Below are 57,671 nucleotides of genomic sequence, written 5' to 3' on the forward strand. Positions count from 1 at the left end.
CTTTCCGATCACAATGACCTGCTCGATCACGCCTATCGAGTAGCCAAACGAATTGCCAGCAATCCCCCCCTGGCTGTTCAGGGCATCAAACATGTTTTGGATGTGGCCGAACGTGACGCCGTAACGAGGGGGCTGGGCTACGTGGCAACCTGGAATGCGGCCACACTGCCGTCTTACGACGTCAATGAGGCAATCTCAGCGGTAGTCGAAAAGCGTGCAGGAGAGTTCCACGGACATTAAACAACCCGGATCCTTTGTTCGCGCTAGGTGATCGGCCCCACAGGTGCCGTTCACCTAGCATTCGCCCGCAAAGTCATTGCTCGCACACGAGCTTCACTCGACAAGGAAGACACGGTCGCATCCTAGCGCAGCATTGGGGCGTTCATCGTCCCTGATCCGCGAGACTCAAATGCTTCCAGCTAGGGCCGGGCGATCGAGTATCGTAGATAAATGGCGGCGGCTTGCCCACGATTCGATGCACGTAACTTTCGTAAGATCCGCTTAACGTGCGTCTTCACAGTTCCTTCTGCAAGGACAAGTCTCTGAGCGATCTCTGCATTGGTGGCGCCGCTCGTCATAAGTTGCAGAACCTCTACTTCGCGCCGGCTTAGGCTTGAAATGAGCCGATTCGGTAGCTCGATGCCGTCGGGAGTGGCACCAACGCTGGGTACCGTGCCTGTTCGGTGCGTGAAGAGCGTCGGCGCTCCGGTAGCAATTTCAATTCCATCGTCAACCCGGTCGACAAGATCTCGCAGTGCTGAGCGCTGCCGACGCAGTTGGTCGATCGCGATTGATCTTTCCAACGCCCAGGCGAGCGATTCGGCGAACGTCGATGCCACATCACGGTCAACGCCATCGACTTGACGTTCGTTGAAGTATGCGTCGAGGTGTAGCGTGGCCACCACTTCGCCCATCACCACGATTGGAACAGCCACGTAACCAGGCGTACGGATCCGTTCGACGATCGGTTTGAAGGCATTCGGATCATGCAGTGTGTCGGTCATGAGCGCCGGTAACTTGCGGCGGAGCATCTCCGTCTCGAGGAGTCCTGGGCTCAGGTCGGCCGGCGTGTCGACGATAGACAGATGACAATCAGCCGCCCACTCGTCGTGACCGACGAAATGCGTTCCGGCGACGTGTAGATAGCCGCCTGAGACACGAAACACCATCGAGCGGCTGAGCCCGGTCGCCATACACGAAACGGCGACCGCACGCTGGAGCAGCTCGGCCGGCGGTAGGTCGGTCGAGAACAGCTCTGCCATCCGGTGGGGCGTGGACAGTACCCTGATCTGTGCCTCGACCGCGGCAAGTTGTATGTCAGCGTTAATGCGCTGGAGTCTGACTGCCAATTGGCCGGTCTCGCTCAGAGCGGCAGGTCCGAGGGAAACCGACTTGAGCCGTTCGAGAAGTTGAGTAACGACGAATTCGACGTACTCCAAAAGCTCGGTGGGTGCTCTGTCGTTAGCTGGTCGGCTCCAGACCGGGAGCTCGAGGTGTTCGGCCGCCTCGTTCAAAGCGGCCTTCAGGTCCGCCTCGAGGATCCCGGCATCTATCCGGCGGTCGACCTCGCTGAGTGAGTTCGGCGATGTTTCGGGAATTGCCAGCTCAATCGGCATAGGTCAGTACCTCCTCCGATGATCGGACGCGCCCCCTGACGCCTTCCCGACCATCTGCCTGCACCCCCAAGCGGCGCCACCGGTCACTTGCCGACCTTCGGCAGCAACAACGCTACGCGCAGTTTGGAGTCGATGGTAGAGCCAAGGACTTGAGTCTGATCGAGGAGCGCACTGAGTTGTTTCGCCTTTGCGTCGGTTGCTGTGAGCGTGGCAGCGATGTGCTCCACGGACGGCACCGCAGACGTTGCCGCATTGCTGGTGGAGGTACTGGAGGCTACAACCACACCCAGCGGTCCATCAGCCGACCCGAGTGCGGCTGCGAGTGTATTAAGGTTCGTCGCCATGGCCGCCAACGAGTTGTCGGCCCGGACCATCGACTGCGACACACCAACCACGGCGGGCAGCCCCTGAGTGACCGAGTCAACCGCTGCGGGTAGTTGCGCAGCGCCCTCAAGCGCTTTGTCGGTGGTCAGTTCAATCTTCTGACCCTCACCCACACCGCGTGCAAAGACATCGCGGGTCGCGTGCAGGTCGCGAGTGAGAATGAGGATCCCAGTCAGCGCCGCGATCGTGAATGCGAGCGCGACGGCCCACGATAGCCGAAACATCAGAGCACCACTTTCTGTCGGAGTTCGATTGCGCCTTGCGCGGCGTCATTTCGGCAATCCAGGTAGCGGTGGAGCCTCAAACCCCAACGGTGGGATGCCCAACTCGTTGACTGGTGGTCCGACAACTGCCAGCAGCGGACCAAATTCTCTGACATGCGCGGACTCTTCCTCGATTGTCGCCAGCGTCGAAGCAATCGAAGATGACTTCGGGCCCAATCCGCTCAGGCTGGATTGAACTGTCGACATGCTGTTGTTCAGCGCATCGAGCCGGTCGGCGAGAGTTGCAACGCCGCCGGATAGGGCATTGACCTGTGGAATGGCTTGCTGGACACGGCCGTTGACCTTGCCCACCAGGCCGGGCAATGGGGTGGCGGCTCCGGCGAGCCCGGTCGTAGTTGCGTTGAGTCGGCTGGCATCGCCAGGAAGATGGCCTGCAGCGTCGGTGAGACCTGCGAGATTGATCGACAACGAATTCAACACCTGTGCGCGCTGGGATAGCTCTGAATGCTTGGGAACCAGACGTGCAGTGATCTGGTCGAGCTGGTCTGCGGAGTGGATGACGTCCTGGCTGAGCTGCGATGGTCGCCCTAGCGGGTCACTTATATCGCTCCACCCCGGCACGAATCCATTCGCCACACACAAGACGACAGCGGGGGCAATCCCGGCGAGAGTGAAGACGCCGGCCAGAGCTCGTCCTTTGATGATCATCGCTGGCCTCCTGGCGCAGGAATCAACGCACCCTGCGCAGGCAGGGGCGCAAGCTTGTCAGTTGTCCGCTTCAATTCAGCATTGAGCTGGTCGACCAGATCGATTGCCCTGCCTAGGTCGGTATCGATCTGCGCGACCGTCGCATCCGCCGAGCCGGCGGTAGCGTTGATCTGTTGCGCGGCCCCAGCCAGCGCACCGGTGATGTCTCGAAGCTGGTGCGCGATGTCCACGTCACCGCTACCGGCTGCGACCAGATTTTTCGCGTCGGGCAGCATTACGGCAACGCGATCAGCGTTTTGAGCCGTAGCGCGATCCAAGTCACCCAGAACGCTCGCCAGCTCCGCCAGCTCCGCATGCGCCCTCTGCGGCGCGGTAAAGTCTGCTCGCTTGTCGAAGTAGTCATTGACTGTATGCAGGTTATTGACGATGTCTGTCGCACTGTCGCGCACTTCGCGCCCCTTGTGAATGGCTGTCACAACCAAAACGAGAAGCGCTGCGGCCATGATCGCTGAAACCCAGCCCAATGCTCGTGCTATTCGGGCGAACCCACCCTGCGGAGCTATCTCGACGTGGCGGAGCCGTCGGTTAGGAAAGGCTGAGGCCGGCACATCGATGCGCATTTGACTGCGGGCGCGCTGTCGCAAGGTCGGCACCGTCGCGAGGCTTTTCTGTCTGATGCTCATCTTCTTGATCCTGTTGATGGTTGATGCACTGGAGATTCACCCGGGAAGGGGCAGCATTTGGTTGATCGTCCGCGCGGCTGTGACCGCGTTCTGAAGGTCGGACACCAGTGCCTGCACGGTGATGAGAAGCTGTTTGCCTTGGTCTCCGAAGTGCTCAGTCGCTGCAGCAAGAGGCAGCACGGTGTCGTGGACCTGCACAAGGATCGACGAAATCGAGGTGAGTTGCTGGTTGGACAGCTGAGTGTTGCTAGCCGCGGAGGACAACAGGTCCGCAGCCGGTCTGATAGCCGCCTCGAGTTTGTCGAGAACCGGTGTCAACGCCGAGGTCGCTTGGAGCGCCCCTTTCGCCGACGCCGTGATATCGGTCAGCTGCTCGAGCTGACTAGTAAGCTTGTCATTGACCTGGACAACTGCCACCGAGTTGTGCAAGGTTTGGCGGTTGGCGTTGTACTGATTGTCGAGGCGGTGGTTGAGGCCGAACAGTACAAACAGCAACACCGCCAGCACACCCACCGCGACAAGGCTGAAAGCAGCGCGCGCCGGCCCACCGGGGCGTCCGAAGAAGTACACAGCGCTCACCTTCCCGACAAATCGTTGGCTGCGGCTCCAGCAGACATACTCGTCGCGTGCACGCGTGCAGCGGTATGTTGAACGTCAGTCAGTACGGCTCCGAGTGTCGCGCTGTTCTTTGCGACCCCGCCGTATGCGTCAGCGACAGGAGCGCTCAGCGAATCGACCCGATCAGCCAGTTCGTTTAGTGATCCGACGAGGGAATCGACTTCGCCTGCGGAATTCTGGAGCGCGGCGCGGATCTCGGTTCGTAGCTGACCCACAAGGGTTTCCAGCTCTTTGGCGACGGAGGCATCAGACTGTTTGACGTCAGCGACTGACTTGCTCATCCGGTCCAAGGCACCGAATGCGTCGACTGTCACCTTTTCGTGCTCGACGACGCGCGTCAAGGCCGGGTTATAGTTGTCGGCGGAGACTACGGCTCGATCAAGCCTGCTGGGCATCGCGATGAGATTGATGACCCGCGGTGCCAAATAGAAGGCAGTGAGCAGGACGGCAGCCAGCGCGACGCTTGCGCGAAGTGCTATGAGGCGTCCGGGCCTACTGACGGCCCGCTCGGCTGTAACGGATAGCTCGGTCATGATTCGATCACCGAAACCAATGCGAGCAACCGCAGAGTCGTGAACGGGTGGGTGATCAGCCCCTTGACCACCAAGCGGTGGGCGAGGATCTGCTTCAAGACCGTAATGCCCCGCTTGGTGAAAAAGCCTACGGGAAGCAGCCCACCTGCCAACATTCGAAGCTGAGAGACATCGAGAATCTGGTCGACGGTGGCGAACACTGTGACACGCGGTTTGCCGACTATTCCGTTGTAAACGGTAGCTCGGAATGCACCAAACATGATGGAGCACGACGTGTCGGTGTCCGTGCTGTAAATCGCCACGGCGTGACGCATCCGGCATGCGGTGGGTATACGCTGGGGCATGTTATGGAAATTCTGCTCAAGCAATGTGCCGACAATACTGGCCACGCCGTTGCTGTCGTCGCCGTCATACAGATTGACGGAGTATTTCAAGTTCTCTGTGCTGGTCAATTTTTCTCCTCCGATAACAGCTGCGGGACTACCGGACGGCAATGCCGCAGCCGCGACGATCGTCAAACATTCCAGTCGGTAGGAACCCGACCCCACGTGCGGAGGAACTCATCCAAGGCCTTAGCGTTCTGAATAGCCGCATTCATCGGCCCCTTCGCAAGCTTGATCTTTCCCGCCATCAGCAACTTCGAACCGGATTCACCTTGCTCGGCACACACACGCCAGGTGTCGACCTCTGCATTGAGCATCGCCCACAGGTCATCTTCCGGGAAACGTGCAGGAGCCCACGAGACGACCCTTCCTTCGCACCATTCCAGATGCACAGCGAAGCCCGGTCGGCTCGGCGTACCGAAATGCATGTAGTTCGTGAACGTGGCCGGTTCGTGCAGGCCAGCGTAGATCGTCGGGTTGCTGTTCACCGCATCGAGTGCCGCATGACACCACTCTTGTGAAAAGAATGCAAGAAGCTCGCTCATGACCGTCCATTTCATAATGTCTTCGATATCTGCGACAGTGCGCCTTCCGATGCCACAGTCGTCCGATCGCGCCGGAGCCAGCCGATGAAGAAAACCTTCTCGATAGCTCACAGCCGCCCGCAACAAGGACAAATTGTCAAGTCGACGAGTCAATCGGTAACGCGATACTTCCGCCAGGCTGCGTTACACCGCAACGAAATGAGCCTTTGTTAGCCCGCTCGGGGTACAGGAGTACCCCCGGCTTGGTACCGAAGGTATGGCTCGCATCACTCATCTGATTCACTATGAACTCAGGCACACTGCCGCAGCGTGGCGCGTTCACGGCCACCTTGCGCAATCCAGATGCCGCTTCCAGACCGTCATGTTCGAGGCACTCGACCAGTTCTGCCTGCCAACTCGACTGGAAGCCTGACGCCCCGTCAACCTCCACGCCCACGCCATCAGACAGCCAATCCGACATGGAACACGGAACACGGTCGGTCTACGTGTCTCCGCGATCGGACAGACCCAAAATCGGACCGATCAGTAGGGTTCCGAGAGTTGACTAGGTTGATTGGCGACCGGCGAAGGGGCTACGACGGTGGCGAATCAGGCCGCAGGTTGCCGCGGTTTTGTGTCGCGTTTCTCGCTGCTGTCGCTTCCGCCTGGAGACTGGATCTGGCACAGACTTCGTGATTGACCCGTTCGGGATGCGATGGGGCGGTTGATAGTTCAAGATGTCGCGGGTGTTCTGATCTTGAACTGATGGGGATCCTGTTTCCGCATCTGGATGGTCTGCGAATCGAGCTGATCCGCGCGGCGGGCTCAACAGTGCGGATCGAGGCCGCCACCGGCGGCGATCCCGTTGGCTGCCCCGAATGCGCGACGCTGTCAGGGCGTGTCCACAGCCGGTATCAGCGGCGGTTGTCGGATACCTCGATCACCGGCCGGGAGGTCATGATCAGGTTGCAGTTCCGCAGATTATTTTGCGACAACTCCGATTGCGGCAAAATAACTTTCGCTGAGCAAGTGCCTCAGCTGGCGGCGTCCAACTGCGCCATGCGCGGGTACAGCGTCGAGCACGAGTCCGCAGCCCGCGCCGCCGTGCAGGCCGCCCTACAGCGCCCAGGGCAGCGTGGGTGATATCTCCCGACCCACCGGGGCAATTCACCGGGCGGATTCATTCCCATTCGCGGGCCACAGTTCTCAACGAGACGGTCGCCCTGCCCGGTCGCGGGATCAGTTGTGCTGCTCCCCTCTGCCTACGGTCCACCGTGTTCAAAGAAGCTGCAGGTCAGCAGCGTACACAAGGTTGGGGATATGGGTCAGTTCCCCCTCCGGACACAGACACTACGTCACGTCACCCGTTCTACCTGCGGTTATGCAGAAAGGATCAGGTGACAGCTTCGAGCCGAATCAGTGCATAACCGCAGGTGGGGAACTCTGTGGGGGTTCAATTCGGGTTCAGCTGAGAGAATCCTGAGAAACCGACACGTCGGCCAGGGGAATCATGGACAGTCATATCACGGAAGTCGTTCCGGCTCTGGGGAAGTCGGTTGCGGCCTTCACAATCTGGGATACGGCGGTCCCGCTCGCTACGCCGATCAGAAGGGGGCTTTATGCGGAACGCTCGACCGTCCCTGGTCGACGCTCACACGCCGGTCGCATGACAGGCGAGATCAACGGAACTCAGCGTCGTCGTCCCGCACCGATCAGGTCAGCGCGTCCGTCGAGGCATCTGCAATCATATCGACGGACGCATTGCGTGGTATCTGCTCAAACGCCTCAACCGCCGCCTCGAGGAACTCGGCGTATCGGCGTGCCCAATCCCGAGCGCCGACGTTGTACGAGTGTGCTGCGGCAACGCTCGCGCCACCCATGGCGGCTCTGTTCCGAAGCCGAAGGAGTTCGGTCCACGTTTTCTCGAGAGAGTAGGGAGTGCCTGGCCACAACTCTCCCCCACCGATGCTTCCCACTAGCCGTTTCAGGTCGTGCGCGATGCGAATCATGGTCTCCGCCGGCTCGGACTCGATCGTCCGCAGGACCGAGGAACCGCTATACGAGAAGTCTTTCAACGCACTCCGACCTCCGACTCGCTTGGAATTCTAGGAACTCAGCCGCCGGAATCCTGCCTACCGCCGCCACCTGGGGCGCGACCTGGATGATGCGCAAGCGTTCCGGGCCGGTTGTTTGGGCGTCAGGGGGCTCCGAATCGGGGATGTTGGAGGCTTGCGAGTCGAGTTCAAGGGACTCCACCAGGAGTGGTGGTGTGTCCGCAGGAACTGCGGAGACGTCGCGGGCGAAGTCCTGGGCTTGGCGCTCCATCTCGGCCTCGGCGCCAAAGGCTGCGACCCTCAGTCTCTGCACCTACGCCAGCATGGCGCGTGCTGATGAGGAATTGTCAAACCCTGTGGATTCGGTGAGTTTCAGGCGACCTCCGTTCCGGTGGTGTCGGCCGCGTCGGCTGTCGACGCTGGTGTGATGTCGCGGGGGCGTTCGAGCAGCTTGCCCTTGTGGAAGAGCGCGCCGGCACGGACGAGGGCGACGAGTTCGGGTGCGTTGACCTTGCGCCAGCGGGTTTGGGCGGAATCGATCAGCTTGTAGGCCATAGCGATTCCCGCCGCCCGCGAGCCCGGCCCCTTGGTGACCTTGGTCCGAAGACGAACGGACGCGAAGGTCGATTCGATGGGGTTTGTGGTGCGCAGATGGATCCAGTGCTCAGCCGGGTATCGGTAGAACTCGAGCAGCACATCGAGGTCGTCGACGATCTTCGCGACGGCTTTGGGATATTTTGCGCCGTAGTCGATTTCGAACGCTTTCACCGCCAGTTGCCTCTTGTCGATGTCCTCGGCCATGTAGATATCCTTCATGGCCGCGACCGCCCCGGGGACGGTGGTCGAACTGCCCGATGTCGAAATAGTCGCGACGATGGACGCCTCGACAATGAACTTCTCCGGCTATAATATAGTGGGCGCTCAGTTTAATAACTGGAAACGCGGCAGGACGCCAGACAGGAAGGGTTCCCTACCGGGACGCCGAACCGATGACGATCCTGACGCCGGAACCGTGCCGGCCCGGACGCTAGTTAGACGAAATCAACGAGGTCACAATGGAATTCGATGGCAAGGTAGTTGTCATCACCGGAGGCAGTCGAGGGTTGGGCCAAGAGATGGCCAAGGCCTTCGGCGCCGAGGGCGCCCGCGTTGTGGTGACGAGTCGAAAGCTCGCCGACTGCGAGGTGGTGGCGAAAGCCGTCGAAGCGCTGCATGGGCGCCGGGCACTGGCCGTGGCGTGCAATGTCAGTGACTGGGCACAGTGTGACACCCTGATCGACAGCGTGTACCAGGAATTCGGTCGGGTCGATGTGCTGGTGAACAACGCCGGACTGTCGCCGCTGTACCCGTCAGTCGATCAGGTCACCGAGGCGTACTTCGACAAGGTGATCGGCGTGAACCTGAAAGGTCCCTTCCGGTTGGCATCGGTTATCGGTGCACGGATGGCGGAGAGGGGCGGTGGCTCGATCGTCAACATCTCCTCGATCGAGGCGATACGCCCGGATCCCAATGCGATTCCTTACGCGGCCGCCAAAGCCGCGCTGAACAACCTCACCGAAGGCTTGGCACAGACGTTCGGGCCGACCGGCGTCCGAGTCAACGCGATCCAGTGCGGGCCCTTCCTCACCGACATCTCCCAGGCGTGGACCGACGAAATGCGGGTGCAGTTCGACAGCCAGGCGGCGCTGCGCCGCTGTGGAAAGCCTGACGAGATCATTGGAGCGGCATTGTATCTCGCAAGCGAAAAGGCATCGTTCTGCACAGGTGCCGTACTTCGGCTCGACGGCGGGGTCCGATGAGCAGCGTCTGCGCGACCGCGAGCTTCGGGATTCCCGGGGTCGAGTTGTCCGCACTCGCCGGCTGGATGGATGCCAATGGCCTTGGGCGCGGGCCATTGACCGACATACGCGCCATCGGGGGCGGCACTCAGAACATCATGCTGCGATTCACCCGCAGCGCACGGGAATTCGTACTGCGCCGAGGCCCGCTACATCCGCGCGCGACGACCAATGACAACCTGCGCCGGGAGATGCGGCTGCTGGCGGCGTTGGCCGACACCGTCGTGCCACATGCCCGGCTGATCGCCGGGTGCCTCGACGAATCAGTGCTGGGCGAGTCGGTGTTCTACCTCATGGAGCCGCTGGCCGGTTTCAACGCAGCGGTCGAGTTGCCCGTACTGCACGCCTCGGACGCGGGCGTTCGCTATCGGATGGGACTCGCGGCCGTCGACGCGCTGGCCACGCTGAGTGCGGTCGACTACAAGGCGGTGGGGCTGGCCGATTTCGGGCACCCCGAGGGCTTTCTCGAACGTCAGGTACCGCGCTGGCTGCGCGAACTCGAGTCCTATGCACAGCTGGACAATTACGACGGACACGGCCTGCCCGTCGAGTCGGTGGCCGAGTGGCTTACTCGCAACCGGCCGTCCAGCGGCCCGATCGGGATCATGCACGGCGACTACCACCTCGCCAATATCATGTTCGCGCCCGATGGGCCGCATGTGGCGGCGATTGTGGACTGGGAGATGTGCACGATCGGCGATCCGATGCTGGATCTGGGCTGGCTGCTGGCGACTTGGCCGGAGCCGGATCAGCCGATCGACATCATCGGCTCTGCACTCACGGGCGCAGGCGGACTGCCGCCCGCGTCGGAACTCATACGACGTTACGGCGAACGCACGGGCCTCGATGTGTCGGCCGCAGACTGGTACGCCGTGCTGGCCTGTTTCAAACTCGGAATCATTCTGGAGGGCACCCATGCGCGGTCGTGCGCCGGGCTCGCCTCCGTCGATGTGGGGCAACGGCTGCACACCAATGCGGCGGCCCTGTTCACCCGAGCACACCACCTGATCGACCACAACTGATCGTATTCACGAATCGAGGACCGATATGGCATGGGATTTCTCCACTGACCCCGAGTTCCAGAAGAAACTGGACTGGATCCGGGATTTCATCCGCGCCGAAGTGCTTCCGCTCGAGACTCTGAGCCTGGATTGGGCACAGCTGCGCCGTGCCATCGCACCGCTGCAAGAGCAGGTGAGGCAGCAGGAGTTGTGGGCCGCGCACCTGGACCCGGAACTGGGCGGCCAGGGCTACGGCCAGGTCAAGCTCGGGTTGATGCACGAGATCATCGGCTCCAGCTGGGTGGCACCGCTGGTGTTCGGCAATCAGGCGCCGGATTCCGGCAACAGCGAAATCCTCGCCGCCGCAGGCACTTCTGAACAGAAGGCACAGTACCTGGAACCGCTGCTAGCCGGCGAGAAATACTCGGCCTTCGCGTTGACCGAGCCCGGCCACGCGGGTTCTGACCCGACTCGCCTGTCTACCACGGCCTTGCGCGACGGCGACGACTGGATCATCAACGGCCACAAGTGGTTCGTCTCCAACGCCTCGACGGCGGATTTCATCATCGTCGTCGCCGTGACCGACCGGGAGGCCGAAAAGCACCAGCGCGCATCACAATTCATAGTTCCGATCGGCACGTGCGGGGTACGGATCGTGCGCGACCTGGCTACCATGGAACATCCGATCATCCAGCCGAACCACTACCCCTCGCACGCCGAGGTGCTGTTCGACAATGTCCGGGTACCGGCCACCGCGCTGCTCGGCGGCATCGGTGACGGCTTCCGCATCGCCCAGAAACGGCTGGGGCCAGGCCGCATCCACCACTGCATGCGGTGGATCGGGCAGGCCAAGCGGGCCTTCGACATGATGTGCGAACGCGCCGCCTCGCGCGAACTCCACGATGGTGTGCTGGCAGACAAGCAGACCGTCCGCAACTGGATCGCCGATTCGGCTGCCGAGATCCAGGCCGCGCGCCTGATGACGTTGAACGCGGCATGGATGATCGACCAGCACGGTACCGCGGCCGCCCGCAAGGAGATCGCGTACATCAAGTACTACGGGGCGAAGGTGCTACACGACGTCATCGATCGCGCGATCCAGGCACACGGCTCACTCGGCTACTCCGCCGACTTGCCTCTGGAAGGGATGTACCGGTCGGCGCGCGCGGCGCGCTTCTACGATGGCCCTGACGAGGTACACCGGGACAGCGTCGCCAAGCTGATCCTGCGCAACTACACGCCTCCGACGACAGCCATTCCCACCGAGCACGTACCCACTCGTCGGGCCGCGGCCCAGCAACGGTTCGCGGAACTGCTCACCGCCACCGCCGGCTGAGCGCTCAGGCCGAAGAATCGGCAAACGAGTAGCTATGCGGCCCCAGGCGTGATGATCACGCACGCGAACCTGAACGCGCTCTGCCTGTCACGCATCAGTGCTTTGTCCTGCCGACGCGCCGATGTGGTCTCGGTCGCGATACCGCTGTTCCACTCTGGTGGCATCGGATCAGCGGTCTCACGGCTGTTCTTCGGCGGTTCGACGGTGAAGCTCGGCTCCGTGGGCGTGGCGACCTCCGCAGTCGAGGTGCGGGTCGCACCAGGCCCGCCGCAGCTGCTGGCTTGGCGAACCGCAGTCCTAGCGACCCAGGCCGTCGATGACCATCGCCTGGAACTCCCCCACGATCTCATCGATGCGCTGACCGCGGCCGGGCCGGTACCATTGCGCGACCGAATTCATCATTCCCAGTAGGCCATTGGCCACGATGCGGTTGGCGCGTGTGAGCTCGCCGGCGCGATATCCCTGTTCGAGCACACCTTCCCAGCAATCCTGGACTTCTTGCCGCAGCGCCTGCAGCTGCCGCATGTGCTCCGCGCTGAGGGCGTCCGCGTCGCGCATCTGAACAAGCACTTCACGCTGATGCCGCACGATGATGCGGACGTGAGCGTCGATGAGCTGGCCAAGCTTCTCGACCGGGGTGGCTTCTGCGGCGACGACCCGCTGCGCCCCCGCCAGCGCCTTCATGGTGTAGCGTCGCAGGATCTCCCACAACAGCTCTTCCTTGCACTTGATGTGGTAGTACAGCGCACCGGGCTGCAGGTTGGTCCGGTTCCCGATCTCGGCGACACTCGTGGCGTGATAGCCCACCGTGGAGAACAGCTCGATCGCCACCTCGAGGATCCGCTCCCGCGTCGCCTCGGTACTGCTGGCCAGACTGCCCCGCGGTCGGCCACGACGTCGAGGACCGCCGCTAGTCGACTGATCAGGTGCACTCACGAGTACACAGTCTAGGTGGCTCGTTTCGAACGGGCCTTTTCGACGATCACGCGGCCTGGTCGGTGCAGGTTCGGCTGGTCTTGGTGATCGTTGTCGCTGATCGGTTGTGTCCTGTTGTGCCCTTTGTTGTTTGGGCGTCGGTCACGAACTGTGGCCGGGTATGCCTCAGGCGCAGGCCGGCGTGCAGCCGTTGCTGGTGTGGCCGATCCCGAGCATGCGAGACGTGCGAGATTGACCGCGGCGGTCAGTAGAGCGAAATCGGCGCTGATCTTGGCTCGCCGCGGACGCAGGCGCGGCGTACGAAACCAAAACCGGGTCAGCGGTTCGGGTCGAGCACGATCTTGCTGACGTCCTGGTCGCGCGACGCGTAGAGAGTGTAGGCCTCGGGCCCCTGACTCATCGGCATCCGGTGCGAGACAACGTCACCCGGCCGGATTCGGCCGCTGCTCGTCAATCTGAGGAGCACGGGTAACTCCGCTTGCACGGAGCACAGTCCGATGGCGAATTCCAGCTCCTTCACTTGGGCGTACTGCATCGGAAACGGCAGTGCAGGACTCTGATTGACGCCGATGACGCTGACTCGGCCACGGACCCGGACCAGCTTGACCGCCAGCACGATGGTCTCATCGGAGCCGACGGCGTCGATGACGGCATCGAGGCCGGTTCGGCCGACGATCAACCGTACTTCGTCGCGAACGTGCTCACCCGCTGCGAGTGCGGTGGCGCCCATGGCCTGCGCCCGACTGCGACGCGACTCCACGGGGTCTATGCCGATGACGTTCGCCGCACCCATCGCGAAGGCGCACTGGACACTCATGAGCCCGACGGGCCCAAGGCCGATAACGACGACGTTGTCACCGGGAGCGATCCGGGCGCGCCGACATCCGTACCACGCCGTCGGTGCGTTGTCCGTCAGCACGATCGCGGCTTCGTCGCTCACGTCATCGGGCACGGCGACGAGGTTGCGGGCGGCATGGGGCACGAGCACCTGCTGGGCTTGCGTGCCCTGGAGCTTCGGACCTATTCCGTAGCACGATTCGCTCCAATGCCCCGACTTTGTTAGGCAGGCGGCCACCCGACCGGCGCTACACTCGTCGCACGTCGCACAGCCGACGGAAGCAGGGATGAGCACCCGGGTTCCGACAGCCAGATCTCCCGAGTCCCGACCGGCTCGACTGATGATGCCGAGCGCCTCGTGGCCAACCGTGTAGCCGATGGCGTCGCTGAATCCGTGACCGTTCCAGATGTGCAGGTCGCTGCCGCAGATCCCCGCCGCAACAACGTCGACAATCGCCTGATGCGGCTCGATGATGGATGGTTCGGGGGCGTCGGCGAAGGCGATGTCCCGAGGGCCACGGTAGACAAGAGCCTTCACGGAGTGCCGCCGTCCAGTCCGAGCATCGCCAGGCTGCCAGCAGTCGCTGCGTCCGTGGGCAGGACGAAAGCAGCCGCGTATAGCTTTCCACCCAATTTCTTACTCCGAGTTCTTCTGAAAGTCGGTGCTATCAATCACGATTGGTTGAGCAGGGCGTCCGGCTACGACACCGCGACTCGGGCACGCGTCGCGGCGAATTCGAGTGCTGCCGACCAACTGGCGCGCTCGGCTATCAAACGGCGGTATTTCATGATCTCGCGCGGTTCGTTCATGGTCAGCACTCCGGCCAGGCGTTCGCCACTGCGGTACAGCGCCACGAATCGGCCGTCGTTCACGTCGCCACAGACGACGCGCACTTCGCCCTCATCCGGCACGCCGACGAACTGGATGCGACTGTCGTACCAGTCGGACCAGAAATATGGCACCGTCGTGTACGCCGAGAGGGGATGCTCGCCGAGCGCGTTCCGCGCCGCGATTGCTCCCTGTTCCGCAGCACTCGTCCAGTGTTCGAGCCGCATCTCGCGGCCGAAGAGGCTGTTGCGCCAACGCGCGACATCGCCGGCCGCATAGACGTCGGGCACCGAAGTCCGCAGATACTCATCGCAGATCACACCGTTGTCGACGCGAACGCCTGAGCCGGCCAGCCAGTCGGTGGCGGGTGTGGCCCCGATTCCGATCACAACCAGGTCCGCGTCCAGGACGGTGCCGTCCGCCAGCCGGACCCGCTCTACCGAGCCTTGTCCATCGATCGCGGAAACGCCTACACCGCAACGCAACTCAACACCATTGCGGGTGTGCAGGGAGCTACACGCCGGACCCATCCGCTCACCCACCGCCCGCACCAGCGGCACCGGAAACGCCTCGACGATCGTGACATCGAGTCCCCGTTTGCGGGCCGCAGAGGCCACCTCCGAGCCGATGAAGCCGGCCCCGACGACCACGGTCCTGGCTCCGGCATCCAATGCCGACCGCACGGCGCGCGCGTCATCCAGAGTGCGCAGGGTGTGGACACCCGACAGTCCCTCGGTTCCGGGGAACGAACGCGCCGTAGCTCCCGTCGCGATGACCAATGCGCGATAGGGGTACTCGGAGTCGCCGACTTCGACGACTCTGCGCTCGGTACCGAGTCGCGTCGCCGGTGCTCCGAGGACGAGTTCGACGCCGAGCTCGCCCGCGAGCATCTGCTCGGTGCGAAAGTGCGTCTCTTCCGGTTCCGCGTTGTCCAGGAACGCTTTCGACAGTGGGGGCCGATCGTAGGGAAGATGCTTCTCGGCTCCGATCAGAGTGATCGGACCGGTATAGCCGCTCTTGCGCGCGCCCTCGACGGCCCGCAACCCGGCCAGCGAGGCTCCGACGACGACAAGCGGTGCTGTGGCGCGGGCTGGGCACACGGTCACTCCTCCACCAGCGTCAACGCTTCCGTCGGACAGCCCTCGCACGCCTTCTTGACATCGTCCAGCAGCCCGTCGGGGACGGTGTCGCTCAGCAGGACGAGCTCACCTTCGTCGTTCACTTCGAAAACAGTCGGTGCGAACGATTCGCAAATGCCCAGGCCGGTGCACTTCGTCCGGTCGAGTTCGATCTTCATGTCGTGCCTTACTTCAGGGGTTCTTCTGGGTTTCACCGGCATGTGCCGCAGTCAGCTCCGCGACGATCTCCAAGACGTCGTAGGACCTGTTGTCCCGCTCGGAGGATCGCAGCGCGGTGAACGCTTCGTCGACATCCGTTGCACGCGCGTCGAAGTACTGGCGCGCATTGACGTGCGTCGCGATCAGGAATCTCTCGGCTTCGACACCATCGAATGCCATGCCGGCCACCGCGGCCGCATCCATGCCGTGCGCCAACAGTGCACGTGCGAGCTCATTTTCCGGGATCGGCCCGCCGAGTTCGCGGGGCCGTTGCGCCCCCGAACGCCACAGTCCGGTCGAGACCAGCCCCGGAATCATGGTGCTGACGCCGACATGCGGCGGCATTTCACGCCGCAGGACATCGGCCAGGCCCAGCACGGCGTGCTTGGTGGCTGTGTAGAAACCATTGCCGGGAAAAGGAATTCCGATCGCGTGCTCGGAAGCGGTCACCAGCAGCCACCCTGGGGCGGCGGCGGCGACCATCCGGCGACCGAACGCGCGCAGCGTTGCCCAAGTGCCGGTGACATTCACCGACAGCGCCCAATTCAGATCCTCGGGTTTCGCGTCGAGCAGCGGTGCCGACGGAGTGTTGACACCCGCGTTGGCGCACACCAACCCCGGCGTGCCCAGTGTCCGCTCCACCTCGTCGGCGAGCCGCTCCACGGCCGTGACATCGGAGATGTCACACGCGAACGGGACCACCGGCACCCGGTATTCGGAAATCCTCTGCGCGGTGGCGTTGGCCGCGAAGGAATCGATATCGACGACTACTACTGCGGCGGCTTTGCGCACAACGGCTGCTTCGGCAAGCGCTGCCCCGATACCGCTACCAGCACCGGTGACGACGACGGTCCGTCCTTCGAACTTCACAGCTTCACCGCCACGAATTTGGTCTGTGTGTAGTGATGGAGGGCCTCCATGCCCTTCTCGCGCCCGTAGCCGCTGGACTTGTAGCCGCCGAACGGCCCTTCGACGAGACCGGCCTGCCATTCGTTGACGTAGACCTGCCCGGCCTCCAACTGCGCTGCGACCCGATGCGCTCGCGACAGGTCCTTCGTCCAGAGCCCAGCAGCGAGGCCGTATTGCGAGTCATTGGCGATCCGCACTGCGTCCTCCTCCGATGAGAAAGGAATCACGACGAGTACTGGGCCGAAGACCTCTTCGCGAGCGATCGTCATATCGTTCGTGACCCTGGTGTAGACGGTCGGTTGCACCAGCCACCCATCTCCGACCGCCGCGCCACCGTAGGCCAGCGTGGCCCCGTTCTGTTCGGCAACCCGGAAATAGGACAGCACCTTTTCGAACTGCGCCTCTGTGGTCATCGGACCGTAGGTCTGCCCGGGCTTGATCTGTTCGAGGCCGGTGACCAACGCTTCCACGAATCGGTCGTGGATCTCCTCCGCGACCAGCAGACGGGTTCCGGCACTGCAGATCTGGCCCGCGTTGAGAACGAAGGCGTTGATCGAGCCCTTGACCGCGGCCGCCAAATCCGCGTCGGCGAACACGATATTTGCGGACTTCCCGCCTAGTTCCAGGGTCAGAGGCAGAATCCGGTCGGCGGCGATGTGCGCGATCTCGCGCCCGGCGCGTACCGAACCCGTGAACGCGACCTTGCTGACCGACGTATGTTCGACAAGGGGTCGGCCGACATCCACGCCGGTTCCGGTGACCACATTGAGCACACCGGGTGGCAGGCCAGCGGCAGCTGCGATTCGAGCCAGTTCCAGCGTGGTCGCCGAGGTGAACTCCGACGGTTTGGCGACCACGACGTTGCCTGCGGCCAATGCGGGTGCGATCGCCCGCGCGGCCTGGTTCAGCGGCGCGTTCCACGGTGTGATCACGCCGACGACGCCGAACGGCTCACGCAGGGTATAGCCGTGCACCCCTGGGCCTAGATCGATGATCTCGCCTCCCGGCAGATTCGCCAGCCCAGCGTAGAAGTCGAAATAGGCTGCGACTCCTTCGATCTCGATGGGAGTCTGCCAATCCGGCTTGCCCGATTCGGCCGACTCGAGTTCGGCCAGGCGAGCTGATTCGTCGCGCAACCCCGCCGCGATCGCTGCCAGAATTCTGCCGCGCTCCCCCGGCTTGCGGAATCGCCAACCCGGTAGCGCCGCGGTTGCGGCCTCCGTCGCCGCATTCACATCCGCTTCGGTACCAGCGGCGATCTCGCACACCACCGCATCGGTGCCGGGGCGGGTCGATGTCAGGTGTTCACCCTTGACCGGCGCGGTGTCCACTCCGCCGATCCAGTGCCCGTACTTCTTCACAACGCCACCGGTGCCGGGCACGCGCCGTACTCGACAGGCATTTCCGTCAAGGCGTTGAACCAGATGCTGCGCAGACGGGTGACTGGGCCACTCACATGCACCTGCGGGCGGGCGGTCAGTAGTTCCTCCAGAATCGTCCGCATCTGCAACCGTGCCAGCGTAGTGCCCATGCAGTAGTGCGGTCCGGCACCGAAGGACAAATGCTGATCGGCATTGGGCCGCAGAATGTCGAACCGGTCCGGATCGGTGAACACCTCTTCATCCCGGTTCGCCGAAGCGTAGGACAGGTAAACCTTGTCGCCTTCCTCGATCCGAACACCGTGCAGCTCGAAATCACGAGTCGCGGTGCGCCGGAACTGCACCACCGGCGGCGAGAAACGCAGCGTCTCTTCAATAGCGTTCGGCAACCGCCCCGGCAGATCGTCCAAGAGCACCGCGCGCTGTTCGGGGAATTCGCTCAGCAGGCGGATTACGTGCGCGGTTGTGTTTCGGGTCGTTTCGTGACCGGCAATCGACAGGGTGAGGAAGAACATATTGATCTCGAAGTCGGTGAGCCGCTCGCCGTCGATATCCTTGTTGGCGTAATTGCTCAGCATGCTGCCGTCGGGATTCTTTCGCTTTTCCTCGACCAGTTGATGGCAGTACCCGAACAGCTCCATCGCAACCTGGAGTGCATCGGTGTCGGGGTCTTCGACCGCGGCGATGGCGTTGCCCCATTCGAAGAACTGCTTCCAATCGCTCTTGGGTACACCCATCAGTTCAGTCAGGGTCATCATGGGAAGTTCGGCGGCCACGGTGAAGACGAACTCGCCGTCATCGGCGTCACGAACGCGGTCGATGATCCGCTTGGCGTGGGATTTGATCATCGGTTCCAGCTTCGCGATGTTCTTGGGAGTGAACCCGGCCGACACCAGCTTGCGGTAAGCCGTGTGTTCCGGGTGATCCTTTCCCATCAAGCCGGTCCGTTGACCTTCCAAGGTGTGCGGACTGCCAGGCGGGGCATCTGGATTGGGGTCGTAGAGGACCGGGCCGCCCAACCAGGACGAGAACAACTCTGCATCTCGTGAGGCCATATTCACATCCTGGTACTTGGACAGCACCCAGAATCCGCGATTCATCGGCATGGCACCGCCGATCGGCTTATCCGGAGGCGGATTCCAATGCACCGGCGCCTCGCGGCGCAATGTCGCGAAGTACTCGTACGGAGGCATGCCCACCTCGAGTAGCTGGTCCGGGTCGGCGAGATTGACGTCGCCGGGCTTGAAAGTCATTTATCTTCCTCCGAATTTTTCTGCTTCATATTCCTGACGGAGTCGACTACGGCTGCTGTGAATTAGCCGAGGTTATTGCTCGGGCCATGCCCGCCCCTAGGGGAGCAATACCGGACATGTCGGAGAGACACCCGGTGCCGTGATCGCCGAATTTTGTCGCGAACCCGCCGTCGAGAGACTGCTAGCGAGACGTCGACGCGCGGTGTTCGGCGTACGCGTCGATCGCTTCCACCTCGCTGTGAGTCATGTCACCTAGCATGACTTCAAAAATTATTTTGTCAACCACTAATTTTTTTCTGCCACTGTTTCCCCAGCTCAAGTCGGTAAAGCCGATGCTGGCGCACACACCCGGGCACTGAACCGCTAGCAGCGGACCAGCGCACCGCAACAACGCGACCATATCGCTGGAACGACGAGGACCGGGCTCGCGGCTGCGGAACCGGTCCACTCATCAATCGGTCAGGACACGGTGACCGTCACCGATTCGACACCGGGCATGGATCCGCAGCCCACCGCCGCATCCAGCTCGCCGACCGGCTACGCACCCAGGCGAGCGGCGCCGAGCCGGGTTCGCGTCGTCTCGATCATATGGTCGAGCGGCGGCACCGGATCGAATGCTTCGGGGTCCAACCTCCACTGGTAGCCGACCCCGCGCAACATCGCAACGACGACCTGCGCTTCCACCACCGGATCGACGGCCGCGCGGATCGAGCCGTCGGCGATTCCGCGTCGAATCTGTCCGGCGAGCACTTCCCAGGTCTCCCGGTGCAGCTCGACAAAGCGCTCCCGCAACTCCTGGCCAGGCCCCAGCGCTTCGAACATCAGGGCATAGAGCACCCGCAACGATCGGCGGTCGAGCCGGTACTGATCCCGGATGCCTTCCAGCAAAACCATCAAACCGTCGAGCCCCGAAAGACCTTCGGCCCGAGGCGTGATCGTCGTAATCGTCCAACGCCTGACGATTCGATCGACCAGCGCCTCGAGCAACTTCGTCTTGGAACCGAACCGCGCGGTGGCAAGGCTGCGGCTGTAGCCCGCACGCTCACCGACCGTGGCCAGGGTCATGCTCGCATACCCGCCTTCGGCGACCAGTTCACCCGCCGCTTCCAGCAGCAACCGCGTGGACAGCTGCGAGCGCGCTTGATGCCCGTTGAGCGACTCGACCTCAATATGCATCAAAAAATTGTAGCTGACTAACCAATTTTTTCGGCCCCACGATCTACACCTACCGGCAGCAGCGCATCGACCAGCAGGCCGAGGTCATCGAGGGCTCGATCCACGGCAACATCCTCGGGATCGAGCATCGCCTGATAGGCAGCACCACGCAGACCGCCGACCACCAGGCGGGCCACCGCCTGGGCATCGACGTCGGACCCCACCGTCCCCTCGGCCATACCCGATTCGATGACGCCACGCACCGAAGTTCGCAGATCGCGGTGCAGTTCGAGCATGCGCTGCTGTAGCAGCGGGACCGGCAGCAACGCCTCGAACATCAGGATGTAGAGCGCACGCATCCGGTTCGGCGAACGAAGCCAACTGGACTTCAGCTCGGCCAGCATGGCCCGGATCGCGACCGCACCGGTCGTACCGCCGATGACCTCACGCAGCGACCTACCCTGCCAGTCGACGACCATGCGTTCAACCAGCGCCCACAGCAGCCCTTCCTTCGAACCGAACCGTGCGGTCACCAGCCCGGGGCTATAGCCCGCGCGGACGCCGATCGCCGCCAGCGTCATGCGCTCGTAGCCGCCCTCAGCGATGAGATCCGCCGCCGCGTCCAGGAGTCGACTGGTCGACAGTTCCGAACGCGCCTGCTTCGGGGTGGGCAGGTTGCGATCCACACGTGCCACAGTGATCCTCCATGCTCGCCACCTGCGCTTGCGAGGGGCGATATTCCCATTCGATCTCCGCATCCTACTGATCACCCACCTCCTCAGGCTTGCTGACCTGCGCAGAAGAAAATTAAGTTGTCAGCTAGATAATTTTTTCGTAGAGTCATGGAACCGCTCCGGTGTGCTCCAGCCCACATCGGATTCCGATGGTCCCGCTTACGTCAGTCTGGGCCTACATCGCCACAACAGTTCCCTACGAAGAGGTAGGTCCCCAATGACCTCAGAGGCAATGGCCGCTTGGCAGGCCGTACGCACTCAGCTCGACGACGTCCTCGAAAGCCTCAGCGCCGAAGAGTGGCTGCTGCCTTCCGCCTGCGCCGGCTGGCGGGTACGGGACGTGATCGCGCATCTGGGTGCCAGTGCGCGAGCCGTTATCGATCCACTGCCGACACCACCTGACGCTCCCCCGTTGCCCGAGAACCGGGAGCGCCAGCACGACGTCGCGGTAGCGCGCCGGCATGGCTGGTCGGTCGGCGAAGTGGTCGATGAATACCGCACGTACGGTACGAAGCTGGTCGAGCTGGTCGGCTCGTTCCAGGCCGAACCCACTGCGTCCCAACAGTTTCCGGTACCGGGGCTGGGCGTGTACCCGATGCATTCGCTGGCGAACGCGCAGGTGTTCGACTACCACTGCCATCTCCGGCACGATCTGCTGGGACCCGCCGGTCCACTCCAGCGCACCCTGCCCGAACCGGAACACGATGTCGTCCATTCCGCAGTCGTCTGGATGATGCTCGGTTTGCCGCAGATGCAGGGCAGTGACCTCGACGACAAGGTCACTGTTCCGATCACATTCCGATTCACGGGTCCGGGCGCGAGCGAATGGACCGTGCGCCGACCTGACCCCACGGGTGGATTGGTCGTAGAAGAGGGGGGCGGCGGCGATGTCGTCGTAACTTCCGACGCTCACGCCTTCATCGCGTGGGGCACCAAACGTCGTGACTGGCGACCCGATTGCATCGTCTCCGGCTCGGATTCGCTCGCTGCGGTCCCGTTGCTGGACACCCTCGACATCATCTAGCTGCGGGACACACGCAGAAAGGATCCCGCGTGGATTTCGACGACACACCGGCCGAGGCCGAATACCGGCGCCAAGTCCGGAAATTCTTGAACGCTCACCATGATGAGCTGGTCCATGGGGACGGCGAGTACCTCAATGAACCGGGCGTGGAGAACATCGACGACTTACGCCGTACGCAGGCACTGCTCTACGACGCCGGATATGTGGGCGTCACCTGGCCGATCGCGTACGGCGGCCGCGGCGGCACGGCCATGCAGCAGGCCATCGTCACCCAGGAATTGGCCCTAGCCGCGATCCCGGCCCTCGCCAACTTCGTCGGCCTGGGCATGTGCGGACCCACCGTGCTCGCCCACGGCACAGAGGACCAGAAGGCACGCTACATCCGACGGCTACTCCGCGCCGACGACATGTGGTGCCAACTGTTCAGCGAGCCCGGTTCGGGTAGCGACCTCGCCGCACTTCGCACCACCGCGGTCCGGCAGGAGGACGGCACGTGGCGGGTGGACGGGCAAAAGGTGTGGAACACCCGCGCGCAATACTCCGCGTACGGCATCCTGCTGGCTCGCACCGACCACACTGTCGCCAAACACCGCGGACTCACGATGTTCGTCGTCGACATGCGCGCACCCGGTGTGACGGTGCGCCCGCTCGAGCAGATGAACGGGGACCATGAATTCACCGAGGTGTACCTCGATGGCGTGGTGATTCCGGATATCGAGCGGCTCGGTGCGGTGAACGATGGCTGGCGGGTCGCGCTGACCACGCTCATGAATGAACGCCTGGCTGTCGGTGGTGGTGGCAACGAGGTCGGTGTCCGCCTCGAAGCGCTGATCCAGCACGCCCGCGAGCGCCTGCCCGGGTTGCCCGGCGATACGCAAGTGCTGGCCCGCCAAGCGCTTGGCCGGGTCGTCGTCGAATCGCTGGCGACGCGCTACACCGGCTATCGGCGTCTGACCGCCATTGCACGCGGCGAGATCCCGGGCCCGGAGGCCAGTGCAGGAAAGCTCTCGGCCGTGCGCACCGCGCGCGCCGGCGCCGATCTCGGAGTGCGGCTGCTCGGTCCGGAGGCCGTCTACGGCCGAACTTCGAAGGGTGAGTGGCTGTGGCCGACCGCCCAGGCATCGGTGCCCGGCACGGCCATCGCGGGCGGCACCGACGAGGTCCTGCGCAACATCCTCGGCGAGCGAATCCTCGGACTGCCGCCCGAACCTCGGACGGATACGCAGCCAGTCTCGGCAAGTAAGGGAGGCCGATCGTGAACTTCGACCTCGACGACAACCAGCGCGAATTCGCTGCGGCCGCGAAGGAATTCTTCGAAGGGCAGGACTGCCTCGCTCATGCCCGCGCCCTGCTGAAGGAACCCGGCGAAGCCCGCCCGGGACTGAAGAGCCTGGCGCAGCTGGGTTTCTATGGGCTCATGGCACCCGAGTCCGCCGGCGGGATCGGGCAGTCCATCCTCGACGTCGCGGTGGTTGCCGAACAAGCCGGGCGGGTGCTGGCCGGTCCGTCACTGGTCACCGCGGCGCGGGCCGCCGTCCTGCTGGACGGTGACACCGAACGACTGGCCGCGCTCGCGGACGGGTCGGCCGCGTATGCCGTGCTCGACGGCTCACCGGAAGGCTCGGCGCCCTCGATCGACGCGCGTATCGCGACCGAATTCCTCGCTCTGGACGGTACAACCCTCGTCGTGGGGACCGGTGAGCCGATCGCCGGCGAACCGATCGATGCCACCCGAGGATTGGCCTCGGTGCGGCTGACCGACCGAACCGTGCTACGAACCGATGCCGGACAGCTGTGGGAACGCGCCCGCCAAATCGCGACCGTGATCCTCGCCGCGGAAGATCTCGGCGCCGCCGATCGCGTCGTCGAGATCGGTGTCGAATATGCCCGCACCCGAACAACTTTCGGCCGTGCGATCGGCTCCTACCAGGCGATCAAACACCGTCTGGTCGATGCCTGGGTCGATGTGGACCAGCTCCGCTCCCTGATGTGGTGGGCGGCGTGGGCCGCCGATCACTCCCCCGAGGACTTGCCACTGGCCGCCTCGGCGGTGAAGGCCTATAGCTCCCGTGTTCTGGAGGAGGTGACTGAAACCTTGATCCAGCTCCACGGCGGTATCGGCTTCACCTGGGAGCACGACGCGCATCTGTTCTGGCGACGCGCCAAGGTCGACCGTCTATTGCTCGGTGACGAAGCCGAGCACCTGGACCGTGTCGCTCTTCTGACCCTAGAAACTCGAGAAGAGACCCTCCTATGAGCGATCCGGATTTCACCTCCTTCCCACTGGCCCCGAAGGGCAACAAGTTCGAAGATTTCACCGTCGGACAGAAGATGACCCACCACTGGGGCCGAACCCTGACCGAAGCCGACAACACCTTGTTCTGCACGGCAACCTGCAACTGGCTGCCGCAGTATCTGAACTCCGAATTCGCCCGCAGCTACGGCCATCCGTCGACCGTGGTACATCCGATGCTGGCGCTGTGCACCGTCGTCGGGCTGTCGGTGGAAGACCTCAGCGAGGCAGGGGGGCCGTTTCTCGGGGTGGAGGACTGCGTCTTCCACGTTCCGGTGTACCCCGGTGACACCCTGACCGCCCGGTCCGAGGTGCTGGACAAACGGATCTCGGCCAGTCGGCCCGGGGTCGGCATCGTCACCTGGCGAACCGAAGCACACAACGACCGCGGTGAACTGGTCCTCGACTTCAAGCGGACCAATCTCGTCGAGCAACGGAAGCTGCGGTGAGCGCCGCCACCGCCCTGGAACGCAGCGGCCCACGGCGGCCCTCGGAAGACGTTGCGCCGCAGAACAAAGCTCGACGATCCACCGACCGTCTCCTATCGAAAGAGGCCCGATCATGAGCCGATCCGATGCCGATCTACTCGGGGCCACCGGCTGGTTCGAAGACTTCGCCGTGGGTCAGCGCATTCGCCATGCCCGGGCGGCGACCATCGACGAGGTCGAAGGCGCATACCTGTCCAAGCTGGCGATGAATACCGCGCAGGGGCACTGGAATGAGCACTACCTGACGGATTCGCCGCTCGGCGGCGGCCGCCTCGTCTTCGGCCTACTGACCGCATCCATGGTGTTCGGCCTGGCATCCCAGGACACCGCTGAACACGCGCTTGCCGAATTGGGTTGCACCGCACTGCGGTTCCGTGCACCCGTACACCACGGCGACACCATCGAGGCCTTCACCGAGGTGCTCGCCACCACCGAAGCCCCCGATCGCGACGACGCAGGCGTCATCCGGTTCAAACACTGGGGTCGCCGCCAAGACGAGACCGTGGTCTTCGAAGGCGAGCGAACTGTCCTCATCAAACGCAAGAAGCATTGGAGCTGACCATGACCGCCACCCGACCGAATCGCCTGCGCCGCAGCGAACTGTCCACCCCGGGCACCAGCCCCAAGATGATCGCCAAGGCCGCCGCCAGCGACGCCGACCTGGTCTTCCTCGATCTCGAGGACGCGGTGGCGCCGAACGCGAAGGTGGGCGCCCGTGCGAACATCATCGCCGGGCTCAACGACCTGGACTGGGGCACGAAGGTACGCGCCTACCGTGTCAACGGCGTGCACACCCAGTGGTGCCACGACGACATCATCGAAGTCGTCACCGGTGCGGGCCCCAACATCGACGTGATCATCGTTCCCAAGGTGAAGTCGCCGCGCGATGTCTGGTTCGTCGACGACCTGCTCACCCAGTTGGAGCACAAGCTGGGTCTCGAAGTCGGCCGCATCGGCATGGAACTGCTCATCGAGGAGACCGAGGCACTGGCCTGCGTCGAGCAGATCGCCGCCGCCTCACCACGGCTCGAAGCGCTGATCCTCGGCATCGGCGACCTGTCGGCCAGCCAGGGCGTGCGCGCCAGTCACGTCGGAGTTGCCGATGAGGGCGAGGTCGGCGCCTACCCCGGCGATATCTGGCACTTCGCCCGTACCCGGATGATCGTGGCGGCGCGCGCCAACGGCATCGACGCCATCGACGGCCCCTACGCCCACTTCGCCAACCCCGAGGGCTACCGCCGCGACGCGAGCTGGGTCGCCACCCTCGGCGGCGTCGGCAAGTGGTGCATCCACCCCAGCCAGATCGCCATCGCCAACGACGTCTTCGCCCCCACCGAAGCGGAGATCAAGACCGCGACCGAGATCGTCACCGCGGTCCAGGACGCCGAGGCGCAGGGAATGGGCGCGGCGAACTACAACGGGATCATGGTCGACGCCGCTACCACCCGGGTCTTCGAGACCACACTGGAGCGCGCGCGCCTGTGCGGGCTGCTCTGATCCGGCCGATACTGAAATCAACACCGAGGTGGTGAACGTCATGCCAGGACCGCTCGAAGACGTGCGGGTCGTCGATCTGACGGCCATGCTGGCCGGCCCGTACGCGACCATGCTGTTGACCGATCTCGGCGCGCAGGTGGTGAAGGTCGAACCTCCACAGGGCGACACCACTCGGACGGTCGGGCCGTACCGGGAGGGTGACTCCCGGGACGGCCTGGCCGGATATTTCCAGTCGGTCAACCGAGGAAAACGCAGTGTCGTGCTCGACCTCAAGACCGAAGAGGGCAAGGGCAAGCTCCTCGAACTGGTGCGCGTCGCCGACGTCGTCGTCGAGAACTACGCCGCCGGGGTCATGGACCGGCTCGGGCTCGGCTACGAAGTTCTCCAGCAGGAGAATCCAAGGCTGGTCTACGCGACCCTGCGCGGATTCGGAGATCCGCGTACCGGCGACAGCCCCTACAGGAGCTGGCCCGCATTCGACGTGGTCGCCCAAGCGATGGGCGGATTCCTAGGAGTCACCGGCACGCCCGACGGAACACCGATCAAGTCCGGCCCCGGCATCGGAGACCTGTTCCCGGCCACACTGCTGGCCGTGGGCATTCTGGCCGCACTGCATCACGCGCGCCGGACCGGCGAGGGACAGTTCATGGACGTCGCCATGTACGACGCTGTGCTATCGATGTGTGAACGCACCGTCTACCAGTACTCCTACACTGGTAACGTCCCTGCGCCACAAGGCAATACGCATCCGCTGCTGTGCCCGTTCGACATTCTGCCCACCGCCGACGGTTGGATCGCATTGGCCGCCAACGACAAACAATGGCCCATCATCTGCGAAGCTATGGGTCGCCCGGAAATGGCCGTCGACGCGCGGTACACGTCCAATTCAGCTCGGGTTCGCCACCGTATCGAGGTCAGGTCCGCCTTGGAAGAGTGGCTCGCCACTACGACGACGAAAGAGGTCGTCGACGCCCTCGGCGGGAAGGTGCCGATCGGTCCCGTGAATTCGATCGCCGACATCTACGCCGACCCGCACACCGCCGCGCGGGAAATGCTCGTACCGATCGAACAACCCGGCAGCGACACCCCGGTTACCGTCGCCGGTCAGCCCATCAAACTGACCCGCACACCCAGCCGGGTCTACGGGCGCGGCCCACTGCTCGGTGAGCACGATGTCGACGGCATCATCGCCGAGTGGAACCTCGCTTGACGCCATCCGCAAACCTCCTGTCCGACACAAGGATATCCACTGGGCGAGGCGATCTCGGCGCACAACCAACGGAGCAGACCGATGCCCGAGGGCCACGTGACTGGAGGCCGGAAAGTCACGACCCCGGGCCATCAGATCGGTCTGTTCGCCAGTGGCGCACAGGATTTCTGGTGATCACCGGCGGCGTGAGAACATCACGCCAGTACCCGTGTCCACCCTGACGTGTTTCCACCTGAAAGTGGCCATTGACAGGCGGGCGCCCGCCGTTTCTCGTTGCGGACCCGCGCGTCCAACTGCACCAGCGGCACGGCTAGGCCGGGCGGGAGAAGCCCTCGGGCGGTGCGCCCTCGGCGAACAGCATGGCCACCCGGGCCTTGTCCTTTCGTATCTCCCGGGCCCGCCGGTACTCGGCGGAGTCGTACCACTCCCGGATCCGGTCCATGTCGGGAAACTCGATGACCACGAACCCGGAGGAGTCCCAGGTGCCTTCGACGGGCTTGGGCGCGGGTCCCGCGACCAGGTAATGGCCGCCGTGGTTGAGGATGGACTGCTGGGCCACGGCCGCGTAGGCCAAGCCGGCCTGCTCGTCGAGCACATCGAAGTTGACGATGACGTAAGCGGGCGTGAATTTCCCCGTCCCGAACTGCGGGTAGAGCGCGCCGATGCCTCCGGACAGACCCGCGAGCACGGTCTTGCTCGTCTCGTCGGCGATGATCTCGAGGGTGCCGGCGGCGACACCGTCGAGGGCGATGCGCGCGATGTCGGCTGGGTCGGCCTTCGGCGCGTCGAGGCCGGCGGTCATGTCGGTGTCCATGTACCCGACGTGCAGCGCCGAGACCCGGGTGCCCTGCGGGGCGAGTTCCTGGCGCAGCCCGTTCGTCATCGACCAGGAGGCCGACTTGGCGGCGCAGTAGGCACCGAACTCGGGGTGGTTGATCCAGGAGGCGACCGACAGGATGTTCAGCACCGCGCTGCTCTCGTGAGAGCCGAGCTGGGGGGCGAATGCCCGGGTGACCGCCAAGGTGCCGAGGTAGTGGGTGTCGATCTCCAGGCGGATGTCCGTCAAGTCGCCCGTCAGCAGCGACGCGTAGGTGGCCGAACCGGCGTTGTTGACCAGGATCGACACGTCGCCGGCCGTCTCTGCCGCGGCGGCGATGGAGGCGGGGTCGGTCACGTCGAGGGCGATCGGCTTCACGCCGTCGAGGTCGACGGCTGCGGGATTGCGGGCTGCTGCGTAGACGGTCGCGCCCCGGTCGCGCAACTGCTTTGCCAGGTGACGTCCCAGGCCGCGGTTCGCCCCGGTGACCAGTGCGGTCTGTCCTTCGATCTGCATAAGAGCACTCCCTGCTGGATAGGATTTTCCAACTTAGACCCTCTGAGTTGGAATGGTCAACTCAGGGTAGGCTTGCGGCATGGGCAGGATTCCGAATGACAGTTGCGCTATCGCCCGCAGTCTGGAGGTGCTGGGCGAGCGCTGGACGTTTCTGATCCTGCGCGAGGCCGTGGCGGGGTCGAGCCGATTCTCGGAGTTCCGCAGCGGGCTCGGTGTGGCGCCGGACGTTCTCACCGCACGCCTGAACACGCTGGTCGCATACGGCGTGATGGAGAAGGTGCCCTACCGGGAACCGGGAGAGCGGGCTCGCTTCTCGTACGTGCTCACGGATGCCGGCCGGGAACTCCTCGTCGTCCTGCTGGCCCTGCAGCAATGGGGCGACAAGCACCTGCCGTGGCCGGACGGGCCGAGCATCCTGCGCCGGGTCGCGGGCACCGAACGACCGGTGCATGTCGGGTTCATCGACGATGACGGAAACGAAGTCGACGAAAGCTCCATGGCACTGATTCCGACGGCCGCCTCCCCCGGCCGGAAGTAGCGCAGCTTTCAGATCAGACGCGACCCTCCAGGCTCCATGACCGGACGCGAACGAACGAGGCAGGCCTTGCGGCCCGCTCCATGCAATTCGGAGCAGGCGGCCTTCGCCGGCGGCCGCCGCACCTGACGGCTGGCCGGCCGCTGGTCCCGCAGCGCCGTCTATGTCCGGCGTCCGCTGCGGATGTCCCCGGCTGCGCCTCCTTGACCGGTCTGGTTCGCCGGTCGTATGGCAGCCCGTCTCGTCGTCACATGCCCCGGCGTGCAATCAGCCCGGTCCGCGAGGGGACGCACGGTTGTTTCTGCTCACCTGCCGCGCCCCTTTGCCTGTGCGGGATCTCGCACGTGATGCACACCGTCATCCCGCGACAGAACCTGCCCGAGCCGCCTGCTCCCGCACGGCAGGCGTACGTGCCATCTGGCGGGTGGTAGTAAACTCAGCTAGACGGTCCAGGCCCCAGGGCGTCCGGAGAACGCGGATCGCGTGCGCAGCCTGTCCGAACGCGGCTTGCAGCAGCCTCAGGGAGTCGAACTCGATCTCGGCAAGCACGTCGCCGAGAATTTCTGAGCCTCTTGGGCGTTTGTGCCGTCACCCGGCAGCCATTGTTCCCCGTTCTCGGCCTCCAGTCGACGATTGCGTTCGGTGGCAGCCTCCAGACGTTGCAGCAGCGAGGTGTCGGACGCCCGTTGCCGATCTGGGATCGTCCGGGTCGCAGACGCGGGACGGCGACCGACTCGAAGCCGCTCGATCTCAGCTTTCAGGTCGGGCTGGTTATAGAGCGAAGACCTGGAGACGCCCGCTTCACGGGCGAGGGTCCCGAAGGTGATCGGGCTGCTGGCGGCGTCCATCCGCCGCAGAGCGGCGGTCGCGTGTCGGCGGGTTGCCGCAGCTCGTCCACGGGCTGAGGCAACGATCAGGTGAGAGTTGTCAGCCGGCATCCGCGGCCCCCTCGATCTGGTCCCGGCCGTCTCCCAGCTCCCCGATCATACGGTCGAGGTTCTCGGCGAGCTGCTGGTTCATTTCGGCGATGCGTGCGTGACCGTAGCTCTTCGCGTTGTCGATCAAACGACGCCATCCGCAAACCTCCTGTCCGACACAAGAATTCATCCACTGGGCCCGGCGATCTCGGCGCATATCCAACGGAGTAGTAGACCGATGCCCGACGACTACGTGACCGAAGGCCGGAAAGTCACGACGCCGGGCCAACAGATCGGTCCGGTCGCGACGGGGTATACCGGCATGTTGGGCGACGGATTCGATTCGCTCATTGCGCTCGGATACCTCGAGCTCGGCCCCAACAGTTCCGAGTTCGGGCACCACACCGCGACCGGGGTTGCAGCGGGATTCCCCCAGCCTGACATTGACTCGCGACAATTACACGCTGGTTCCTGGGGTGAGGATCGCGGCCAACTCCTCGAATGATCAGGACGGTCGTGGAATCCGTCGCTCGGTGCCCTCTGCGATCCAGGCTGCGATCTGGGTGCGGGAGGTGAATCCGAGTTTGGTCAGGATGTGTTCCACATGGCCCTGCGCGGTGCGTTGCGAGATTACCAGTTTGGCGGCGATCTGCTTGTTGGTGAGCCCTTCGGCGATGAGATCTGCGACCTGCCGCTCGCGCCGGGTCAGAGGTACCCACGGACCCGACGTATGCGACGTGTCGATGAACTGCTCACCGAGGGCATAAGACACGGCTTCGTCCATGCCCATCGCTTGGCCGCGCCGAATGGCCGAATCGTATCCACGTGACCCGAGGGCGGAGCGCGCTAGTCGCACACATTCGTCGTGATACTGCGGCATCGGGACAATGCTCGCAGGGTTCCCCACGGACCGCCACAGTTCCTGCACAGCCCCGAGCAGCACTGCCGCACGCTCAGTGTCACCGCTGTCGACAGCTATCCAGGCCAGCGGGTCGAGACTCAACGCCGCATTGACGGGGCTGCCCATCCGGCGGTTGATTCGCAAGGAATTTTCGACCAGCTCGATCGCCCTGGACCAGTCACCTTCCAGCCAGGCGGCAATACCTATGTCGCGTAGCGCGGAGGCCCGGAACAGCGATTCGCCGCACGCCTCGGTAATCGAGAGCACTTGCCGGTGATACTCCACCGACCGTTTTGCGTCGCCGGCCATTTCATGAACCCAACCGAGCCCGGTCAGAACAGCAACGTAGAGGTATCCACTCCGATCGGAGCGGAAGATCTCGGCGGCTCGTTCGAACGAGGTGGAAGCCGCGGCAAGCTCACCGCGATAGAACTCCAGGACGCCGGCGCCATAGGTGATCAGCGCCTGGGTCATCGGGGTTGGAGCCTGTTCGGCGAGCACCCGCCCCTGCTCGAGCAAGGTGGCGCCCGCCTCCAAGTCGCCGTGCATCGCAGCCAGGGCACAGCCGACGTACAGCGCTTTGACACGGTCGGGTATGGACTGTCGGGCGGGATGGGTGAGCACCCGCTCGATCCAGGATCGAGCCTCGCCGTATTTGCCGCGGAAACTCCAGAACATAAAGAGCGCGCTGGTGATCCGCAACCCGGCTTCGGCCGCCTGCTCACTGTCCTCGGCCAGGCAGTATTCGAGCGATTCGCGCAGATTCGGTTGCTCACGCTCGAGCCTGGCCAGCCAGTAGGGCTGCCGGTCACTGATCCAGCCCGACTCCGCGTCCAGCGCCAACCGTTGGTACCAGTCACGATGCCGACCACACATATCAGCGTATTCGCCGACCTCCTGCAGCTTCTGCCGACCATAGTCCCGCAACGTCTCCAGCATCCGAAACCGCACCACCCCCTTGTCCTCGACCCGGATCAGGATCGACTTGTCCACCAGCGAGGACAACACATCCAGGGGACTGTCCGCCGCCAGATCGGCACCACAGACATCTTCGGCGGCGTCGAGTTCGAAACCGCCGGCGAACACCGACAACCGAGACCACAGCCGCTGCTCGGACGGGGTGCACAAGGCATAGCTCCAGTCCACACACCAGCGCAGGGTCTGCTGCCGCGTCGGCGCGGTACGGCTGGCGCGGGTGAGCAGCGTGTACCGGTCGTCGAGGCGCTGCAGGATCTGCTCGGGCGACATCGTGCGCACCCGGGCCGCCGCGAGCTCGATCGCCAACGGCAGACCGTCCAGCCGGGCGCAAATCCGAGCCACGGTGGCCTTGTTGTCCTCCGTGAGCTCGAACCCCGGCACCACCGCGGTCGCGCGGTCGGAGAACAGAGTCACCGCTTCATAGCGGGCAACTCCCCGCCCCGACACCTCCCCATCCGGGTCCGGCACCGGTAGCGGCGACACCCGCAACACCACCTCCCCGGCAATGTCCAGCGGTTCGCGGCTCGTTGCCAGAATCTGCAAATTCGGACAGGACCGTAGCCACGTCTCGACCAGCTCGGCCACCGCCGCCGCCACTTGCTCGCAATTGTCCAGCACCAGCAGCGACTCCCGGCCGGACAAAAACTCGACCACCACCTCCCGCAGCGGCCGCGCCGACTCATCGCGCAAACCCAAGGCACCTGCCACCACCACGACCAGCAGCGCAGGGTCGGACACGTCGGCCAACCCGACCAGCCACACCCCGTCGGCGAACTCCCGGCGCACCGTAGAAGCCGCCCGCAGCGCCAGCCGTGTCTTGCCGACCCCGCCGATCCCGGTCAACGTCACCAGCCGCAACGAGGCCAGTAAATTCTTCACCTCCGCCACCTCGGTGCGGCGGTCGACGAAACTGGTCAACTCGAGCGGCAAAATACCAGCGCCGCGGTGATCCAACGGCGGTACCGCAGGCGGGCACCATCCCTGCGGCGGCGACTTCCGACCTCGATGCTGCAGGCTCGGTTCGGCCTGCAGCGCCATCTCCTCGACCGCGAAGCCGTGGCGGCGCTGTGCCTGCCGGATGGCCTCCCCGAGCGCCGCCACCGACGGCCTTTGCTTCGGATCCCGGCTCATCGCCGTCGCCACCACCGCGGACACGTCCTCGGCAATGCCGCTCTCACGCAGGTCCGGCACCGGCTGCGTGGAGACCCGCAGGAACTGGGTCACCACGTTCTCCCCGCTGCGCCGCTCGAAGGCCGCATGGCCGGTCAATGCGCAAAACATGGTGGCGCCCAACCCATAGACATCCGTGGCGGAAGTGGGAGCCTCGCCCTCGAGCACCTCGGGGGCGGTGAATGCCGGCGACCCGGTCAAGATCCCCGATTCTGTCTGAAACCCCCCGGAGATCCGCGCGATACCGAAATCGGTCAACGCCGGCTCGCCATAGTCGGTCAGCAGAACATTTCCCGGCTTCACATCGCGATGCACAATGCCCAACCGATGCGCGCTCTCGAGCGCCCCGGCGATCTTCACCCCGATCCACAACACGGCCTCGAGCCACAACGGACCGTGCTCTCGGATTTGCGTATCCAGAGAACCCAACGGGTGGTATGGCATAACCAGAAACGGGCGCCCCTGCTCGGTGGTACCCGCGTGCAGCATGGTGACGATATTCGGATGCCCGGTCAGCCGGCCCATCGCTTGCTGCTCCCGGAAAAACCGCGCCCGATTCTGGGTATCCAGCTCGGCGGTCAGGATCTTCACCGCCACCGTTCGGTCCAGCTCCGCCTGCGTGCACCGAAATACCACACCGAAACCACCCCGCCCGATCTCCTCTGCGTCGGCGAACCCGGCCGCGCTCAACTCCTCCGTGACCAGCTCGAAGCCGTCACGGACTGTCCGAAAAGGATCATCCTCGGCCATCGGCTGTGTACCATCCGCCGGCACGTCCCTTGCACTGGGCAACGCGCGTTAACTCTTCGTTAATAGCGTATCCCTGCAGCATCGGCGGTAGGGCCGAGGCGTGACTATCGCTGCCAGTAATCGGATCTGCTGGCGGCCAATCAGCTATCGCCGATGTACGCACGTCCTATTTCTGCAATGGATGAGGGAGGCATTTCTCTGGCGGCCGGCATGATCGCGAGGACCCGTATGGTAACGATAGCTTCGACGTAATCCCTTATGCGAGTAGCGATTTGAGTAGAAGTACCGTAAAGGAATAGTTCGTCTATGAGCTCGTCGGGTATTGCGGCCCGCGCGATCACCGGCCCGCCATGCCCGCCACATCGGCTCCAATTGTTCGCCCCGGCCCAGCTAGCGGTGAAATCCGCGTATACCGGCACGTTCAGGTAAGCCGCGATGTCCCGCCGGGCGGTTGCGCGCACCGCGTTCAGATCTCTACCGGGAATGACGAATAGCCGCGCCACGATGTCGGCCACGTAGGTGCCGGGGACCTCGACACACATCACTGGCCCCGGATCGGTGGTGTCGAAGGCGAAGGTGAAGAATGAACAGCAGCCCGTTTCCCGGACGGCCAGATCACCACCGGCCGGTTCGGCGTCGACGGCCACCAGCAGATCCAGCCGCGTCCGGTCCGGCCGGCGGCTCACCGACTCGGCGAAGAACCTGTCGAACTCCGCGACCCGGATCGGTTGCTCAGCGGTGGGCAGCGTGCACGCATCCGGTACCCCAACACACTCGTACAGAACGCGATTCGGACATTCAAGATGCGGCCCGAAGGAGCGATAGGCGATCAGAACGACGAGCGGGAACAGAATGGAGTCGAGACTCCGTACCATACTCGACACGCCCCGCCAGAAACACGAGCCTGCGACAACCGGACCAGAACCGTCACGCCCCCGCTATTTGCCGATGACTAGCAGTTTTCGGTGTTGCAGGAGGTTGGCGTACTGGTCGATACCCTCTCCGGACACAGACAGTACGCCAACACCTGGCCGTGGGTTCGTCTCGGCCGTAACCGCGTGGTCGTAGTGGTTGTAGGTGAGTTTCAGCCCTAGTTCGCGGTATACCTCCAGCTTGTCGCCGGGGTCGGCAGCCCGCAGGATCGCCAGGATTCCACCGAGTGCATCGACCAGTTGACGGATTTCGTCGCGGCTCATTCGTTGAGCGGGGACGGCGTGATTCGTCGCGGCGGTAAGTTGAGCGGCCAGGACGGTCCGTTCGCGGTGTATGTCGCTGCTCCACTCGGCGACCATCGTGGGGTCCGCACCGGCCTCTAGAGCGGCGCGATGTCTGGCGAGTTTGCGCCGCCCTCCCGCGCACGACCAACTGCCGTCCCGGACGGAGCCGGGCGCCCGTAACCACATCGCCGCACAGTGCCGCCATATCCCCGGCCAAGCGGTGACCATCGGTCCCGGACCACACCAGCACCCTGACCGGCCGTTCCGGGTTCTCCCCCTACGGCCACCTCAGTCGATATCTCGATCGCCGTTGCCGTCGGCGTATCGCCCGCGCTCGGAGTCGATGGGTCGCGCGACCACCCTGCCGCCAGCTCGACGGCGATCCACCGAAGCGACGGTGTCGCCGCGTCCTGCGGTGATTTGCGCGACGTTGGCCAGCGCATCGGTGGGCAGCCCGGTCGCCGGATCGCGGTGCAGATAGCCCTGATGCGTGGCCTCGACGCCGGCGAAGTTCGGCGAGTCGGGGAACTCGGCGGGAATACGTTTGCCGCCGAATGCCTCAGTGGCGGGGTCGATGCCGAGGCCGAGCCACGGGTTGAGGCGGCTCCACGCGCCGGGCTCGTCCGCTCCGAACATGGTCACCAGATCGCGCCACGATGCGGCGACATAGACATTGTCGGCGCCGATGCCCAGCTCTGCGGCATGGCGAACCGAGGCCGCTCCTGGCGAGCCCGCGGCGATTGCCGAGCGGACCAAGCCGGCGAACCTGCCGTACCTGCCCGCATAGAACATCGTGACCGAACCGTAGCTGTGCCCGTACAGCCGGATGGCAAGCCGATCAGCAGCGGCGGTCCCGGCCAGAGTTCTGGTGGCATGGAATGCCGCGATGTCACACAGCAACCGGTCCCCGCCCACGCGTGCGCGGCGCCGGAAGGCGGCCTTCGCATAACCGGTCTTCACCGGCCCGGCCGGCGCGTCGTATCCGATCCAGATGATCGACGCCAGCTCGAGCGACGGATCTACCCGCAGCGTTTCCTCATACAGGTTACGCAGCGGCTTGAACTGGTAGGCCAACGAGGAAGACGTCGTATTCGTCCCGGGCACATGCCAGTTCACCGTGTGCGCGGTGTCCACATTGCCGAGCGCGACAACGGCCTTCCCTTTGCCGTGGAAGGCGGTCGAGTCGTAGGACAGGACATGCACCGGCGGACTGCCCGGTACCTTCGTGGCCTGTCGGTCCAACTCTCGCAAGTGATTTCGGGTACGGACCAGGTTGCCGAGCTGCTTCCTCTCAGGGTCGGTGAGGCCGGTCCGCGTCCAGTTGAGCAGCCTCTGGTCCGCTGGCTTGCGGGCTAGGAACTCGCCGAGATCGCGGCTGATCGACAGCCGGTTGGCGTGGTCGCGGATCGTGGCGGGAAGGCCGTCGGCGTTGCCGATCGGGTGTGGGTAGACCTGGATGAGTGCCTGTTGCGCAGCGCTCAACGCACCTGGTTCGGCGGGGTCGCCCAGCGAGTTCCACCACTCGCCGTTCTCGGTCGCGCGGCGTCGTGCGGACCACGCTGGCAGGCGATACCCCCAACGCAGCAACCTATCCGCGTTGTCGAAGCCGCCGGCACGTAGCGCCTCGTCGGCCAGCTGCCGCTGTTCGTCCTCGAAACCGTGATCCGCAGGCAACGAGCGCCAGTAGCCGCTCGCATCGTCGGGCACGGAGTCCTCCGGATGCCCTGGTTCCTCGGACGAGGCGGTCGCTGGATGGGTGCCGCCGGGGACGATGGGGCCGCCTACACCTGGCTCGTCAGCAGACAGCCCGTCCTGGTGCAATCGGCCGTCGGATCGATCCGCAGTCGCCGACGAGGAACCTCGACGGACCCGCCTGGACCGTTTGCCCGACTCCGGTGGGTCCTGCCGGTCCATCCAATTCAAGACCGCGTCCAGACATTCGTCCGCCGTGTACGTTTCGTATTCCGCGAGATGGGGTCCGCGCTGGAATCCGCTCTCGTCGATACCGTTTTCGTCTACGGCCGGAGTTCCCGCACGGGTCGCGATCCACCCCGCGACGTGCCGGACGATGTCGACCGCACGCAAGGCGCGCACGGAACCGTCGGGTTCGAAGGTGGCAGGCGACGTCGTCGGTGCGAACCGGTTGACCAGGAGTTGGCGTTCGGCGGCGGTGAGTTGGTCGAGCGCTGTGTGCAAGTCAGCGGGACTGGCCTCGGCCAGCGCTGTGGCCCACAGCGCCATGGACCGGTGGTGTGCGGCCGCCACGGTGCTCACCCATCGCTGAGCCGCGATGAGCGCCATACTGCGGATCATTGGTGTACCCGCTCCCACTCGCAGCTGGTGTAGCGCCCCTCGATGAGTCGAACTGAGCCCTTGGACAGCGGATTCCATCTGCTCTGGGCTTGCCTCGGCCAGCAGTTGTCGCGGATCCGGCTGGTCGGCACTCATCAAGGCGGCGTACATGGCCGCTCGGAAACGGTCGAACTCCGATGTCGTGGACGGCAGGTCGCCAAGTTGGCGTGCCGCAACCTGCCGTGCCTGCTCATTTCTGATCTTGCGGCGGAGACTGGCCAGGTTCGCCTGCACATCGAGCACGGAAATATCCAGTGCCGCCGCTACCTCCTCGTGTCTCATACCCTGTTGCACCCGAGCGAGAACGTTGGTCTCGCGCAGGGTGAGCTGGAACGTGCTCGGCGGATTGTCGGCGGGCCGCTCGGGGATGGGCGACGGATATGCGCGGTGTTGGTGGGCTGGGTGTGGTTCGTCGATTCCCTTCCGCGACCAGGGCGTCGTCCGTCCAGGTGTGGGTTGCCGTGGGGTCTCGTCGTGTTCGTGTGGCCTGCTGCCGATCAGTCCACTCGAACCATCCGGATCCGGCTCTACAGGTGCGGGCAGATCGACCTCGAGATCCGGCGTGACCCGCGGCGGACGCCCCGTGGTCACGTACTCGTGGATCGCCCACTGCGGCGACCCGACCGCCGCGCCATGAATGTCCGCCTCCGCGAACCCGACAGCGAGCGCTTCCAGGTCGTTGAATACGGTCTTGGCTTCGTTACCGAAGGCGTACTCCGGCAGTCGAGCGAACCAGGTCCACCAGTGCTCGTCGATCAGGCCGAGACTCGACAGCTGTGAATGGGTCTGCGAGAGCACTTGTTGCAGATTTTTCGACAGCCCCTCCATGGCGTCGATCGCGTGCACGAACTCGTGCACGGCGTCGTGATGAAATGGCCTGTCGCCGACCGGATTCAAGCCGAACTCGAGCAACCGGATCCCGCGTTCGACAGCCTCTGTCGGCCTGGCCGCATCGCGCAGGCTGAACTGCATGCTCCGACCCGCCGTCGCGGGGTCCGCATCGTAGGACGTTCTGGCGCTGGTGCCCTCGGAGTCGGTGTAGTCGATGCGCAGTTCGCGAATGTTGGTTCGGCCCGGGAACCTGGTGAGCATCTCATCCAACCCACCGAGAATCTCCTCGACAACATGAGCGGGCACATCCGGATGATCGAATCCGGCCATAGCCACATGCGGATACATGAGGGTGAATGCCTCGACCAACCGCGCCTTGGCCCGCGCCGCTTTATCGAGCCCCGCGCGATGCGTTATCTCGCCCCAGGTAAGCCCGGCATGTCGCTCAACCTGCGCCAACGCCGCCATATACCTACCATGGATATCGAATAGCACCTCTCGATGTTGCTTGGGCATCGGAAAATTCGAGATCCACTCTTCGAGGTAGGACACCGCCTCTCGAATGGCCGCGACATCCCACGTCGGCATAGCGTGGTCCAGCCACACCTCACGGCCGTCGACCCGCCGCACGAACGATGACGCGAACACACCGGCGGGCGTCGCGTCGACGTCGGATCGGGCACGTCCGCCCATCACCTGGTTGTCGGCCACACTCCACTCGCGCGCCGTGCGGTGAGTCCTGGTCACCGCATCGAATAGGCCGAGCATTGTGGCCGAGGACGAGCCGAGAACCTCCGGGTCCACACCCTCGACACTGTCCCCCGGCCGCCCCGGGGTGAGCTCCCGATAAATGCGGTCATCTTCCAGGTTCAGCATCGCGTGGGCGACCGGAGCACCCATGATGGCGGCGACCTCGGTCTGCAACACCTGCACAAGAGCGTCTATCGGATCGGCATAGGTTTCCATGAACACCCGCAGGCCATTGTCGAACATCACCTCCTCGACCCGAATCCCTGGCGCCCCCGCTACCACAAAGCGTTCGGCCATACCGGAATTCAGTCCGGCCAGCACCAACTCCTCGAAACCGGGACCAGCGAACGCGCGCTCCCCAGGCGAATCCTCGAACGGCCTGCTACCGATCAGCCCGCGCGGACCGCCCTCGTCCGCCGCCGGTCGGTTGCCGACGCGGCCGCCCGGTTTCGGGCTGCCTTCGCCCGGCTCCGTATCGCCGCTTCGCGCGGGTGGTTGATCCGGCTCAGCTCGCGTGGTCCATGGTGTCCGCGGTGCCGGGCTCTGTTCGCTCGCCATCGCATGCGCGGATCCACGCTCGAGGTCCGGCCGCGAATCGTCCTCATGTGGCCTGCTGCCGATCAGACCACGCGCACGGTCCGAGACCGGACGATCGACATACGGTGGAAGATCGACCTCGAGGTCCGGCGTGACCTGCGGCGGACGCCCGGTGGTCACGTACTCGTGAATCGCCCACTGCGGTGAACCGACCGGCACACCATGAATGTCGGCCTCAGCGAACCCGACAGCAAGCGCCTCGCCGTCGTCGAATACGGTCTTGGCTTCGTTACCGAAAGCGTACCGCGGTAGCCGAGCGAACCAGGTCCACCAGTGCTCGTCGACCAAGCCGAGCCTCGACAACTGTGAATAGGTCCGCCCCAGCACCTGTCTAAGGTTCTCCGAGAGCCCCTCCTTGGCATCGATCGCATGGATGAATTCGTGGACGGCATCGTGGTGGAATGGTCTATCGCCGATCGGATTGATCCCGTCCTCACGCGATCGGATGCCCAATTCCACAAACGGCTCCGGCCTGGCCGCATGGTGCAGGCTGAAATGAATCCGCTGGGTTCGACCCGCCGCCACTACGCGATCTACATGCCAAGACGTTCTGGCACTGGCTTTCGGATCGCCGAGGTAATCGATCCGCAATTCCCGGATATTGGTCCGGCCAGGGAACCTGGTGAACATCTCGTCCAGCCCACCGAGGATCTCCTCGACGACATGGGCGCGCACATGCGGATGGTCGAACCCCACCATCGTGAGATACGGATACTTCAGGTTGAACACCTCGACCAACCGCGCCTTGGCCTCCGCATCGTCATCGCCCCATTCGTCGTTGAGCCCCGCACGATGCAACATGTCCCACGGGGTGGGCACGGCGTGCCGTTCGATCTGTGCCAGCGCCGCCAAGTACCCGCGGTGGATGTCGAGCAGCACATCTCGGTGTTTCTCGGAAGCCGGATAGCTTTCGATCCACGATTCGAGGTAGGTCACCCGCTCGCGAATGTCCTCGACCGCCCAGCTCGGCAGGGCGTTGTCCAACCACACGTCACGGCCATCGATCCGTTTTACGAATTTCGCCGCGAACACACCGGTCGGCGTAGCGTCGACGTCGGATCGGGCGCGCCCGCCCATCACATCGTCGTCCGGACCCATACTCCACTCTTGCCCGGTCCGATTCGTCCTGGTCACTGCATCGAACAGGCCGAGTAGCACGGCCGAGGACGAGTCCAGAATCTCCGGGGGCAGGACATCGAAGCTGTGCCCGGGGCGCCCGTGGGGCGTGAGTTCCCGATAAACGCGGTCGTCGTCCAGGTTCAGCATCGCGTGGGCGACCGGAGCACCCATGACTGCGGCGACCTTGGCCTGCAACACCTGGATATCCGCTTTTATCGGATCGGGATACCTCTCCGCGAACACCCGCAAGCCGTTGCGGAACGTTACCTCCTCGACCTTCAGCCCCGGCGCATCCTCCACCACGAACCGTTCCGCGATACCGGAATCCAGGCCCGCCAGCACCAACTCCTCGAAGCCGGGACCAGCGAACGCACGCTCACCAGGCGAATCCTCGAACGGCCTGCTGCCGACGAAACCGCGCTCACCCCCCACCGGTCGGTTGCCGCTGAGGCCACCCGGGGTCGGCCCGCCCTCGCCCGGCCCGGGATCAGTGCTCCGTACCGGCAGCTGATCCTGCGCCGCCACCACCTCGCCCGTCGGAGTGAGCGTGGCCGGATCCCGCTCGAGCCGCAACGCCTTGATCCGCGCAGCATCCGAGTGCGAATCGTCCTCATATGGCCTGCTACCGATCAGATCACTCGGACCTCCACCTTCACCCCCGATCCGTCGGCTGTCGGTGCCATCCGGTTCGGCATCGCTGCCGCGTATTGTCGGCTGATCCGGCTCAGCCTTCATCTGGTCCCCCGGTATCGGATCCTGTTCGCTCGCGGTCACCTCGGCGGAACCGTGCGGATCGAACACAGAACGTAGCCGCGCGACACACTCGGCGAGAACCTCACCCGCCGACGCGACCGTCAACCCCAACCGCGCGGCCACGTCGGCCAACGGCTCACCCTCCACCAGATGCAGCATCACCAACCGCTCAGCGGTATCAGGTTCAGCCAAATCCGCCAGCGCAGCGCGAACTGTCGTCACGAAATCGGTATCGGAAAACCCTGTAGTAGCAGCCGGATCGGCTACGTCTCGACTCAGCTGTCCGTCTTTGCCCTGGACCGGCGCATTCAATTGCGCGGCGGGCCGAGCCAGAATCTCCCGCGCCAATACGACATCGGCCACCGGGTAACTCACCGCGCGCGCAATCGCCGCATCGTCGTGTACCTCGCCCGCGGCAACCATCCGGTCGATCTGCGCTCTTACTGTGCTGACTTTCTTCAGGGTGGGATTGTCGAGATCCGGGAACGCGCGCGCGAGATGGTATCGGAGAATTGCTCTCCTACCGCCGCCCCAGGCATGGGCGGTGAACGACGCCGAGGGGACGTGGCTGTCGATCGCGCTCAGAATTCCCATCCACGCGGCCTGCACCGCCTCATCGCGGATATCTGGAGATTCACGCCGCGCCAACGCATCCGGAACCCACGCAACCGTGGCGCAAATCTCGTCCCGGATCGTCTTCTCCTCAGATGAACCCACCCGGCTGACCACATATCGATGGAAAAGAGCTACTTCCTCCCGGTCACCGGAACGCTCATAGCGACCCGCATAGAATTGCTCGACCGCCTCCAGCAACACATCACCACCCACACCCAACGCCCCACAGAGCTGCCGCAATCTCCGCACCGGCGGAAAACGCGTTCCGAGTTCGACGGCGGAAATGTAGGGCTGGGACATCCGCGCCCGACGCGCAAGCTCTTTCTGCGTCATCCCGCGCTCGAGTCGCAGCTCCTTGATCCAACCACCCAGCAATGTATGCGGAGGGGGATTGATATCGAGGTCTGGATAGAAGTAGCGGGTGGCGGCCCGTAGGAGTTCGTCACCGACCCCCAGGACGTCGCAGATCCGCCGGAACAGCGCGAATTCCGGCCTGTTCCTTCCGGATTCGATATGAGACAGATCCGAGCTGGACCCGATCGCCTTCGCAACCTCGCTTCCGGACATGCCCTGATCGTGTCGCAGCGCCATGAACCAGCTACCGGGTAACGCGGGATCGTGCGCGGCAGGATCGATATCGGGATTGACACCTCGATAGAAATGGCGAAAGGCGGCGGCGAGTACTTCCGGCGCAACTTCCAGCGCCCGGCAGATCTGACGGAAGACCATGAGTTTCGGAGTGTGCCCGCGCTCGATTCGACCGACAGATTGTTCCGGTATGCCCGCGGTGCGGGCCAGCTCGGCCTGAGACATGTCCCGGTCATAGCGCAACGCCGCAATCCAACTTCCGGGCAACCGCGGGTTGTGCGCGGCGGGATCGAGACCGAACTCGATATCCCGATAGAACTCGCGAGCCGCCTCCGCCAGCGCTTGCTGCCCTACCTCCAGAACGCGCGCAATCCGCAAGAACAGACCAGGCAGCGGGTACACGCCATTCTCTATTTCCGTGATGCTCGTCGGCGCTATATCGACTGCGCGTGCGAGATCCGCCCTGGTCATGCCCTTGCTGTTACGAAGAGCCGCCACCCAGCTACCCAGCGAATCATGGGCGGCCACAGCGGTTCCCACCTCGACGCCCCGATAGAATCTCCGGATAGCGTCGGTCACAGCCTCGCCATCGAGCCCGAGTGCCCGGCAGATCCGCTGAAAGTTGCCGAGCCGTGGCTTCGATTTCCCGCTCTCGATAGTGGACAGCGCGCTATTCGTCAGGCCCACGGCTTGCGCGAGCTGTTTCTGCGTCATCCCCCGCTCGAGTCGCAACGCCTTGATCCACGCACCCCGCGCGGCATCCGAGTGCGAATCGTCCGCATATGGCCTGCTGCCGATCAGCCCACTCGGGCCGCCCGAATCCGGATGATCCTCATGCGGCAGGAGATCGACCTCGAGATCCGGCGTGACCCGCGGCAGCCGACCGGTGGTCACGTACTCATGAATCGCCCATTGCGGCGAACCGACCGCCACGCTGTGAATGTCCGCCTCGGCGAACCCGACAGCGAGCGCCTCCGCATCGTTGAGTAGCGTCTTGGCTTCGTTGACGAAGGCGTACCTCGGCAGTCGCGTGAGCCAGGTCCACCAGGACTCCTCGATCAGGCCATGATTCGACAACTGTCCCCAGATCTGGGACAGCATCCGTTGCAGGTTCTTCGACAGCCCCTCCACGGCATCGATCGCATGAACGAACTCGTGCACGGCGTTGTGATGAAACGGCCTGTCGCCGACCGGATTCAAGCCGAACTCGAGAAACCGGATTCCACGTTTGACAGTCTGTGCCGGGTTGGCCGCATCGCGCAGGCTGAACCGCATACTGAGTGTCCGGCCCGCCGCCGTGGGGTCCGCATAGTTGTGCGTTCTGGGGCTGGTGGCCTCCCAGTCGGTGTAATCAATCCGCAGTTCGCGGATATTGGTCCGGTCCGGGAACCTGGTGAACATCTCATCCAGCCCACCCAGGATCTCCTCGACGACATCGGCGGACACGTCCGGATGATCGAACCCCACCACCGTGACGTGCGGATAGTTCAGCGTGAACACCTCGACCAACCGCGCCTTGGCCTGCGCTTGCGCATCGAGCCCAGCGCGATGCACTCGCTCGCCGAAGGTAGCCACGGCGTGCCGCTCGACCTGCGCCAGCGCTGCCACATACCCAGCGTGGAGATCGAGCAGCGCCGCTCGGTGTTCCTCGGGCATCGGAAAATTCGAGATCCACGTATCGAGGTGCGACACCTGCTCCCGAATGGCCGCGACCTCCCACGTCGGCATGGCGTGGTCCAACCACACCGGACGACCGTCGATACGCCGCACGAACAACGACGCGAACACACTGGTCTGCGTGGCGTCGACGTCGGATCCGGAACGTCCGCCCATCACCTCGTTGTCGGCCACACTCCACTCCCGCGCCGTCCGGTGCGTCCCGGTCACCGCATCGAACAAGCCCAGCCGCTGGGCCGAGTCCGAGCCCAGAACCTCCGGGTCCACAACCTCGACGCTGTCCCCAGGTCGCCCCGGGGTGATTTCCCGATAAACGCGGTCGTCTTCCAGGTTCAGCATCGCATGGGCAACCGGAGCACCCATCATGATGGCGAGCTTGGTCTGCAATGCCTGCACCAGCGCATCCATCGGTTCGGCATACGTCTCCTTGAACACCCGCACGCCGTTGTCGAACGTCAATTCCTCGACCCGCACCCCCCGCGCATCCTCGACCAGGAACCGTTCCGCAATACCGGATTCAAGCCCCGCCAGCACCAACTCCTCGAACTCCGGACCAGCGAACGCACGCTCACCAGGCGAATCCTCGAACGGCCTGCTGCCGATCAGCCCACCAGGAGCGCCGTCACCAGCCTCGGGATCACTGGTCCCTACCGGCAGTTGATCCTGCTGCGCCACCTCGGCACCTGCAGTGAACGCACCCGGACCCCGCTCACTCGCGGTCGCCTCGCCCGTTCTCCCCGAGTCGAACGCATCGCGCAGCCGCGCAACAGCATCGGCGAACACCTCACCTGCGGTCGCGACCGGTAACGCCACTCGTTGAGCAACCTCGGCCAAGGGGACGCCCTCCACCAGATGCAGCATCACCAACCGCTCCGTGGCATCAGGATCCGCCATATCAGCTAGCGCGGCGCGAATCATCATCGCGAAATCGGTATCGGAAGCCCCTGCGGAGGCAGCACGATCGACCATTTCCTGATGCAATCCGTCCGTCCCCCCGATCGGAGCATCCAGTTGTACGGTGGTCCGCGTCAAAATCTCCCGCGCCAGCATGACATCGGCCATTTTCAATCGTGTCGCGCGGGCAATTTCCGTGTTGTCGAGAGTTTCACCAGCAGCAACCATTCTCGCCATTTGTGCTCTCACCGCGTTGACTTTCCGCACGGTGCGATTGTTCAGATCTGGGAACTGATGGTTGGAGCGGTATCGCAAAATTGCTCTGCTACCGCTGGCCCAGGCATGATGGGCGAACGACGCGGAGGGGAAGTGGTTGTCGATCGCGCTCAGAATCCCCAGCCACGCGGCATGCCCCGCCTCGTCTCGGGTATCCGGAGACTCACGAAGCGCCAACGCATTCCGAACCCACGCGAACCTCTTGCAGATCTCGTCCCGGACTTCCCTCTCCTCCGGCGAACCCACCCTGCTCACGACATATCGATTGAACAGGTCTACTTCATATCGATCAGCGGACGGCCCGAAACGACCCCGATCGTAGAATCGCTCGACAGCCTCCAGCAACACATCACCACCGACCCCCAACGCCGCACAGAGCTGCCGAAACTTCCTCAACCGCGGACGAAAACGTTGGTTTTCGATCTGGGAAATGGAGTCCCGAGGCATCCGCGCTCGGCGCGCAAGCTCGCCGCCCGACATACCTGCGTCATTACGCAGCGCCGCAATCCAGCTTCCGGGCAACCCAGGGCTATGCGCAGCAGGTTCGATATCGAGATTGATATCCGAATAGAAGTGACGCATGGCGGCCCGCAGCAGTTCGTCACCGACCCCCAGCACATCACAGATTCGCCGGAATACCGCGAACCTCGGCCTGCTCCTTCCGGATTCGATCCGGTAGAGATGGCCCGCACCGGAACCGATCGCCTTCGCGACCTCGCTCTGGGACATGTCCCGGTCATGCCGCAGCGCCACGAACCAACTACCGGGCGACGCCGGATCGTGCGCGGCCGGGTCGGTATCGAAATTGAGATTCCGATAGAAATGGCGCGCGGCGGCAGCGAGTACTTCCGGCGCAACTCCCAGTGCCCGGCAGATCCGCCAGAAGACGAACGAATTCGGAGAGTGTCCGCCCTCGATTCGGCTGGCAGATGTTTCCGATATGCCCGCGATCCGTGCCAACTCGGCGCTGGACATGTCCTGGTCATAGCGCAGCGCCGCAATCCAACTTCCGGGCAACCGTGGGTTGTGCGCGGCGGGGTCGAGACCGAACTCGATATCCCGATAGAACTCGCGAGCCGCCTCCGCCAGCGCTTGCTGCTCTACCCCCAGCACTCGCGCAATCCGCAAGAAGAGGCCAGGGCGCGGACGCTCCCGGTTGTTCTCGTAGACCCCGATGCGCACAGGGTCCACACCGACCGCGTGTGCAAGGACCGACTGGGTCATACCTTTGCTGATACGGACAGCGCGCACCCAGTCACCAGGCGACTGATGGGCAGCTACACCGGTATCCAGCGGGACATCCGAATAGAACTGTCGGACAGCGGCGTTCAACGCGTCGTCGTCGAGCCCGAGTGCTCGGCAGATCCGTTGAAAGGAGCCGATCCGCGGCTTCCGCTGCCCGCTCTCGATTGCGGGCAGTGCGCTGTTCGCCAGGCCCGCCGCTTGCGTGAGCTGTTTCCGCGTCAAACCCCGCTCGAGCCGCAACGCCTTGATCCACTCACCCCGCGCAACATCCAACTGAGGACCAGGCTCCGCACCTGGCCTGCTACCGATCAGCCCACCCGAATCCGGACGATCCACATGCGGCGGAAGATCTACCTCGAGATCCGGTGTGATCCGCGGCGGACGCCCACCGCTGACGTACTCATGGATCGCCCACTGCGGCGTGCCGACCGAAACGCCGTGGATGTCCGCCTCGGCGAACCCGACGGCCAGCGCCTCTTCCACGGCGAGGCCCGTCTTGGCTTCATCAAGGAAGGCGTACTCCGGCAGTCGAGTGAGCCAAGTCTGCCAGGACTCGTTGATCAGGCCCGATCTCGACAACTGTGACCAGGCCTGGGACAACACCTGTCGCAGGTCCCTCGAGAGCCACTCCTTGGCATCGATCGCGTGCACGAATTCGTGAACAGCGTCGTGGTGAAACGGCCTGTCGCCGACTGGATTCCACCCGAGTTCATGCGCCTGGATACCGAGTTCGACAGTCTGGTCCGGTCTGGCCGCAAGACCCAGGTTGAAGTGCATCCGCCCTCGACCCGCCAAGTCGAGGTCCCGATAATAGTGTGTTACGGCGCTGGTGTACTTATCGCCGAGGTAATCGATGCGCAGTTCGCGGATATTGGTCCGGTTCGGGAACCTGGTGAACATCTCATCCAGGCCACCGAGGAGTTCCTCGACGACATGCGCGCGCACATCCGGGTGATCGAACCCCAGCATCGTGACATGTGGGTACTTCAGGCCGAACGCCTCGACGAACCGCGCTTTGTCTTTCGCTTCGTCATCCAGTCCCGCGCGATGCCGTATCTCGACCGGGATGCGCACAGCGTGCCGTTCAATCTGCGCCAGCGCTGCCACGTACACACCGAGGACGCGGTGCAGGGCATCTCGCTCTTCCTCGCGGATCGGGAGTTCAGAGATCCATGATTCGAGGTACGTCGCCTGCTCGCGAATGACAGCGAGTTCCATTCTCAGCATGGCGTGGTCCTGCCACACTTCACGGCCGTCGATACGCCGCACGAACATCGCCGCGAACATATCGACCGACGAGGAGTCGAAGTCGGGCTGCGAGCGTCCGCCCGCCACCGTGTTGTCCGGGCTCACACTCCACTGTCGCGCTGTCCGGTTCGTCCTGGTTACCGCGCCGAACAAGCCGAGCCGCCGGGCCGAGTCCGAATCCAGAACGTCCGGGGCCACGATGTCGACGCTGTCCCCGGGCTGCCCAGGGGTGAGTTCCCTATAGACGGTGAAGTCGTCCAGGTTCAGCATCGCGTGGGCGACCGGAGCATCCATGATGGCGGCGACCTTGGTATCCAGTTCCTGGAGAAGCGCGAAGATCGGCTCGGTATACCTCTCCCTGAACACCCTCAGGCCGGTGCCGAACGTCACCGACTCGACCGTCACCCCCGGCGCATCCTCCACCACGAACCGTTCCGCGATACCGGATTCCAGGCCCGCCAGCACCAACTCCTCGAACCCGGGACCAGCGAACGCACGCTCACCAGGCGAATCCTCGAACGGCCTGCTACCGATCGGCCCAGCCGGACCTCCGGTCCGGCCGGTCGCCGGTCGACTATCGAATCGCGCGTCGTCCGCGGCGGCCGACGCCACTTCCTCCGGAAGACCCCGCTCCTGCGTCCACCGATCGGAGCGATCGCCCGGATTCTCCGATGGCCGGCCGCCGACCTGATCACCGGGTGCCCGGTGTTCGATGCCCGGGTCTCGGGTGTCGCCTGTGTCGGCCTTCATGCTTTTCGCGAGTGTCCGCGCGTTGGCTGTGGTCGCTTCTGCCCGGTGAAGGTGCGCGAGGATGTCGAGGAGGGGCGGGCTTGTTTTTGTCCGCTCGGCTCGGATGTTGTGGACGAGCCGGCGGGTGTTGTCGGCGGCGGCGCTGTCGATGTGTGCGCGCACGTCGGCGCTGCCGACATGTTCCCTGGCGGCCTGCTCGGCCTCCTCAGGTGCCATCCCGTGCCGGTTCACCAGAGTGGTCTGGCGCCCATTTCGAGCGGTCGCTTCTTGTCGCTGTCGGTATTCCTCGTAGCACGACATAACAAATCGCTTCGCGTCCTGCGCGATAACCGGACTCGATTCGTCACGGCCGATCAAAGCGAAGGCCTGCTGCAGACTCCGCGCGTTCGCCGTATTCGCTTCGGCTCGATACAGGTCGGCGAGACTGCCGGGAAGATTGATCTGTACCCGATCGGCAGTGCGATGCATGTCGAGGATGAGTTCGCCGACGCCCTGAGCGGCGGCGTCGTCGATGGCGGGGCGCGCTTCAGCGCTGCCCACGTATTCCCGGGCGGCCTGCTCGGCCTCCTCAGGTGCCATCCCGTCCCGATTCACCAGAGCGGCCCGGAACCGCTTCAGAAGGGCGGCCCTTTGTTGCTGTCGGTATTCCTCGTAGCACCTCATCACGAAACGCTGTGCGTCCCGCGCGATGTCCGGGCCGCATCGGAGGCCGGCCACCACGGCCAGGGCCATCTCGAGCGCCGCCGGCGTGGCCGCGACCGCCTCTGGTTGCTGCCCGGTTTCGAGTGCGGGCTCGGCCGGGTCGGGGGTGTCGTGCGGGCGGCTGCCGATGCGGGCGGGTTCGGCCCACGCGGAAATGTCCGACTTGTGGGGCGTGTGCGCGTTGGTCCGCGACGGGAGATCAGGTGTGCCGTAGTCATTTACCGGCCGGCCTGGCTGTATCGAGTTGATTTCCCGCACCAGTTCTGTACTGACCTCGACGTCCTGAGACGGGGGTAGGGTTTCGGCGACGGCGGCTGCGTTGCGGTGCGAACTGGCGACAAGGTGACCGTCGGCGTCGAAGTCGATGGTCTCGAATCTGCGTTGGTCCGGGGACAGTCTGTCGATGAACTTTTGCTGTTCGTCTCGCCAGTTGTCGAACGGGACGGCCTTATTCAGCAGCGTGCGGCGGCTCCGGAGGTCTTTCGGGTCGTAGTCGGTGTTGTTTCGTCCGTCTCGGGAGGCCGCCAGGTCGACGACGACCAGTTTCGGACGCTCACCCGGCTTGCTGTCGTTGACCAACAGCACCATGTGGTTGTCGGCGGCGGTGCTGCCTTGATCCTGGGTGTCCTTCCATTTGTAGACCAGGACTGCGATGCCTCCCGGCCGGGCTTTCAGCGATTCGGCCACCGTCTCCAGTGAGCCGGCATTCTCGAGTGGGGCGCCGAACACCTCCTCGACAACGTCACGGCCGTGGCCGGCCAGTTCGTTGGACAGCGGCTCGAAGCGGCGTGCGGTCAACACGCGCATGCCGGTCACGGCGTTGTTGACGCAGCTGTTGGGGCTGCGGCGGTGGATCCGCACGACCAGGTCGAGCAGGGCCGCGGTGGCCAGATAGTGCGATGCTGCGGCGATAACCTCCTCCCCCACGGGGTTTTCGGCTACCGGGCCTCCGGTCGCTGGGTCGTCGACGACGGCGGCGTTCTCCGAGTCGCCCGGTGTCGCCGGGTGCTCGGCCACTCGATTCACCGATTCGGAGTGCATTGGCGGGGAGGCGGTGGCAGGGGCGACCGGTTGGCGGGTGGCCTCGGTGGCCCGGTGGTGCTCGACTGCGTCGCCCAGGACGTCGCGGGCTACGGCGGGGGTGATGTCGGAGACGGGGTAACCCAGCGCTTTCGCCAGGTTGGCGCCGGCTTCCGTCAGCGCGGGGTCGATCATGCGCATGCCTTCGGCGCCGTCGATGTCCGCGGTGTCCCAGCCGAGTTCGGCGGCCAGCCGGTCCCGCTGCGGAATCAGCAGGTCCAGGGCCTGCTCATCGGTGAGCTGCGGGTACCGGGCAGCCGTCGCAGGTTCGGTTGCCTCGACCTGTTGGCGCAATGCCTCCACCGCGGCGGGCGGCAGACCGGCCTGGACCAGCAACCGGCCCAGCGGATCGCCTGCGCCGTCGTGGTCGAACGCAGCAGCGGCGTCGGCAACGGTCGACGTCGGAATCCCCAGCAGCCCGGCCAGGCGCGCAGCCTGGTCCGGCTGCTCGAGGTCCGTGCGGTCTGGGAAGTAGCTCGCCTCGGCGGCGGCGAGAACGGCGGCCGGGTTGTCGGTGAGATACGCGTGGTGGCGGATGAAGTCGGCGGTGGCGTGGCGCAGAGCACGCTCTTGCAGTCCGGGCACCAGCGAGCGGAGATTGTGGCCGGCCTCGACCAGGTTGTTGTGGTTTTCGGGGGTGGGGTCGGCGCGGTGGGCTTCGGCGACTTGTTCGTAGCGGACCGCCGCCGCGCGTACCCCGTGCAAATGCATAGCCTTGCGGATCAGCGCATCCTGCGGCGACATCAGCGCCTGCGCGGACCCACGGTCCCCATTGCGGGCGGTACGGTTCTTGGCCTGCTCATGGATGTAGGACTGCTCGGGGACTTCGGTCATCCACACGAACATGCCGCCCTTGGCCTGCACCGCCTCCGACACCGCGATATCGACACCACGCTGTCCCTGCCGGTTGATCACCAGGATCTTGCCCTGCTCACCGGCGGCATCGAAGATCTTCTGCAACTGGCCTTCCCACCCGGCGCCCCACCCGGCGATCCGGTCGGCGTCGACCGCCTCGATCGCCTCTCGCGGCACACCCTGGTGCACCAGCGCCTGCACCTGCCTGTCGACCAGGTCGTTGCGATGACACAAGATTTCCTGGGACCTGCCCCGGCCCCCCTGCCACACTCTGTGCGCGCCTTCGGCGATAGCGCTCAGCTTGACGCGGGTGTTCGCCACCACCTCGGGGGCACCCTCCATCAACCGCTGCTCCCGAGACCGGTCGACCTGGTGCGCTTCCTCCAGTCCGTAGATCTTTTCCAGCACGGGGTTGAGGTCCGCGAGTGTGCCGGAGGCGCCGGTGACCTCATCGAAGAACCGGTCCTCCGGTCGACCACCCGTGCGATAGATTTCGGCGGCGTTGATCTTCTGGGCCGAGTCGGCGTCGGCGCGCACCACGATCTGGTGCTGCTCGGCGCTCATCCTGATGGCTTCGGCCGCCCGGATCTCCTTGGCCTCGACGGCCTGAGCCAGGCTCGCCTTGCCCTGCTCGGCACTCCACCGTGATTCGCTCGAGGTCTTCGGGTTGCGTTGCAGACCGTGTTCGCCCTGATCGATGATGACGATCTTGCCCGCATCCATCACGTAGTGGGTGCTCTTGCGGCAGGTGAACTCGGCGGCAGCGGCCATCTCGAGCCGCGACAACCCCAACCCTTCCAACCATGGTTTCCCGCCCTGTAGCGCCTCGACCTTCTCCCTTCCCACCGGCGTCAATTCCGCCCGACCGTCGTACCAGAACTCGACCTCAGGAGTTCCGTCGGAATATTGGCCGACTTCTTCGGTGATCCGTGTGAGACCGAAATCCTCATGCGACAACGTCCCCTTCGCCAGCGCGTCGGAGAGGAAATCGTGTGCGGCGAACACCTCCCGTGCCGTCGCCTCTGGCGCGGCCTGCTCCACCCCTTCCGACCGGAGAAACAGCCTCTCACCACGGTCGATGATCCCGTCCATCTCATCGATCAACGCGTGGCGCGGCGGCCGATGACCGGCGTTGCACAGATGCCCGACCGTTTCGCCGGTGGCCACCACGACCGCCGGCCGACCGCCGGTGACCGGCCCGAAACCGTTCTGCTGGTCGGCGCGGAACACGTCGATCCCGAAATCGGTCAATAGGTGCTGGTACCTGGTGAATTCCCGGTGGGCGAGCCCGTCGGTCGTCGTCACCAAAAGACACTCACCGTGACGCACTGCCCGCTGCATCGCCGCCGCCATGAACATCAGTGACTTGCCCTCGCCCGGCTTCATTTCGACCGGACGTTTGGCCAGCGCGTGCACCCCCTCCGCCTGCTCGACCCGCAATACCATCCCGCCTGGCACCGCGTCGCTGATCGTGCCGCGCCGAATGATCTCCGCCGTCGCGATCATCGACTTCTGTGCGTCGTTGTCGAACAATCCGGCCTTCAACACTTCGTCCGGAAGGTTGCACAGCCGCAGCTGCTCCGGAACGTGGTCACCGGAACCGGCGTGGAAATCGGCCAACAACTCGACCGCCTGATCACGAGCGCTCGGCGACGACGAACCGGCACTGTCGACCGAATCCGCAGCTGGGCCGGAGGACACCTCGTCGCCCGTTGCACCCGCCAAGACGCTCCGCTCCGCCACGGGAGCGTGGGGAGCGTGCTCCTCCTTTCCTGCGGGAGCGTGCTCCTCCGTCCCCGGCAACCGGTGTTCACCGGCCGCCGCCGTTTCGGGCACGTCGCGGGTACCAGGGGCCGGGCGGGCATCAACGGGGGTCTCGTGGCGGGTTTCAGCTCCCGCAGCACTCACCTTCCCGTTGTTGCCGTGCTCGTGACTCCCTGATGATCGGTGTTCACCGGCGACGGGTGTTTCGGCCCCAGTGCCGATCTGACGGGCCGGGGTGCTCGTCGAAACCGTCGGCGCCGCCGACGGTTCCCCACCGGCCTCGACCGGTCGCGGCGCTGTCGCATTCGTACGGGAAACCGCTTCGCCCCGCTGCGGTCCCGCCACCGGCGCACCCGTCTCCGAACGCACCGCCGGCGCCGCGGAGTCGAGTCCGACCGGAGCACGGCCAGTCGCGTCATTGTGTGGCATCGAGCCCGATGCTGCGGGCGACCGCGATTCGCCGGACTTGACCGGCGCGGTGTTCCCGTGCGCACCGGCCGTGGACACCTCCCCCCGCGCGTCCCCGGCAGCCACCGTATCCGGAGCAGCCGCCCACGCCGCCTTGGCGACCGCCCACGCCTGCTTCGATTCCGCGGACACTTCGACCGGCGGGAGAGCATGTGTCGGCGACGAGGTGCTGCGCATGACCGAGGGCAGGTCGGGCCGGGTGAAAGCCCCACCGCCGTCGGTCACCGCCGGCGCACTCGATCCCGGGTGAGCAGCGGCGTGCGCGTGCACCACCCCAGCGAAACCGCCGTTGAGCAACGGCGCCAGCACGTGGTCGAAATGGTCCGGCCAACCGGTCACCAATGCCGCCGCACCCAAACCCGTCACCGCGCCCGCAGTGCCATGCACCAACCCGAGCGCCAATCGGCTGCTCTCGATCCGAGGAAACACCTTCGGCGCGACCCGGCCCGCGATCATGCCGCCCAACGCACCACCTGCGCCCGACAAGGCCGCGACTTTGATCGATGTCAGATCGATGCCCGTCGGATTCTCGCCGTCCGGTCCGATCACGGCGAGGGTTCGATCACCTGACCCGACCTGCAGCGCCTGCACGCCCGCGTCGACACCTACCGGCAGCGCCGCGGCCTTACCCAACGTGACAGGCAACCGGAGCGGCCCCAGCGCCGACAGCCGGGCGGCCGTCTTCATCGCACCCGCCCTGAACGCCTGCGCCAGGCCCGCACGCATCACCGCGACACTGCCGCGGCCCTCGACCAGCATCGACTCCACCACCGGCACCGCCGCCACTTCTCCGGCAGGACCAGCCGCGGCCGCACCGGACAGCACACTGAAGATCCGCCACGCCAGCTCGATCCCGAAGACGAACATCACACACAGCGTCTTCTCCGCATCGTTGGCTGCGGCCTGCACCTGATCGGCCAGCGCCAGCGCGTCGTCACCGAGCCTGGCCGCCCCGGCCTGGTGCAAACCCAATGTCTCGCGCAGTCGTTCGGCGAGCACGCCCACCGAATCATCTTGTGCCAGTAGCTCTTTCGCATCCTTCGAATGATCGTCCAGCGCAGCTGCCTTCGCCCGGAACTCCGCAGCCATCCGGCGCATCCCGGAAATATCGGCACGTGGCAACTCTCCCCCGAACACCACCATCTCGATCGGACGCCGCACCAGATCGGGCAAGTCCTCGAACGAGTTGCGCAGCTCCACGACCGGGTTCAGCGGCAACGAACCGTCCACCGGCACCGCCTACCCCGGCCGAGAGGCCGCGTCGACCAGCACCGCATGCAGTATTTTCGCTTGAACGCCCGCATCGCTACCGCGCTGCACTACCTCGGCGAACGCGGCGCCGAAGGCTCGACTCACGTCGAATCCGCCTGGGGCCGTGGCATCCCCGGTCAACTCGGCACGCCAGTGCTGGTAACCGTGCACCACCTCGGCGAGTGTGCGGTGTCGTCCCGGCTCCCGACGCAGATACTCCGCGAGCAGGACGCGCTGCGCCTGCCTGCGCGCGAGACCGCCACCGATGCCATCGAGCGCGCGGCCGAACTCACGTAACGTGGCCTCGTAGATACCCAGCTCGGCACCGGTTTCCGCGGTTTCGGTAGCCTCCATCGGCTGCTGCGCGGTCCGCTGGTCGAGAGTGATCGAGCGAGCCGCGCCCCAGGATTCGTGCGGTTCGGCACGCCACCGCACCATGCCCGATTCGGCGCCGAGTTCTGCCACCGCGACGACATCCAGGGCGATCACCGGGTAGTCGGTAAGCACCCGGTCCACCGCGGCCACGAACTCCCGCACCGCCGACACCTGCAGCCCGGGCGTATCGAATCCGGCCACACGCACGTCGTGGTGATCGGCCAACGTCCGCGCCAGCCATCCGACCATGGGATCGGAAGCCGGCCGCCCGCCGGAATCGCGCCGGCCACGCCCGCGCTGCTGTTCGTCGGTGGGCTTGTTCGATCGCGGCGGGGAACCGTAGCGAGGGCTCGAGGGACTCGGCTGGGCGCTCGCCGGTGGGCCGGGTGTCCGGGGCTGTTGCCCGGTCCACGGGGTGTCTCGCCGCCCCATATCGACCACTGGCCGCGGTCCGGCGGCCATGCCCGGCAACCGGCCCGCATTCCGCGCGGCGGCTGGGGGCAACACTGGGGAGGACGGGGGCAACACGGACGAGGGCCGCCGACCGGAGTCGCCGACACGGTCGCCGGATTTGGCACTGTCCTCTCGGCCTGCCCGATCCGACCCCTGGCCTGTCCGATCCGCAGGATCCGGGCGCCGCCGACCATCCTGCGGCGTGGACCGCCCCGAGGAAGCGTCCGGCGACCGCGGACCACCGGGCGCGGATCGTTCGGTGGGCTGCGCCCGGTCCGTGGAATACGGCTGACCTGCCGCTGCCGGAGATGTCGCCGCGGGGTCGTACGTCACCGGTGAGTCCGTACCGGCGAGCGCAGGCGTGCCGCCGGGGCCGTCCGACCGCTGCCGAGCCGTCTCGCCGATGTTCGGGTCCGTATCCTCGGCTGCGGTGCCTACCTGGCGGGCAAGGTAGGCGTCTTGCGCCTCGAATTGGCGTGCGGCGTCGATGATTCCGGCGGCCGTGCCGTGCAGGCTGTCCTGCATTGCCCGCACATCGGCCAGCAACTGATCGGCGTGTGGCTTGAACTCCTTGGCGAATGCGAGGCCGATATCGTCGTCGCCCCAGCTGCCTTCGGACTGTGTCACGCAATCGCGCAAGCCCGCATAGGTCTGCCCCACCCGGTCACCGAGTTCGGCCAGCCGCGCTCCACGATGTCGCAGACTGTCCGGATCCAACCGAACTTCACCGTTCATGTCCCACCCCGTCGGTCAGGCTCGGCCGCTGCTGCGCATTCGGAACCGTCGCTCGAAATCGGCGACGAACACCGACAGCGGCACCGAAGAGGTGGAGCGCTCCACGACGCCATCATCAGCGACATAGAAAACGGCACGGTCCAAAGCCATTTCACCGTCCGGCACCGGCGAACGCACCAACCAGCCCACGCTGATGCGATCGGCCCGCAACGTCGACAGCGAGTAACCGGTGGTGTCGTAACTGCGCTGGCGGACGTGATCCCGTACCAGATCGAGCGCATCCACTTCGCGGATCCCAGTAACGTGATCGGCAACCAGATCCGCGAGCATCAACTGGAAGAGTCCACCGGCGATGTCGACTCCCTCGCCATCGCCGACGACCTGCACCAACGCCTCGCGAGTCACCGCGCCCGCCTGCGCCGCCGAAACCAACAGTTCAGCGGCTTCCGGACTTGCACCCGACCGCTCACCCAGCAGGCTGCCGATAACGCCCGCAACCGTCGAGACCGTCCACGCCGCAGGCAGCGCCGGCGCGCACTCCGGTATCGGAGCGGACTCGCCCCCGTACCATCGACCGTCCTCCCACCAGTAACAAAACGACAGCAATCCGGTTACCGCACGCGGATTGAGCACCGGGTCCGCCACCCAGTCCGGGGCTCCCGCAAACAATTTCGGCATCGCGCCGCTTCCGTTGTACGCGGCCTCCAAG

General features: G+C 64.6%; 40 protein-coding genes and 2 pseudogenes (2 of these 42 cut by a window edge). 14 read left to right on the forward strand and 28 right to left on the reverse strand.

Annotation, left to right across the window (positions count from 1 at the left end; translation table 11 throughout):
* Nucleotides 1-240, forward strand: partial view of a crotonase/enoyl-CoA hydratase family protein gene (locus ACIBJI_RS07935; protein ID WP_397083456.1) — the end only. The gene continues 600 nt to the left of window position 1, outside the view; only the last 240 of its 840 coding nucleotides appear in the window; its start codon lies off the left edge, out of view; the stop codon is at nt 238-240.
* Between the two features lie 179 nt (nt 241-419).
* On the opposite strand, the gene ACIBJI_RS07940 is transcribed toward ACIBJI_RS07935, so the two are convergent.
* From ACIBJI_RS07940 to ACIBJI_RS07975, 8 genes are all read right to left on the reverse strand, one after another.
* The gene (locus ACIBJI_RS07940; protein WP_397083458.1) at nt 420-1,616 is read right to left on the reverse strand and encodes a LuxR C-terminal-related transcriptional regulator; all 1,197 of its coding nucleotides are present in this window, start codon (nt 1,614-1,616) and stop codon (nt 420-422) included.
* Nucleotides 1,617-1,699: 83 nt separating this feature from the next.
* On the reverse strand, nt 1,700-2,224 hold the full coding sequence (locus ACIBJI_RS07945; protein ID WP_397083460.1) for a hypothetical protein: 525 nt from the start codon (nt 2,222-2,224) through the stop codon (nt 1,700-1,702).
* Between the two features lie 45 nt (nt 2,225-2,269).
* A complete protein-coding gene (locus tag ACIBJI_RS07950; protein ID WP_397083462.1) occupies nt 2,270-2,932 on the reverse strand; it encodes a hypothetical protein in 663 nt (220 codons plus the stop codon).
* Nucleotides 2,929-3,615 carry a hypothetical protein gene (locus tag ACIBJI_RS07955; RefSeq protein ID WP_397083464.1) on the reverse strand — a complete coding sequence of 229 codons (687 nt, stop codon included), beginning with the start codon at nt 3,613-3,615 and terminating at the stop codon, nt 2,929-2,931. The genes ACIBJI_RS07950 and ACIBJI_RS07955 overlap by 4 nt, the downstream gene beginning before the upstream one ends.
* 36 nt (nt 3,616-3,651) lie before the next feature.
* Nucleotides 3,652-4,185, reverse strand: a complete 534-nt coding sequence (locus ACIBJI_RS07960; RefSeq protein ID WP_397083466.1) for a hypothetical protein — start codon at nt 4,183-4,185, stop codon at nt 3,652-3,654.
* Nucleotides 4,186-4,190: 5 nt separating this feature from the next.
* Complete coding sequence (locus ACIBJI_RS07965; RefSeq protein WP_397083468.1) at nt 4,191-4,766, reverse strand: hypothetical protein; 576 nt, start codon at nt 4,764-4,766, stop codon at nt 4,191-4,193.
* Nucleotides 4,763-5,218 carry a hypothetical protein gene (locus ACIBJI_RS07970; protein WP_397083470.1) on the reverse strand — a complete coding sequence of 152 codons (456 nt, stop codon included), beginning with the start codon at nt 5,216-5,218 and terminating at the stop codon, nt 4,763-4,765. Before ACIBJI_RS07970 ends, ACIBJI_RS07965 begins: the two co-directional genes overlap by 4 nt.
* Before the next feature lie 62 nt (nt 5,219-5,280).
* The gene (locus ACIBJI_RS07975) at nt 5,281-5,709 is read right to left on the reverse strand and encodes a hypothetical protein (RefSeq protein WP_397083472.1); all 429 of its coding nucleotides are present in this window, start codon (nt 5,707-5,709) and stop codon (nt 5,281-5,283) included.
* Between the two features lie 729 nt (nt 5,710-6,438).
* Here ACIBJI_RS07975 and ACIBJI_RS07980 point away from each other — a divergent pair.
* Nucleotides 6,439-6,816 carry a transposase family protein gene (locus tag ACIBJI_RS07980; RefSeq protein WP_397083474.1) on the forward strand — a complete coding sequence of 126 codons (378 nt, stop codon included), beginning with the start codon at nt 6,439-6,441 and terminating at the stop codon, nt 6,814-6,816.
* Nucleotides 6,817-8,099: 1,283 nt separating this feature from the next.
* Here the strand turns inward: ACIBJI_RS07980 and ACIBJI_RS07985 are convergent.
* A pseudogene (locus ACIBJI_RS07985) lies at nt 8,100-8,621 on the reverse strand (transposase); the annotation flags it as partial.
* A 161-nt stretch (nt 8,622-8,782) separates the two neighbouring features.
* Between ACIBJI_RS07985 and ACIBJI_RS07990 the strand changes: the two are divergent.
* Genes ACIBJI_RS07990 through ACIBJI_RS08000 form a run of 3 tightly spaced genes read left to right on the forward strand, consistent with a single transcriptional unit; the run spans nt 8,783 to nt 11,902 of the window.
* Nucleotides 8,783-9,526 (forward strand): SDR family oxidoreductase, encoded by a 744-nt coding sequence (locus ACIBJI_RS07990; RefSeq protein WP_364342104.1) that lies wholly within the window; start codon nt 8,783-8,785, stop codon nt 9,524-9,526.
* A complete protein-coding gene (locus ACIBJI_RS07995) occupies nt 9,523-10,587 on the forward strand; it encodes a phosphotransferase family protein (RefSeq protein ID WP_364342107.1) in 1,065 nt (354 codons plus the stop codon). Before ACIBJI_RS07990 ends, ACIBJI_RS07995 begins: the two co-directional genes overlap by 4 nt.
* A 25-nt stretch (nt 10,588-10,612) precedes the next feature.
* Nucleotides 10,613-11,902 carry an acyl-CoA dehydrogenase family protein gene (locus ACIBJI_RS08000; protein WP_364342110.1) on the forward strand — a complete coding sequence of 430 codons (1,290 nt, stop codon included), beginning with the start codon at nt 10,613-10,615 and terminating at the stop codon, nt 11,900-11,902.
* 297 nt (nt 11,903-12,199) lie between these two features.
* Here ACIBJI_RS08000 and ACIBJI_RS08005 read toward each other — a convergent pair whose 3' ends face one another.
* The 9 genes from ACIBJI_RS08005 to ACIBJI_RS08045 all read right to left on the reverse strand — a co-directional run bounded on the left by ACIBJI_RS08005 (nt 12,200) and on the right by ACIBJI_RS08045 (nt 21,232).
* Entirely contained in the window at nt 12,200-12,733 is a 534-nt protein-coding gene (locus ACIBJI_RS08005) for a TetR/AcrR family transcriptional regulator (RefSeq protein WP_397083477.1), read from the reverse strand.
* Nucleotides 12,734-13,154: 421 nt separating this feature from the next.
* Complete coding sequence (locus ACIBJI_RS08010; protein ID WP_364342116.1) at nt 13,155-14,213, reverse strand: zinc-binding dehydrogenase; 1,059 nt, start codon at nt 14,211-14,213, stop codon at nt 13,155-13,157.
* Nucleotides 14,214-14,374: 161 nt separating this feature from the next.
* On the reverse strand, nt 14,375-15,604 hold the full coding sequence (locus tag ACIBJI_RS08015) for an FAD-dependent oxidoreductase (RefSeq protein WP_364342119.1): 1,230 nt from the start codon (nt 15,602-15,604) through the stop codon (nt 14,375-14,377).
* Between the two features lie 2 nt (nt 15,605-15,606).
* Nucleotides 15,607-15,801: a ferredoxin gene (locus tag ACIBJI_RS08020; protein ID WP_327098883.1), complete on the reverse strand. Its 195-nt coding sequence runs from the start codon at nt 15,799-15,801 to the stop codon at nt 15,607-15,609.
* A 13-nt stretch (nt 15,802-15,814) separates the two neighbouring features.
* Complete coding sequence (locus tag ACIBJI_RS08025; protein WP_396958865.1) at nt 15,815-16,711, reverse strand: SDR family NAD(P)-dependent oxidoreductase; 897 nt, start codon at nt 16,709-16,711, stop codon at nt 15,815-15,817.
* Nucleotides 16,708-18,132: an aldehyde dehydrogenase family protein gene (locus tag ACIBJI_RS08030; protein ID WP_396958866.1), complete on the reverse strand. Its 1,425-nt coding sequence runs from the start codon at nt 18,130-18,132 to the stop codon at nt 16,708-16,710. The genes ACIBJI_RS08025 and ACIBJI_RS08030 overlap by 4 nt, the downstream gene beginning before the upstream one ends.
* On the reverse strand, nt 18,108-19,382 hold the full coding sequence (locus ACIBJI_RS08035; RefSeq protein WP_364342130.1) for a cytochrome P450: 1,275 nt from the start codon (nt 19,380-19,382) through the stop codon (nt 18,108-18,110). Before ACIBJI_RS08035 ends, ACIBJI_RS08030 begins: the two co-directional genes overlap by 25 nt.
* Before the next feature lie 537 nt (nt 19,383-19,919).
* On the reverse strand, nt 19,920-20,558 hold the full coding sequence (locus tag ACIBJI_RS08040) for a TetR/AcrR family transcriptional regulator (protein ID WP_396958867.1): 639 nt from the start codon (nt 20,556-20,558) through the stop codon (nt 19,920-19,922).
* 17 nt (nt 20,559-20,575) lie between these two features.
* Nucleotides 20,576-21,232 (reverse strand): TetR/AcrR family transcriptional regulator, encoded by a 657-nt coding sequence (locus ACIBJI_RS08045; protein ID WP_396958868.1) that lies wholly within the window; start codon nt 21,230-21,232, stop codon nt 20,576-20,578.
* Nucleotides 21,233-21,488: 256 nt separating this feature from the next.
* Here ACIBJI_RS08045 and ACIBJI_RS08050 point away from each other — a divergent pair, with 256 nt between their 5' ends.
* The 7 genes from ACIBJI_RS08050 to ACIBJI_RS08080 all read left to right on the forward strand — a co-directional run bounded on the left by ACIBJI_RS08050 (nt 21,489) and on the right by ACIBJI_RS08080 (nt 27,783).
* A complete protein-coding gene (locus ACIBJI_RS08050; RefSeq protein WP_397083480.1) occupies nt 21,489-22,295 on the forward strand; it encodes a maleylpyruvate isomerase N-terminal domain-containing protein in 807 nt (268 codons plus the stop codon).
* 29 nt (nt 22,296-22,324) lie between these two features.
* Nucleotides 22,325-23,554, forward strand: a complete 1,230-nt coding sequence (locus tag ACIBJI_RS08055) for an acyl-CoA dehydrogenase family protein (RefSeq protein WP_396958869.1) — start codon at nt 22,325-22,327, stop codon at nt 23,552-23,554.
* Nucleotides 23,551-24,552: an acyl-CoA dehydrogenase family protein gene (locus tag ACIBJI_RS08060; RefSeq protein ID WP_396958870.1), complete on the forward strand. Its 1,002-nt coding sequence runs from the start codon at nt 23,551-23,553 to the stop codon at nt 24,550-24,552. The genes ACIBJI_RS08055 and ACIBJI_RS08060 overlap by 4 nt, the downstream gene beginning before the upstream one ends.
* Nucleotides 24,549-25,037, forward strand: coding sequence for a MaoC family dehydratase (locus ACIBJI_RS08065; protein ID WP_364342148.1), 489 nt, complete (start codon nt 24,549-24,551; stop codon nt 25,035-25,037). The genes ACIBJI_RS08060 and ACIBJI_RS08065 overlap by 4 nt, the downstream gene beginning before the upstream one ends.
* Nucleotides 25,038-25,149: 112 nt before the next feature.
* A complete protein-coding gene (locus ACIBJI_RS08070) occupies nt 25,150-25,635 on the forward strand; it encodes a MaoC family dehydratase (RefSeq protein ID WP_364342151.1) in 486 nt (161 codons plus the stop codon).
* 2 nt (nt 25,636-25,637) lie between these two features.
* A complete protein-coding gene (locus tag ACIBJI_RS08075) occupies nt 25,638-26,573 on the forward strand; it encodes a CoA ester lyase (RefSeq protein WP_364342154.1) in 936 nt (311 codons plus the stop codon).
* Nucleotides 26,574-26,613: 40 nt separating this feature from the next.
* Entirely contained in the window at nt 26,614-27,783 is a 1,170-nt protein-coding gene (locus tag ACIBJI_RS08080) for a CoA transferase (RefSeq protein WP_364342157.1), read from the forward strand.
* 310 nt (nt 27,784-28,093) lie between these two features.
* Here the strand turns inward: ACIBJI_RS08080 and ACIBJI_RS08085 are convergent, their stop codons facing one another.
* Both ACIBJI_RS08085 and ACIBJI_RS08090 read right to left on the reverse strand, forming a co-directional pair.
* A complete protein-coding gene (locus ACIBJI_RS08085) occupies nt 28,094-28,459 on the reverse strand; it encodes a DUF1330 domain-containing protein (protein WP_327101617.1) in 366 nt (121 codons plus the stop codon).
* Nucleotides 28,436-29,116 (reverse strand): annotated as a pseudogene (locus ACIBJI_RS08090) (SDR family oxidoreductase); the annotation flags it as partial. The pseudogene ACIBJI_RS08090 and the gene ACIBJI_RS08085, both read right to left, overlap by 24 nt.
* 79 nt (nt 29,117-29,195) lie before the next feature.
* Between ACIBJI_RS08090 and ACIBJI_RS08095 the strand changes: the two are divergent.
* The gene (locus ACIBJI_RS08095) at nt 29,196-29,654 is read left to right on the forward strand and encodes a winged helix-turn-helix transcriptional regulator (RefSeq protein WP_396958871.1); all 459 of its coding nucleotides are present in this window, start codon (nt 29,196-29,198) and stop codon (nt 29,652-29,654) included.
* Nucleotides 29,655-30,169: 515 nt separating this feature from the next.
* Here the strand turns inward: ACIBJI_RS08095 and ACIBJI_RS08100 are convergent.
* Entirely contained in the window at nt 30,170-30,589 is a 420-nt protein-coding gene (locus ACIBJI_RS08100; protein ID WP_396958872.1) for a DUF6262 family protein, read from the reverse strand.
* Nucleotides 30,579-30,716, reverse strand: a complete 138-nt coding sequence (locus ACIBJI_RS08105) for a hypothetical protein (protein ID WP_364342166.1) — start codon at nt 30,714-30,716, stop codon at nt 30,579-30,581. Before ACIBJI_RS08105 ends, ACIBJI_RS08100 begins: the two co-directional genes overlap by 11 nt.
* A 90-nt stretch (nt 30,717-30,806) precedes the next feature.
* On the opposite strand from ACIBJI_RS08105, the gene ACIBJI_RS08110 reads away from it, so the two are divergent.
* A complete protein-coding gene (locus tag ACIBJI_RS08110; protein WP_364342169.1) occupies nt 30,807-31,073 on the forward strand; it encodes a hypothetical protein in 267 nt (88 codons plus the stop codon).
* On the opposite strand, the gene ACIBJI_RS08115 is transcribed toward ACIBJI_RS08110, so the two are convergent.
* The 6 genes from ACIBJI_RS08115 to ACIBJI_RS08140 all read right to left on the reverse strand — a co-directional run.
* Complete coding sequence (locus ACIBJI_RS08115) at nt 31,074-34,367, reverse strand: protein kinase (protein ID WP_396958873.1); 3,294 nt, start codon at nt 34,365-34,367, stop codon at nt 31,074-31,076.
* Between the two features lie 140 nt (nt 34,368-34,507).
* The gene (locus ACIBJI_RS08120; RefSeq protein ID WP_364342175.1) at nt 34,508-35,014 is read right to left on the reverse strand and encodes a hypothetical protein; all 507 of its coding nucleotides are present in this window, start codon (nt 35,012-35,014) and stop codon (nt 34,508-34,510) included.
* A gap of 291 nt (nt 35,015-35,305) precedes the next feature.
* Nucleotides 35,306-35,770, reverse strand: a complete 465-nt coding sequence (locus ACIBJI_RS08125) for a hypothetical protein (RefSeq protein WP_364342178.1) — start codon at nt 35,768-35,770, stop codon at nt 35,306-35,308.
* Between the two features lie 102 nt (nt 35,771-35,872).
* Nucleotides 35,873-55,378 carry a helix-turn-helix domain-containing protein gene (locus ACIBJI_RS08130; RefSeq protein WP_397083482.1) on the reverse strand — a complete coding sequence of 6,502 codons (19,506 nt, stop codon included), beginning with the start codon at nt 55,376-55,378 and terminating at the stop codon, nt 35,873-35,875.
* Nucleotides 55,379-55,387: 9 nt separating this feature from the next.
* Nucleotides 55,388-56,962, reverse strand: a complete 1,575-nt coding sequence (locus tag ACIBJI_RS08135) for a hypothetical protein (protein WP_364342184.1) — start codon at nt 56,960-56,962, stop codon at nt 55,388-55,390.
* Between the two features lie 15 nt (nt 56,963-56,977).
* On the reverse strand, nt 56,978-57,671 hold the 3' portion of the coding sequence (locus tag ACIBJI_RS08140; protein ID WP_397083484.1) for a hypothetical protein. The gene runs 704 nt beyond the window's last position; 694 of the gene's 1,398 nt are visible here — the last part of the coding sequence; its start codon lies off the right edge, out of view; it ends in the stop codon at nt 56,978-56,980.

The sequence above is a fragment of the Nocardia sp. NPDC050408 genome (assembly GCF_044458905.1).
Lineage (GTDB): Bacteria > Actinomycetota > Actinomycetes > Mycobacteriales > Mycobacteriaceae > Nocardia.

Bases quoted from the DNA above. Each gene is read 5' to 3' on its own strand.
- ACIBJI_RS07940 (WP_397083458.1), bottom strand. From the start codon at position 1,616: ATGCCGATTGAGCTGGCAATTCCCGAAACATCGCCGAACTCACTCAGC.
- ACIBJI_RS07945 (WP_397083460.1), bottom strand. From the start codon at position 2,224: ATGTTTCGGCTATCGTGGGCCGTCGCGCTCGCATTCACGATCGCGGCG.
- ACIBJI_RS07950 (WP_397083462.1), bottom strand. From the start codon at position 2,932: ATGATCATCAAAGGACGAGCTCTGGCCGGCGTCTTCACTCTCGCCGGG.
- ACIBJI_RS07955 (WP_397083464.1), bottom strand. From the start codon at position 3,615: ATGAGCATCAGACAGAAAAGCCTCGCGACGGTGCCGACCTTGCGACAG.
- ACIBJI_RS07965 (WP_397083468.1), bottom strand. From the start codon at position 4,766: ATGACCGAGCTATCCGTTACAGCCGAGCGGGCCGTCAGTAGGCCCGGA.
- ACIBJI_RS07975 (WP_397083472.1), bottom strand. From the start codon at position 5,709: ATGAAATGGACGGTCATGAGCGAGCTTCTTGCATTCTTTTCACAAGAG.
- ACIBJI_RS07980 (WP_397083474.1), top strand. From the start codon at position 6,439: ATGGGGATCCTGTTTCCGCATCTGGATGGTCTGCGAATCGAGCTGATC.
- ACIBJI_RS07990 (WP_364342104.1), top strand. From the start codon at position 8,783: ATGGAATTCGATGGCAAGGTAGTTGTCATCACCGGAGGCAGTCGAGGG.
- ACIBJI_RS07995 (WP_364342107.1), top strand. From the start codon at position 9,523: ATGAGCAGCGTCTGCGCGACCGCGAGCTTCGGGATTCCCGGGGTCGAG.
- ACIBJI_RS08000 (WP_364342110.1), top strand. From the start codon at position 10,613: ATGGCATGGGATTTCTCCACTGACCCCGAGTTCCAGAAGAAACTGGAC.
- ACIBJI_RS08020 (WP_327098883.1), bottom strand. From the start codon at position 15,801: ATGAAGATCGAACTCGACCGGACGAAGTGCACCGGCCTGGGCATTTGC.
- ACIBJI_RS08035 (WP_364342130.1), bottom strand. From the start codon at position 19,382: ATGACTTTCAAGCCCGGCGACGTCAATCTCGCCGACCCGGACCAGCTA.
- ACIBJI_RS08040 (WP_396958867.1), bottom strand. From the start codon at position 20,558: ATGCATATTGAGGTCGAGTCGCTCAACGGGCATCAAGCGCGCTCGCAG.
- ACIBJI_RS08050 (WP_397083480.1), top strand. From the start codon at position 21,489: ATGACCTCAGAGGCAATGGCCGCTTGGCAGGCCGTACGCACTCAGCTC.
- ACIBJI_RS08065 (WP_364342148.1), top strand. From the start codon at position 24,549: ATGAGCGATCCGGATTTCACCTCCTTCCCACTGGCCCCGAAGGGCAAC.
- ACIBJI_RS08070 (WP_364342151.1), top strand. From the start codon at position 25,150: ATGAGCCGATCCGATGCCGATCTACTCGGGGCCACCGGCTGGTTCGAA.
- ACIBJI_RS08075 (WP_364342154.1), top strand. From the start codon at position 25,638: ATGACCGCCACCCGACCGAATCGCCTGCGCCGCAGCGAACTGTCCACC.
- ACIBJI_RS08080 (WP_364342157.1), top strand. From the start codon at position 26,614: ATGCCAGGACCGCTCGAAGACGTGCGGGTCGTCGATCTGACGGCCATG.
- ACIBJI_RS08095 (WP_396958871.1), top strand. From the start codon at position 29,196: ATGGGCAGGATTCCGAATGACAGTTGCGCTATCGCCCGCAGTCTGGAG.
- ACIBJI_RS08100 (WP_396958872.1), bottom strand. From the start codon at position 30,589: ATGCCGGCTGACAACTCTCACCTGATCGTTGCCTCAGCCCGTGGACGA.
- ACIBJI_RS08110 (WP_364342169.1), top strand. From the start codon at position 30,807: ATGCCCGACGACTACGTGACCGAAGGCCGGAAAGTCACGACGCCGGGC.
- ACIBJI_RS08115 (WP_396958873.1), bottom strand. From the start codon at position 34,367: ATGGCCGAGGATGATCCTTTTCGGACAGTCCGTGACGGCTTCGAGCTG.
- ACIBJI_RS08125 (WP_364342178.1), bottom strand. From the start codon at position 35,770: ATGTGGTTACGGGCGCCCGGCTCCGTCCGGGACGGCAGTTGGTCGTGC.
- ACIBJI_RS08135 (WP_364342184.1), bottom strand. From the start codon at position 56,962: ATGAACGGTGAAGTTCGGTTGGATCCGGACAGTCTGCGACATCGTGGA.